This window comes from Sphingomonas mangrovi (assembly GCF_047975845.1).
In the GTDB taxonomy this organism is placed as follows: domain Bacteria; phylum Pseudomonadota; class Alphaproteobacteria; order Sphingomonadales; family Sphingomonadaceae; genus Sphingomonas.
Map to the genome: position 1 here is coordinate 1 of NZ_JBIUCZ010000014.1, position 55,229 is coordinate 55,229.

General features: G+C 70.4%; 53 protein-coding genes (1 of these 53 running past the window's edge). 25 read left to right on the plus strand and 28 right to left on the minus strand.

What is annotated here, in order from left to right:
• Positions 1–255: 255 nt before the first annotated feature.
• Positions 256–933 carry a YiaD family glycine zipper/OmpA-like lipoprotein gene (locus ACBY01_RS08730; protein WP_416460491.1) on the minus strand — a complete coding sequence of 226 codons (678 nt, stop codon included), beginning with the start codon at positions 931–933 and terminating at the stop codon, positions 256–258.
• Positions 934–1,099: 166 nt separating this feature from the next.
• On the opposite strand from ACBY01_RS08730, the gene ACBY01_RS08735 reads away from it, so the two are divergent.
• Complete coding sequence (locus tag ACBY01_RS08735; protein WP_416460419.1) at positions 1,100–2,407, plus strand: hemolysin family protein; 1,308 nt, start codon at positions 1,100–1,102, stop codon at positions 2,405–2,407.
• A 21-nt stretch (positions 2,408–2,428) separates the two neighbouring features.
• Here the strand turns inward: ACBY01_RS08735 and ACBY01_RS08740 are convergent, their stop codons facing one another.
• Entirely contained in the window at positions 2,429–3,124 is a 696-nt protein-coding gene (locus ACBY01_RS08740; protein ID WP_416460420.1) for a hypothetical protein, read from the minus strand.
• A 172-nt stretch (positions 3,125–3,296) separates the two neighbouring features.
• The gene (gene purD, locus ACBY01_RS08745) at positions 3,297–4,559 is read right to left on the minus strand and encodes a phosphoribosylamine--glycine ligase (protein WP_416460421.1); all 1,263 of its coding nucleotides are present in this window, start codon (positions 4,557–4,559) and stop codon (positions 3,297–3,299) included.
• Between purD and xseA the strand changes: the two genes are divergently transcribed.
• From xseA to mtnP, 6 genes are all read left to right on the plus strand, one after another.
• Positions 4,558–5,937 carry an exodeoxyribonuclease VII large subunit gene (gene xseA / locus ACBY01_RS08750; protein WP_416460422.1) on the plus strand — a complete coding sequence of 460 codons (1,380 nt, stop codon included), beginning with the start codon at positions 4,558–4,560 and terminating at the stop codon, positions 5,935–5,937. The genes purD and xseA overlap by 2 nt on opposite strands.
• 19 nt (positions 5,938–5,956) lie before the next feature.
• Positions 5,957–6,157 (plus strand): DUF2093 domain-containing protein, encoded by a 201-nt coding sequence (locus tag ACBY01_RS08755; RefSeq protein WP_416460423.1) that lies wholly within the window; start codon positions 5,957–5,959, stop codon positions 6,155–6,157.
• Entirely contained in the window at positions 6,154–7,062 is a 909-nt protein-coding gene (locus ACBY01_RS08760; RefSeq protein ID WP_416460424.1) for a M23 family metallopeptidase, read from the plus strand. Before ACBY01_RS08755 ends, ACBY01_RS08760 begins: the two co-directional genes overlap by 4 nt.
• A 56-nt stretch (positions 7,063–7,118) precedes the next feature.
• The gene (locus ACBY01_RS08765; RefSeq protein ID WP_416460425.1) at positions 7,119–7,652 is read left to right on the plus strand and encodes a superoxide dismutase family protein; all 534 of its coding nucleotides are present in this window, start codon (positions 7,119–7,121) and stop codon (positions 7,650–7,652) included.
• 100 nt (positions 7,653–7,752) lie between these two features.
• On the plus strand, positions 7,753–9,630 hold the full coding sequence (locus ACBY01_RS08770) for a CocE/NonD family hydrolase (RefSeq protein ID WP_416460426.1): 1,878 nt from the start codon (positions 7,753–7,755) through the stop codon (positions 9,628–9,630).
• Complete coding sequence (gene mtnP, locus ACBY01_RS08775) at positions 9,627–10,490, plus strand: S-methyl-5'-thioadenosine phosphorylase (RefSeq protein WP_416460427.1); 864 nt, start codon at positions 9,627–9,629, stop codon at positions 10,488–10,490. Before ACBY01_RS08770 ends, mtnP begins: the two co-directional genes overlap by 4 nt.
• Before the next feature lie 133 nt (positions 10,491–10,623).
• Here the strand turns inward: mtnP and ACBY01_RS08780 are convergent, their stop codons facing one another.
• Together ACBY01_RS08780 and acnA are read right to left on the minus strand one after the other, a co-directional pair.
• Positions 10,624–11,229, minus strand: a complete 606-nt coding sequence (locus tag ACBY01_RS08780) for a GNAT family N-acetyltransferase (protein WP_416460428.1) — start codon at positions 11,227–11,229, stop codon at positions 10,624–10,626.
• A 497-nt stretch (positions 11,230–11,726) separates the two neighbouring features.
• Positions 11,727–14,399, minus strand: coding sequence for an aconitate hydratase AcnA (gene acnA, locus ACBY01_RS08785; protein WP_416460429.1), 2,673 nt, complete (start codon positions 14,397–14,399; stop codon positions 11,727–11,729).
• 232 nt (positions 14,400–14,631) lie between these two features.
• On the opposite strand from acnA, the gene ACBY01_RS08790 reads away from it, so the two are divergent.
• From ACBY01_RS08790 to ACBY01_RS08800, 3 genes are all read left to right on the plus strand, one after another.
• Positions 14,632–15,411 carry a histidine phosphatase family protein gene (locus ACBY01_RS08790; RefSeq protein ID WP_416460430.1) on the plus strand — a complete coding sequence of 260 codons (780 nt, stop codon included), beginning with the start codon at positions 14,632–14,634 and terminating at the stop codon, positions 15,409–15,411.
• Positions 15,408–16,304, plus strand: a complete 897-nt coding sequence (locus ACBY01_RS08795) for an NAD(P)H-hydrate dehydratase (protein WP_416460431.1) — start codon at positions 15,408–15,410, stop codon at positions 16,302–16,304. Before ACBY01_RS08790 ends, ACBY01_RS08795 begins: the two co-directional genes overlap by 4 nt.
• Positions 16,305–16,381: 77 nt before the next feature.
• The gene (locus tag ACBY01_RS08800; RefSeq protein ID WP_416460432.1) at positions 16,382–17,401 is read left to right on the plus strand and encodes a glycosyltransferase family 2 protein; all 1,020 of its coding nucleotides are present in this window, start codon (positions 16,382–16,384) and stop codon (positions 17,399–17,401) included.
• A 12-nt stretch (positions 17,402–17,413) separates the two neighbouring features.
• Here ACBY01_RS08800 and ACBY01_RS08805 read toward each other — a convergent pair whose 3' ends face one another.
• Together ACBY01_RS08805 and ACBY01_RS08810 are read right to left on the minus strand one after the other, a co-directional pair.
• A complete protein-coding gene (locus tag ACBY01_RS08805) occupies positions 17,414–18,145 on the minus strand; it encodes a class I SAM-dependent methyltransferase (RefSeq protein ID WP_416460433.1) in 732 nt (243 codons plus the stop codon).
• Between the two features lies 1 nt (position 18,146).
• Positions 18,147–18,542 (minus strand): GtrA family protein, encoded by a 396-nt coding sequence (locus tag ACBY01_RS08810; protein WP_416460492.1) that lies wholly within the window; start codon positions 18,540–18,542, stop codon positions 18,147–18,149.
• Between the two features lie 119 nt (positions 18,543–18,661).
• Here ACBY01_RS08810 and ACBY01_RS08815 point away from each other — a divergent pair, with 119 nt between their 5' ends.
• Positions 18,662–20,467: an AcrB/AcrD/AcrF family protein gene (locus ACBY01_RS08815; protein WP_416460434.1), complete on the plus strand. Its 1,806-nt coding sequence runs from the start codon at positions 18,662–18,664 to the stop codon at positions 20,465–20,467.
• A 76-nt stretch (positions 20,468–20,543) separates the two neighbouring features.
• On the opposite strand, the gene ACBY01_RS08820 is transcribed toward ACBY01_RS08815, so the two are convergent.
• Positions 20,544–20,927, minus strand: coding sequence for an acyl-CoA thioesterase (locus ACBY01_RS08820; protein ID WP_416460435.1), 384 nt, complete (start codon positions 20,925–20,927; stop codon positions 20,544–20,546).
• Positions 20,928–20,958: 31 nt separating this feature from the next.
• Positions 20,959–23,070, minus strand: coding sequence for a RelA/SpoT family protein (locus tag ACBY01_RS08825; protein WP_416460436.1), 2,112 nt, complete (start codon positions 23,068–23,070; stop codon positions 20,959–20,961).
• A gap of 166 nt (positions 23,071–23,236) precedes the next feature.
• On the opposite strand from ACBY01_RS08825, the gene ACBY01_RS08830 reads away from it, so the two are divergent.
• Positions 23,237–24,016, plus strand: coding sequence for a MipA/OmpV family protein (locus tag ACBY01_RS08830; protein ID WP_416460437.1), 780 nt, complete (start codon positions 23,237–23,239; stop codon positions 24,014–24,016).
• 37 nt (positions 24,017–24,053) lie between these two features.
• Here the strand turns inward: ACBY01_RS08830 and ACBY01_RS08835 are convergent, their stop codons facing one another.
• Positions 24,054–25,259, minus strand: coding sequence for an LL-diaminopimelate aminotransferase (locus ACBY01_RS08835; RefSeq protein ID WP_416460438.1), 1,206 nt, complete (start codon positions 25,257–25,259; stop codon positions 24,054–24,056).
• A 164-nt stretch (positions 25,260–25,423) separates the two neighbouring features.
• On the opposite strand from ACBY01_RS08835, the gene ACBY01_RS08840 reads away from it, so the two are divergent.
• The 4 genes from ACBY01_RS08840 to murA all read left to right on the plus strand — a co-directional run bounded on the left by ACBY01_RS08840 (position 25,424) and on the right by murA (position 30,070).
• Positions 25,424–27,193, plus strand: a complete 1,770-nt coding sequence (locus ACBY01_RS08840; protein WP_416460439.1) for a PHA/PHB synthase family protein — start codon at positions 25,424–25,426, stop codon at positions 27,191–27,193.
• A gap of 212 nt (positions 27,194–27,405) precedes the next feature.
• Entirely contained in the window at positions 27,406–28,077 is a 672-nt protein-coding gene (locus ACBY01_RS08845) for a phasin family protein (protein ID WP_416460440.1), read from the plus strand.
• Positions 28,078–28,264: 187 nt separating this feature from the next.
• Complete coding sequence (gene clpS / locus ACBY01_RS08850) at positions 28,265–28,624, plus strand: ATP-dependent Clp protease adapter ClpS (protein WP_416460493.1); 360 nt, start codon at positions 28,265–28,267, stop codon at positions 28,622–28,624.
• 162 nt (positions 28,625–28,786) lie between these two features.
• Positions 28,787–30,070 carry a UDP-N-acetylglucosamine 1-carboxyvinyltransferase gene (gene murA, locus ACBY01_RS08855; RefSeq protein WP_416460441.1) on the plus strand — a complete coding sequence of 428 codons (1,284 nt, stop codon included), beginning with the start codon at positions 28,787–28,789 and terminating at the stop codon, positions 30,068–30,070.
• A gap of 145 nt (positions 30,071–30,215) precedes the next feature.
• Here murA and ACBY01_RS08860 read toward each other — a convergent pair whose 3' ends face one another.
• From ACBY01_RS08860 to ACBY01_RS08875, 4 genes are all read right to left on the minus strand, one after another.
• Complete coding sequence (locus ACBY01_RS08860; protein ID WP_416460442.1) at positions 30,216–31,136, minus strand: cation diffusion facilitator family transporter; 921 nt, start codon at positions 31,134–31,136, stop codon at positions 30,216–30,218.
• Positions 31,137–31,370: 234 nt separating this feature from the next.
• Complete coding sequence (gene coaD, locus ACBY01_RS08865; RefSeq protein ID WP_487247711.1) at positions 31,371–31,874, minus strand: pantetheine-phosphate adenylyltransferase; 504 nt, start codon at positions 31,872–31,874, stop codon at positions 31,371–31,373.
• A 2-nt stretch (positions 31,875–31,876) separates the two neighbouring features.
• Entirely contained in the window at positions 31,877–32,782 is a 906-nt protein-coding gene (locus ACBY01_RS08870) for a polyprenyl synthetase family protein (protein WP_416460444.1), read from the minus strand.
• A gap of 1 nt (position 32,783) precedes the next feature.
• Positions 32,784–33,029, minus strand: a complete 246-nt coding sequence (locus ACBY01_RS08875) for an exodeoxyribonuclease VII small subunit (protein WP_416460445.1) — start codon at positions 33,027–33,029, stop codon at positions 32,784–32,786.
• Between the two features lie 99 nt (positions 33,030–33,128).
• On the opposite strand from ACBY01_RS08875, the gene ACBY01_RS08880 reads away from it, so the two are divergent.
• The gene (locus tag ACBY01_RS08880) at positions 33,129–34,532 is read left to right on the plus strand and encodes an NAD-dependent succinate-semialdehyde dehydrogenase (RefSeq protein WP_416460446.1); all 1,404 of its coding nucleotides are present in this window, start codon (positions 33,129–33,131) and stop codon (positions 34,530–34,532) included.
• A 96-nt stretch (positions 34,533–34,628) separates the two neighbouring features.
• On the opposite strand, the gene ACBY01_RS08885 is transcribed toward ACBY01_RS08880, so the two are convergent.
• From ACBY01_RS08885 to ACBY01_RS08895, 3 genes are read right to left on the minus strand one after another with little or no spacing between them, the layout of a single operon-like run.
• The gene (locus tag ACBY01_RS08885) at positions 34,629–36,005 is read right to left on the minus strand and encodes an efflux transporter outer membrane subunit (RefSeq protein WP_416460447.1); all 1,377 of its coding nucleotides are present in this window, start codon (positions 36,003–36,005) and stop codon (positions 34,629–34,631) included.
• Entirely contained in the window at positions 36,002–37,177 is a 1,176-nt protein-coding gene (locus tag ACBY01_RS08890; protein WP_416460448.1) for an HlyD family secretion protein, read from the minus strand. Before ACBY01_RS08890 ends, ACBY01_RS08885 begins: the two co-directional genes overlap by 4 nt.
• Positions 37,174–38,856, minus strand: coding sequence for an MFS transporter (locus tag ACBY01_RS08895; protein ID WP_416460449.1), 1,683 nt, complete (start codon positions 38,854–38,856; stop codon positions 37,174–37,176). The genes ACBY01_RS08890 and ACBY01_RS08895 overlap by 4 nt, the downstream gene beginning before the upstream one ends.
• 157 nt (positions 38,857–39,013) lie before the next feature.
• On the opposite strand from ACBY01_RS08895, the gene ACBY01_RS08900 reads away from it, so the two are divergent.
• From ACBY01_RS08900 to ACBY01_RS08915, 4 genes are all read left to right on the plus strand, one after another.
• The gene (locus tag ACBY01_RS08900; RefSeq protein WP_416460450.1) at positions 39,014–39,466 is read left to right on the plus strand and encodes a phasin family protein; all 453 of its coding nucleotides are present in this window, start codon (positions 39,014–39,016) and stop codon (positions 39,464–39,466) included.
• 126 nt (positions 39,467–39,592) lie between these two features.
• Positions 39,593–40,372: a molybdate ABC transporter substrate-binding protein gene (modA, locus tag ACBY01_RS08905; protein WP_416460451.1), complete on the plus strand. Its 780-nt coding sequence runs from the start codon at positions 39,593–39,595 to the stop codon at positions 40,370–40,372.
• A gap of 2 nt (positions 40,373–40,374) precedes the next feature.
• On the plus strand, positions 40,375–41,067 hold the full coding sequence (modB, locus tag ACBY01_RS08910; RefSeq protein ID WP_416460452.1) for a molybdate ABC transporter permease subunit: 693 nt from the start codon (positions 40,375–40,377) through the stop codon (positions 41,065–41,067).
• Positions 41,057–41,677, plus strand: coding sequence for an ATP-binding cassette domain-containing protein (locus ACBY01_RS08915; protein WP_416460453.1), 621 nt, complete (start codon positions 41,057–41,059; stop codon positions 41,675–41,677). The genes modB and ACBY01_RS08915 overlap by 11 nt, the downstream gene beginning before the upstream one ends.
• Before the next feature lie 135 nt (positions 41,678–41,812).
• On the opposite strand, the gene ACBY01_RS08920 is transcribed toward ACBY01_RS08915, so the two are convergent.
• The 9 genes from ACBY01_RS08920 to ACBY01_RS08960 all read right to left on the minus strand — a co-directional run bounded on the left by ACBY01_RS08920 (position 41,813) and on the right by ACBY01_RS08960 (position 51,651).
• Complete coding sequence (locus ACBY01_RS08920) at positions 41,813–43,876, minus strand: TonB-dependent receptor (RefSeq protein WP_416460454.1); 2,064 nt, start codon at positions 43,874–43,876, stop codon at positions 41,813–41,815.
• A 172-nt stretch (positions 43,877–44,048) separates the two neighbouring features.
• Entirely contained in the window at positions 44,049–44,408 is a 360-nt protein-coding gene (locus ACBY01_RS08925; protein ID WP_416460455.1) for a hypothetical protein, read from the minus strand.
• Between the two features lie 72 nt (positions 44,409–44,480).
• Entirely contained in the window at positions 44,481–45,173 is a 693-nt protein-coding gene (gene phoB, locus ACBY01_RS08930) for a phosphate regulon transcriptional regulator PhoB (protein ID WP_416460456.1), read from the minus strand.
• A gap of 7 nt (positions 45,174–45,180) precedes the next feature.
• Positions 45,181–45,879: a phosphate signaling complex protein PhoU gene (phoU, locus tag ACBY01_RS08935; protein ID WP_416460457.1), complete on the minus strand. Its 699-nt coding sequence runs from the start codon at positions 45,877–45,879 to the stop codon at positions 45,181–45,183.
• A gap of 10 nt (positions 45,880–45,889) precedes the next feature.
• Positions 45,890–46,636, minus strand: a complete 747-nt coding sequence (gene pstB, locus ACBY01_RS08940) for a phosphate ABC transporter ATP-binding protein PstB (RefSeq protein ID WP_416460494.1) — start codon at positions 46,634–46,636, stop codon at positions 45,890–45,892.
• A 29-nt stretch (positions 46,637–46,665) separates the two neighbouring features.
• Positions 46,666–47,961, minus strand: a complete 1,296-nt coding sequence (gene pstA, locus ACBY01_RS08945) for a phosphate ABC transporter permease PstA (protein WP_416460458.1) — start codon at positions 47,959–47,961, stop codon at positions 46,666–46,668.
• Complete coding sequence (pstC, locus tag ACBY01_RS08950) at positions 47,954–49,330, minus strand: phosphate ABC transporter permease subunit PstC (RefSeq protein ID WP_416460459.1); 1,377 nt, start codon at positions 49,328–49,330, stop codon at positions 47,954–47,956. Before pstC ends, pstA begins: the two co-directional genes overlap by 8 nt.
• A gap of 7 nt (positions 49,331–49,337) precedes the next feature.
• The gene (locus ACBY01_RS08955) at positions 49,338–50,369 is read right to left on the minus strand and encodes a substrate-binding domain-containing protein (RefSeq protein ID WP_416460460.1); all 1,032 of its coding nucleotides are present in this window, start codon (positions 50,367–50,369) and stop codon (positions 49,338–49,340) included.
• A 73-nt stretch (positions 50,370–50,442) separates the two neighbouring features.
• On the minus strand, positions 50,443–51,651 hold the full coding sequence (locus ACBY01_RS08960; protein ID WP_416460461.1) for an ATP-binding protein: 1,209 nt from the start codon (positions 51,649–51,651) through the stop codon (positions 50,443–50,445).
• Positions 51,652–51,770: 119 nt separating this feature from the next.
• Between ACBY01_RS08960 and ACBY01_RS08965 the strand changes: the two genes are divergently transcribed.
• The 4 genes from ACBY01_RS08965 to ACBY01_RS08980 are packed head-to-tail and all read left to right on the plus strand — an operon-like array spanning position 51,771 to position 54,373.
• Positions 51,771–52,205: a hypothetical protein gene (locus ACBY01_RS08965; RefSeq protein ID WP_416460462.1), complete on the plus strand. Its 435-nt coding sequence runs from the start codon at positions 51,771–51,773 to the stop codon at positions 52,203–52,205.
• Between the two features lie 13 nt (positions 52,206–52,218).
• Positions 52,219–52,512 (plus strand): HPr-rel-A system PqqD family peptide chaperone, encoded by a 294-nt coding sequence (locus ACBY01_RS08970; RefSeq protein ID WP_416460463.1) that lies wholly within the window; start codon positions 52,219–52,221, stop codon positions 52,510–52,512.
• Positions 52,509–53,372 (plus strand): HprK-related kinase A, encoded by an 864-nt coding sequence (locus ACBY01_RS08975; protein WP_416460464.1) that lies wholly within the window; start codon positions 52,509–52,511, stop codon positions 53,370–53,372. The genes ACBY01_RS08970 and ACBY01_RS08975 overlap by 4 nt, the downstream gene beginning before the upstream one ends.
• A complete protein-coding gene (locus ACBY01_RS08980; protein ID WP_416460465.1) occupies positions 53,369–54,373 on the plus strand; it encodes a nucleotidyltransferase domain-containing protein in 1,005 nt (334 codons plus the stop codon). Before ACBY01_RS08975 ends, ACBY01_RS08980 begins: the two co-directional genes overlap by 4 nt.
• On the opposite strand, the gene ACBY01_RS08985 is transcribed toward ACBY01_RS08980, so the two are convergent.
• The gene (locus ACBY01_RS08985) at positions 54,363–54,836 is read right to left on the minus strand and encodes an OsmC family protein (protein ID WP_416460466.1); all 474 of its coding nucleotides are present in this window, start codon (positions 54,834–54,836) and stop codon (positions 54,363–54,365) included. The genes ACBY01_RS08980 and ACBY01_RS08985 overlap by 11 nt on opposite strands.
• A 10-nt stretch (positions 54,837–54,846) precedes the next feature.
• Positions 54,847–55,229 carry the final stretch of an SDR family NAD(P)-dependent oxidoreductase gene (locus ACBY01_RS08990; protein ID WP_416460467.1) on the minus strand. The gene runs 409 nt beyond the window's last position, so 383 of the gene's 792 nt are visible here — the last part of the coding sequence; the start codon falls outside the window, past its right edge — the gene reads right to left on this strand; its stop codon occupies positions 54,847–54,849.

A 55,229-nucleotide genomic window follows, 5' to 3' on the forward strand; every position in this document is an offset into this window, starting at 1 on the left:
GCAATCGCACACCGTTCCGCATACGAGAGCTGTCGGTACCTGGTTCCCATCGCAACACCTCAACCTGGTGTTGCACTTCGTTTGTGAACTCGGGGCATCCATTGCCGCTACGGCAGGAAGCGCGAGCGCTGCGCGTCTGGATGCTGACCTCCGTCAGCATGACGGGACGGGGGAAGTGGCGGTCCCGCATCCCGCCCACAGCAAAGCGCCCGCCGGAGGACCGGCGGGCGCTGCTTCCGTCGGATGGAACTGCGCTTAGCGCACTTCCTCCTGGTTGATGGGGACGATCTTGATCTCGACGCGGCGGTTGGCGGCGCGGCCGGCATCCGTCTCGTTGCTGGCGATCGGCTGGGTCTCGCCGAAGCCGCGGGTGCCGATTCGGGCGCTCTGCACGCCGTGGCTGGAAAGGTAGCCGGCGACCGCCGAGGCACGGCGCTCAGACAGCGCCTGGTTGTAGCTGTCCGACCCGGTCGAATCGGTGTGGCCGTACACGTCGATGTAGGTCTGGTTGTACTGCGACAGCACGTCGGCGACCTGGTCCAGCGTCGGCTGGAACTGCGGCTGCACGTTCGAGCTGTCGTAGGCGAAGGTGATGCCCGACGGCATGTTGAGCAGCAGGTCGTCGCCCTGGCGGACCACTTCGACGTCGGTGCCGGCGGTGCGCTGGCGCAACTCGCGCTCCTGGCGGTCCATGTAGTTGCCGATCGCCGCGCCCGCGAGGCCGCCGAGGCCGGCGCCGACGATCTTCTCGGTACGGTCGCTGCGGCCGCCGACCAGGTCGCCCAGCAGATAGCCGCCGAGCACGCCGCCGATGCCGCCGAGTGCCGTCTTCGAAATCGTGCGCTGGCCGGTTTCCGGGTTGGTCACGCACGCGCTGGTCAGCGTCATCGCGCCCAGCGCCCCGGTCAGCATCAGCTTCGACACACTCCGCATCATCGTCCTCCGTGGGGAAGTTTTCGTTGTTTCTACAAGCCGGTGAACACCGGCGCGCGCGACATTGTTCCGCCAGCGATTTGAACCGGCGATGACCGAACGACGCGGGTCGCGTCGTGGCGGTTGTGGCGGCCGCGGCATTGCGGCTAAGCAGGGTCGCAGAACAATGACCCAGTTCACCCCTTTTCCGTGGATCGACGTCGCGATCATTTTCGCGCTGGTCCTTCTCAACGGCGTCTTCGCCATGTCCGAACTCGCGATCGTGTCCGCACGACCCGCACGGCTGGAGGCGCTGTCCCGCGGTGGCGGGCGCGGCGCCGCCACCGCGATGCGGCTGGCGAGCGATCCCGGCAAGTTCCTGTCCACCGTGCAGATCGGCATCACCCTGATCGGCATCGTCGCGGGTGCCTATTCGGGCGCGAGCCTGGGCGGACCGGTCGGTGAGCGGCTGGCGGCATGGCTCGGCCTCTCGATGGAGACGGCGCAGACCGTCGGCTTCGCGATCGTCATCGGGCTCACCACCTATGCCTCGCTGGTGATCGGCGAGCTGGTGCCGAAGCAGTTCGCGCTGCGCTCGCCCGAGCCGATCGCCGCCATCGTCGCGCTGCCGATGCTGTGGCTGTCGAAGGTCACCGCGCCGCTGGTGTGGCTGCTCGACACGACCTCGGGGCTGGTGTTCAAGCTGCTGCGCCTGGACCGCGAGACGGAGACCCGCGTCACTGCCGAGGAACTCCAGCTGCTGGTGGCGGAGGCGACCAAATCGGGCGTGATCGAGGAGCACGAACGCTCGATCATCTCCGGCGTGGTGCGGCTCGCCGACCGGCCGGTGCGCGAGATCATGACGCCGCGCACCGACGTCGATTGGCTCGACCTCGACCTGGATGAGGACAAGCTGCGCGCCGCGCTTGCGGAAACGCCCCACACCCGGCTGCCGGTCGCCGAAGGCTCGATCGACCGGGTGGTGGGCGTGGTGCAGGCGCGCGACATCGTCGCGGCGGCGATGCGCGGCGAGCCGCTCGATCTGCGCCGGCTGATGCACGTGGCGCCTGTGCTGCCCGATCAGGTCGACGCGATGGACGCGCTCACCGCACTACGCGCTGCCGAGGTGCCGATGGGGCTGGTCCACGACGAGTACGGCCATTTCGAGGGGCTGGTGACGCCGGCCGACCTGCTGAAGGCCATCGCCGGCGAATTCGCCTCCGATGCCGATCCGGGCGACACGCCCAACGTGATCGCGCGCGAGGACGGGACGCTGCTCGTCTCCGGCCAGCTTTCAGCCGATTCGCTGGCCGAGCGGCTCGGCATCGAGCTGCCGGAGGATCGCGATTATGCGACCGTCGCCGGGCTCGCGCTGGCGGTGCTCAAGCACCTGCCGGAGGAAGGCGAGCACTTCACCGAGCAGGGCTGGCGCTTCGAGATCGTCGACATGGACGGTCGCAAGATCGACAAGCTGCTGGTGGCCGCCGCGGTCTGAACCGCGGCGGCGGGCCGCTCGTCAGCCGAGTTTGCCGAACGTCGCCTCGTAGCCGGCACGATCGCCTGCGGCGAGCAGCTGCGCCTGTTCGATCCAGCGGTCGCGCCCCATCCGGCCCTGGAAGGTGCCGAGCGCGGCGTCGATCCGGTCCGCCTCCGCCGGGGAGAGCGCGGCCATGTCGGCGATGCTGGTGACCCCGAGTTCGGCAAGCTGCGACGCCGCCTTCGGGCCGAGTCCCTTGAGCGTGGTGAGATCGTTCGCGGCTGGTGCCGCTTTTGGTGTGGGGGCAGGCGTCGCAGCCGGCTGCGCCGGAGCTTCCACCGGAGCCGGCGGGGCGGCGGGCGTCGGCGGGGTGGCGGGCGTCGGCTCGGCCGGTGCGCTCGGCACCGCTGCCGCGCGGGGCTCCTGCACCGGCGGCGGCGCGGGGGCGGGGATATCGGTCGGCTCGACCGGCGCGCGGCGCTCGATCGCGACCGCTTCGCCGGGGGCATCGGGATCGGCCACCGCCGTGTGCGTCGGTTCGGGCCGGGCGGCGTTGCTCTCCGCCAGCACGCGGTCGGCCGCACGACGCTTGGCGCGCAGCCGCATTCCCCAGACGATCGCCACGATCACGACGACCGCGAACAGCGCGATGACTGCGAAATGGGTGACCGTCACCGGCACCATCTGGTCGACCGCGCCAGCGACGGTTTGCTGGGATTGCTGGGTATCTTGCATGGAAACGCCTCCGGCCGGCCGAACCGTGGCCGGGGCGCAAGCATAGCGGCGCGGGCGCCACGCTCAAGGCGAAGGGCCTTGGAAACGCGCGGAAACCTCGCGCCGGGCCGTCCTCCTCCGTCGCACCGACGCCAGCCAGGACTCGTTGGCGCTCCGGCGCGGGGGCTATTCGCTACTTCTCCTCGCGTGCGACTTCGCGCCAGCCGATGTCGCGGCGGCAGAAGCCGTCGGCGAAGGCGATGCGGTCCACCGCGCGATACGCGGCCGCCTGCGCCTCGCGCACGCTCGCGCCGCTCGCGGTGACCGCCAGCACGCGGCCGCCCGCGGCGACCAGCGCCTCGTCGTCGCGGCGGGTGCCCGCCTGGAACACGCGCGCGCCGTGCGCTTCGGCAGTGTCGATGCCGGCGATCGCGCCACCCGCCGCCGGCGTGCCCGGATAGCCGCGGGCGGCGAGCACCACGGTGAGCGCGGGATCGTCGGAGAAGCGCGCCTTGTGGCCGGCGAGCTGCCCCTGCGCGGTCGCGAGCATCAGCTCGAGCAAGTCGCTCTCCAGGCGCATCATCAGCACCTGACATTCGGGATCGCCGAACCGCGCGTTGTACTCGATCAGCTTGGGGCCGGTCGGGGTCAGCATCAGCCCGGCGTAGAGCACGCCGCTATACGGCATGCCTTCCTCGGCCAGCTTCTCGATGGTGGGGCGGACGATGGCGTCGATCGCCTGCCGCTCCAGCTCGGGCGTCAGCACGCGGGCGGGGCTGTAGGCGCCCATGCCGCCGGTGTTCGGCCCGACGTCGCCGTCGCCGACGCGCTTGTGGTCCTGCGCCGATCCGAACGGCAGGTAGCTGCTGCCGTCGGTCAGCACGAACAGGCTGGCTTCCTCGCCGGTCAGAAACTCCTCGATCACCACCTCGGCACCCGGCTGATCGAACAGCGCGGCGAGAGTGGCCTCGGCCTCCTCGGGCGAGCCGGCGATGGTCACGCCCTTGCCGGCGGCGAGGCCATCGGCCTTGAGGACCACCGGCAGCCCAAAGTCTACGAGCGCCGATCGCGCCGTCTCCAGCGATGCCGCGCGGACATAGCCCGCGGTCGGGATGTCGGCCCGTTGGCAGAGATCCTTGGTGAAGCCCTTCGAGCCTTCCAGCTGCGCGGCGGCAGCGGACGGCCCGAACACGGCGATGCCGGCGTCGCGCAGGCGATCGGCAAGCCCCTCGACCAGCGGCTGCTCGGGCCCGACCACCACGAAGCGCACGTCGTGCTCGCGGCAGAAGGCGAGCAGCGCCGCCTGGTCGGTCGCGGCGATCGCGACGCATTCGGCATGTTCGGCGATGCCGGGGTTGCCTGGCGCGGCATAGAGCCTATCGAGGAGCGGAGATTGTGCGAGCCGCCACGCGAGCGCGTGTTCGCGCCCCCCCGAGCCCACCAGCAGGACGTTCATGCCCGATCCTTTTTCCGGCTTTTCATCGGGGCGGCTCGTAGCCGAGCCCATCCCCGGCGACAACGCCGCACCCGTCAGCGTCAGCGAACTCGCCGGCCGGCTGAAGCGCGTGGTCGAGGGCGAGTTCGGCCATGTCCGCCTGCGCGGCGAGATTTCGGGGTACAAGCGCGCCGCCTCCGGCCACGTCTATCTGTGCCTGAAGGACGAGAGCGCGGTGATCGACGGGGTGATCTGGCGCGGTGCCGCGTCCGCGCTACCGTTCCAGCCGCAGGACGGCGTCGAGGTGGTCGCGACCGGCAAGCTCACCACCTATCCCGGCCGCTCCAAATACCAGGTCGTGATCGAGCGGATGGAGCTGGCGGGCGAGGGCGCGCTGATGGCGCTGCTCGAAAAACTGAAGGCGCAGCTCGGCGCCGAGGGGCTGTTCGATGCCGACCGCAAGCAGCCGCTGCCGTTCCTGCCGCGCGTGATCGGCGTCGTGACGTCGCCGACGGGCGCGGTGATTCGCGACATCCTTCACCGGCTGGAGGACCGCTGCCCCAGCCACGTCATCGTCTGGCCGGTGCAGGTGCAGGGCGAGGGCGCGGCGCAGCAGGTCGCCAATGCGGTGCGCGGCTTCGACGCGCTGGAGCCCGGCGGGCCGGTGCCGCGTCCCGACCTGCTGATCGTCGCGCGCGGCGGCGGCTCGATCGAGGATCTGTGGGCGTTCAACGAGGAAGCGGTGGTGCGCGCCGTCGCCGACTGCTCGATCCCGGTGATCTCGGCCGTGGGACACGAGACCGACACGACGCTGTGCGACCATGCTGCAGACCTGCGCGCGCCGACCCCCACCGCGGCGGCCGAGCTGGCGGTGCCGGTGCTCGCCGACCTGCGCCACACTGTCCAGAGCCACGCGATGCGCACCGAGCGCTGCGCGCGTCGCTATCACGGGCGCGGGGCCGAGCGGCTGGCGGCGCTGGTGCGGGTGCTGCCGCGGCGCGACGCACTGCTCGGGCCGCAGCGCCAGCGGGTCGACGATCTCGGCCAGCGGCTGGGGCTGGGGCTGGAGCGGCGGCTGGGGCAGGCGCGGCGGACGCTCGACCGCCAGTCGGCGGTGCTGCGCCCGGCGATGCTGGCGCAGCGGCTCGACCGCGGGCGGCAGCGGCTGGAGGCGGCCGGGCGGCTGCTGGAGAGCGTCAATCCCGACAACCTCCTCAAGCGCGGTTACGTCCGCGTCGAGGCGCGCGGGACGGGCAAGACGATCGATTCGGCTGCGGCCGCGCGGGCGGCGGGGGGCCTGAAGCTCCACTTCCGCGACGGCGTGGTGGACGCGCGGGTTGAGCGCGCCGGGGGCAAACCCTATCCTGGCGACGCACCCGAGCAGCCGAGCCTGCTCTGAACGTCTTTTGGAAGATCGCATGCTGATGTCGAACACCTCGCGCCTGGCGCGCCTCCATTATCTGTCGGGCGGGTTCCGCGTCCTGTCGCCGGGCGACCATGTGCTGTGCGCGGGCACCGGCGAGACGATCCCGCTCGACGAGCTCCGCTACTGGAGCGCGGAGCGGCAGGAAGCCTATGCGACCGCCCAGGCCGCCACCGCGGCGATGCGCCCGGCGTGAGGCTGGACGCGGCGCTCGGCGCGGGGCTGCTCGCGCTGACGGGATGTACGGTGGTGCCGGCCGGTGCGGTAGGCCCCGCGCCGGTCCAGACGGCGCCCGCGCCGGCGGCACCCGCCGCGGCGGCACCGGTGCGGCCGGCAGCGCCGGAGGCGTTCCGCTACGAAGGGCAGCGTATCCAGGGCGGGATGCTGGTCGGCACCGCGCCCGCGGGCGTCACCGCGCTGACCTTCGAGAGTGAGGCCGTCGCGCTTTCGCCCGATCGCCGCTTCCTGATCGCGTTCGATCGCGATGCCGGGCCCAGCGCGCGGCTGGTCGCGCGCTTCGCCGACGGGCACGAGCAGGTCGAGACGTTCGCCGTCGCGCCCCGCGCCTGGCAGATCGAGCGGCTGCCGACGCTCCCCAAGGTCAGCCAGCCGAGCGCCGAGTTCCAGCGCCGCCGCCCGCCCGAACTCGCGCAGATCGTCGCCGCGCGCAAGCTCGACACCGGCGCGCAAGGCTGGTCGCAGCGCTTCCAGTGGCCGGCGACCGGGCGCATCTCGGGCCGGTTCGGATCGCAGCGCATCTATGCCGGCGAGCCCGGCAGCTATCATTCGGGCGTCGACGTGGCGAAGCCGACCGGGGCGCCGGTGAAGGCGCCGGCCGACGGCGTCGTGATCCTGGCGGCCGCTTCGCCCTTCACGCTGGAGGGCAATCTGCTGATGCTCGACCACGGCATGGGGCTGAACAGCGCGTTCCTCCACCTGTCGCGGATCGACGTGAAGCCGGGCGAGCATGTCCGCCAGGGGCAGGTGATCGGCGCGGTCGGAAGCACCGGGCGCGCGACCGGGCCGCACCTCCACTGGGGCATGATGTGGAAGGGGCGGCGGCTCGATCCGCTGCTCATCACCGGGCCGATGCCCGACTGAGCGGAACCCTCGCGCAGGTCGGCCATTCACCCGGGTATCAACATGGGGAGACGACGATGAAGACGCACCTGGCCCTGCTCGCCGCGACCGGTTTGATGGCCGCCTGCACGCAGACCGCACCCGCCGACATGGCCGGCACCTCGCAGAGCGATCGTGTCGCCACCGCCAACCTGCGCACCGCGACCAACGCCTCGGTCGGCACCGCGACCGCGACCGAGGTGCCCGGCGGCGTCCGCATCGCGCTGACCGTCAACGGCGTTCCCCAGGGGCCGCACGGCGTCCACGTCCACACCACCGGCCGCTGCGACGCGCCCGACTTCACCACCGCGGGCGGCCACTGGAACCCGACCAGCATGCAGCACGGCAGCAAGAACCCGGCCGGGCCGCATGCCGGCGACATGCCCAACCTGCTGGTCGGCACCGACGGCACCGGATCGATCGAGTTCACCCTGCCGAGCGGAACCTTCGAAGGGCTGCTCGATGCCGATGGATCGGCGTTCGTGGTCCATGCCGGCGCCGACGACCTGATGACCGATCCGTCGGGCAACAGCGGCGGCCGCTTCGCCTGCGGCGTGTTCAACGCCGCCTGACGCCTTGGGCCGGGCGCCGGCGACGGCGTCCGGCCGCCGGCTCGCGATTGACTTGCCCCCTCCTGCGCCCGACACGTCGGTCGGGACGACAGGAGGGCGTATGCGATTGATTTCCTTTACCGCGGCGGTGGCGCTGCTCGCCACGCCGCTCTCGGCGCAGGACTATAGCCGCTACAGCGAAGCCGGGCTGAAGGCCGAGCTCGCCGAGACCGGCGTGTCGGAGACGGCGGTGCTGGTGCCGATGCGCGACGGCGTCGGTCTGTCGACCAACATCTACCGCCCGCGCGATGCCAAGGGGCCGCTCCCCACCATCCTGTGGAAGACGCCGTACAACGAGCATAACCTGCGCGGCTCGACGCTGCGCTATGCCGTCGAGGCGGTGAAGCGCGGCTATGCGTTCCTCGTCCAGAACGAGCGCGGCCGCTATTTCTCCGAAGGCACCTACGAGATCCTGGGGAAGCCGCAGACCGACGGCTATGACGCGCTTAGCTGGATCGCCAAACAGCCCTGGTCCAACGGCAAGGTCGGCACGCTCGGCTGCTCCTCCTCGGCCGAATGGCAGCTCGCATTGGCCGCGCAGAACCATCCGGCGCATGCGGCGATGGTGCCGATGGCGTCCGGCGCCGGCATCGGCAAGGTCGGCCGCTTCCAGGAACAGGGCAACTGGTACACCGGCGGCGTGCCGCGCAACCTGTTCTTCGTGTGGCTCTACGGCGTCGACAACCCGCTGCGCGCGCAGCTGCCCGCCAACCTCGACCCCAAGGTACGCGCGCGCATCGCGGGCTACAACGATCTCGACGCGACCAAGCCCAAGGTCGATTGGGTCCAGCAGATTCAGCACCTGCCGGTCGACGAGATGCTGTCCGATCTGGGCGAACCGCCGGCGACGTTCGAGAAGCTCATCCACCGCACGCCGGCCGACCCGGCATGGCGCGAGGGAGGGCTGTACCACGACGATATGGGCTGGGGCGTGCCCGCTTTGTGGTTCGACAGCTGGTACGACGTGTCGATCGGGCCGAACCTGGAGCTGTTCAACCACGCCCGCCAGACCAAGGGCGATCCGGAAGCGGCGGCGAACCAATATGTCGTCGTCGGCCCCAACCCGCACTGCCAGTTCGCCAAGCTCGGCCCGGACATGGTGGTCGGCGAGCGGCAGATGGGCGACACCAGCTTCGATGTCGACGGCACGATCTTCGGGTGGTTCGACCGCTGGCTGAAGGGCGACCGCAGCGGCTTCCCGGCCTCCACCCCGCACGTCCAATATTACACGATGGGCGCCAACAAGTGGCAGAAGGGCGCGCAGTGGCCGCCGCGCGAGGCGCAGCCGGTACGCATGTACCTCACCAGCAACGGCCATGCGAACAGCCTTTACGGCGACGGCAAGCTGTCGCTGACTGCGCCGGCGGCCGGAACGCCGGCGGACGGCTATCGCTACGACCCGATGAACCCGGTGCAGACGATCGGCGGGGGCGACTGCTGCAACGGCGGGCTGGTGCAGCCCGGCGCCTATGATCAGCGCGAGATCGAGGCCCGCGCGGACGTGCTGGTCTACACCAGCGACGTGCTCACCGAGCCGATGGAGGTGACCGGCTTCGTCGACGCGGTGCTCAAGGTCTCGTCCTCCGCCAAGGACACCGACTTTGCGGTCAAGCTGGTCGACGTGGCGCCGGACGGCACCGCCTACATCCTGGGCGATACCATCCTGCGCGCGCGCTATCGCGACGGCTACGACAATCCGGTGATGATGGCGCCGGGGCAGGTCTACACGATCAAGCCGACGCCGATGACGACCAGCAACACCTTCCTGCCCGGCCATCGCATCCGGGTGGAGGTGACCTCGTCCAACTTCCCCAAGTTCGTCCGCAACCTCAACACCGGTGGGCCGAACGAGAGCGAGAAGGTGGGTGTCGTCGCCGACAATCGCATCCATCACGATGCGGCGGCACTCTCCTACATCGAGCTGCCGGTGGTGAAGTGAGCGGCTGGACGCTGGGGATCATCGGCGGCTCCGGACTGTACGGGGTCGCCGGGGTGGAGGACGGGCGGTGGGAGACGGTGGAGACGCCGTGGGGCCCACCGTCCGACGCCTGCTACGTCGAGCGGATGGGGCATGTGCGGGTCGTGTTCCTGCCCCGCCACGGCCGCGGGCACCGCATCCCGCCGTCCGACCTCAACGCGCGCGCGAACATCGACGCGCTCAAGCGGCTGGGCGTCACCGACGTACTGGCGATCTCGTCGGTCGGATCGCTGATCGAGGATCGGCCGCCGGGCAGCTTCACCGTGGTCGACCAGTTCATCGACCGCACGCGTGGGCGGCCGTCGAGCTTCTTCGGGCCGGGGCTGGTGGCGCATGTGTCGATGGCCGACCCGGTGTGTCCGCGGCTGTCGGCGCTTGCCGTGGACGCCGCGCGTGCGGCGGGGGCCGACGTGTCGCCGACCGGCACCTATTTGGCGATGGAGGGGCCGCAGTTCTCGACCCGTGCGGAGAGCCGGCTCTACCGCAGTTGGGGCTGCGACGTCATCGGCATGACGGCGATGCCGGAAGCCAAGCTCGCGCGCGAGGCGGAGCTTCCCTACGCGCTGGTCGGCATGGTCACCGACTATGACTGCTGGCGCGAAGGGGAGGCGGTGGACACGGCGGAGATCGTCGCGCAGCTCGGCGCCAACGCGGAAAAGGCGCGGGCGCTGGTGCAGCATCTGGTGGCGGCGCTGCCGGAGGCGCGGCCGGCGTCGCCGATCGACACCTGCCTCGACACCGCGCTGCTGACGGCGCCCGGCACGCGCGATCCGGCGCTGCTCGCGCGGCTGGATGCGGTGGCGGGGCGGGTGCTGGGGTAGCGGCGTTTCCTCCCGAGCAACCGTCATGCCAGCGCAGGCTGGCATCTCGTGCCGCAGGGGCGCCCTACGCGGCCCGAGACCCCAGCCTTCGCTGGGGTGACGGAGGAACTGGCGGGCGACGGACCGCAGCGCCTTAAAAGCGCTTGCTCAAGAAGAACCGCCGGCTGCCGCGGGGGTGGTCCTCCAGCGTGCCGAAGACGGTGAAGCCCAGCTTTTCGTAGAAGCCGCGCGCCTGAAAGGCGAAGGTGTCCAGCCAGATCCCGCAGCAGCCGCGCGCCTGCGCGACGCGCTCCGCCTCCGCCATCAGGGCCGCGCCGAAACCGTGGCCGCGTAGCGAATCGGGTATCGCGAGATATTCGACAAACAGCCAGTCGTAGCCGCTGCGTCCCCACAACCCGCCGACCGGTTGCCCGTTCGAGTCGCGCAGCAGGATCGCGAGCGGCTGCGTGTGGGCGGGGCCGGCCATGCGCTCGTTATAGTCCCGCAGCGGGGCGATCACGGCTTCGCGATCTTCGGGGGTGGGGGCGTCGACGGTGTCGAGACGGATGGTCATGCGGCGCTTGTAGTGGCGCGCACCGGCGGCTGGAAGCGGGGCCGGGCGGGCTGCGCCAACGAGAAGAATGGCACAGCCAGCGCGTGTCAGCTCGCGGAACAGCTTCTGCCCACTCGATGCCCTCTTTTCGTCATGCCAGCGCAGGCTGACATCTCGTGCGGCAGGCACGGCACAGGCGTCGCGCATGCGGCCCGAGACCCCAGCTTGCGCTGGGGTGACGGCTGGCGACTAGGGGCAGCTCGCAGATCCTCAGGGCCGAAGGGCTCCGGTGGGGGAGAGCGCCCTGCAGCGCTCGATCCCCCACACTGCAGTTCCGCCGTTGCCGGTCCTACCGGCTGGCTCCGCTCCCACGAATTATGTTCTCGCGACGGCCTGCAGCGACGCCGCGCATATCAGAACGCCGGACAAAAAAAAGGGCCGACCCGAAGGTCGGCCTTGGAAGGTTTAGGAGAGGATGCCTGAAAGGCACGAGCTTTGTGCGCCGCAGCACGGCTTTACGCAATTGCGAAGTTCACCGTACACAGATGCAGTTTTTGCAACGGTGGCGTGCGTGTAATTTCCGCAGGGTTGCCGGGGGATTAGGCATGCTGCCGCTATCTCGCGAAAAACATGCCTGAAAAACAGGCAAAAAGAAGGGGCGCGGGAAGCTGCTTCCCACGCCCCTCCTGAACCCTGCCCTACGATCAGGCGGCGAGCTTGCGCAGCACGTAGTGGAGGATGCCGCCGTTGAGGAAATATTCCAGCTCGTTGACGGTATCGATCCGGCAGCGGGTCTGGAACGTCTCGGTGGTGCCGTCGGCGCGGACCATCTTCACCTCGACGTCCTGACGGGGACGCATCCCGGCGACGTTCTGGACGGTGAAGGTCTCGTCGCCCTTCAGTTCGAGCGACTGGCGGGTGACGCCCTCGGCGAACTGCAGCGGCAGCACGCCCATGCCGACCAGGTTCGAACGGTGGATCCGCTCGAAGCTCTCGGCGATCACCGCGCGGACGCCGAGCAGGTTGGTCCCCTTGGCCGCCCAGTCGCGCGACGATCCGGTGCCGTATTCCTTGCCTGCGACGACCACCAGCGGGGTGCCGTCCGCCTTGTGACGCATCGCTGCGTCGTAGATCGGCATCACCTCGCCCTCATACTGGGTCATGCCGCCTTCGACGCCCGGCACCATCTCGTTCTTGATGCGGATGTTGGCGAAGGTGCCGCGAACCATGACTTCGTCGTTGCCGCGGCGCGCGCCGTAGCTGTTGAAGTCCTTGCGCGCGACCTGGTGCTCCTGGAGGAACGTGCCCGCCGGGCTGTCCGCCTTGATCGAGCCGGCCGGCGAGATGTGGTCGGTGGTGATCGAGTCGCCCAGCACCGCCAGCGGCTTCGCCTCGATGATGTCGGCGACGGGTGCCGGCGTCATCGTCATGCCCTGGAAGTAGGGCGGGTTGTGGATGTAGGTCGAGCTGGCCGGCCAGCTGTAGGTGTCCGACCCCTCGACAGAGATCGCGCTCCAATGCTCGTCGCCGGCATAGACGTTGCCGTAGCGCGCACGGAACATCTCGTCGTCGATGTTGGCGGCCATCAGGTCGGCGACTTCCTGGTTGGTCGGCCAGATGTCCTTGAGGAACACGTCCTGTCCGTCGGAGCCCTGGCCGATCGGGGTCTCCATCAGATCCTCGGTGACGGTGCCCTTGAGCGCATAGGCGACCACCAGCGGCGGCGAGGCGAGGAAGTTTGCGCGTACGTCGGCCGACACGCGGCCTTCGAAGTTGCGGTTGCCCGACAGGACCGAGGCGGCGACGATGTCGTTGCCGTTGATCGCCTGGCTGATCGGCGCCGCGAGCGGACCCGAGTTGCCGATGCAGGTGGTGCAGCCATAGCCGACGAGGTTGAAGCCGATGGCGTCGAGGTCCTCGGTCAGGCCGGCCTTGTTGAGATAGTCGGTGACCACTTGGCTACCCGGCGCCAGCGAGGTCTTGACCCACGGCTTGGGCTTCAGGCCCTTGGCGCGCGCCTTGCGGGCGACGAGGCCGGCGGCGACCAGCACCGACGGGTTGGAGGTGTTGGTGCAGCTGGTGATCGCCGCGATCACCACGTCGCCGTCGCCGATGTCATGGCCGCGCTCCTCGACCGCGACGCGCTCGGGCGCTTCCTTCTTGTAGAGCTTGACGAGGTCGCCGTTGAACACCTCGTCCACCTTGGTCAGGCTGACGCGGTCCTGCGGGCGCTTCGGGCCGGCGAGGCTCGGCACGACGGTGCCCATGTCGAGCTCCAGCGTGTCGGTGAAGATCGGGTCGGCGGCGTCATCCTCGCGCCAGAAGCCGTTGGCCTTGGCATAGGCCTCGACCAGCTGGATCGTCTCTTCCGGACGCGCGGTGAGGCGCATGTAGTCGATCGTCTTGCCGTCGATCGGAAAGAAGCCGCAGGTCGCGCCATATTCCGGCGCCATGTTGGCGATGGTCGCGCGGTCGGCGAGCGTCATCGTCGACAGGCCCGGGCCGTAGAACTCGACGAAGCGGCCGACGACGCCCTTGGCGCGGAGCATCTGGGTGACGGTGAGCACCAGGTCGGTGGCGGTGATGCCTTCCTTGAGCTTGCCGATCAGCTTGAAGCCGACGACTTCCGGGATCAGCATCGACACCGGCTGGCCGAGCATCGCGGCTTCCGCCTCGATGCCGCCGACGCCCCAGCCCAGCACGCCCAGGCCATTGACCATCGTCGTGTGGCTGTCGGTGCCGACCAGCGTGTCCGGATAGGCGATCGTCGCGCCGTCGGTCGCTTCCGACGACCACACCGCCTGGGCGACATATTCCAGGTTCACCTGATGGCAAATGCCGGTGCCCGGCGGCACCACCTGGAAGTTGTCGAGCGCCTTGGAACCCCACTTGAGGAACTCGTAGCGCTCCATGTTGCGCTGGTACTCGAGCTCAACGTTCTGCTCGAACGCCTTGGGCGTGCCGAACTCGTCGACCATCACCGAGTGGTCGATGACGAGGTGGACGGGGACCTGCGGGTTGATCTTGGCCGCGTCGCCGCCGAGCTTGGTGATCGCGTCGCGCATCGCGGCGAGGTCGACCACGCAGGGCACGCCGGTGAAGTCCTGCATCAGCACGCGCGCCGGGCGGTACTGGATCTCGCGGTCGGAGCGCGCGTCCTTCTGCCAGTCGACGATCGCCTGCGCATCGGCCTGGGTGACGGTGGTACCGTCCTCGAAGCGCAGCATGTTCTCCAGCAGCACCTTCATCGAGAAGGGCAGGCGGCTGACGTCGCCGAGCTTCGCCGCAGCCTTGGCGAGGCTGTAGTAGCTGTAGGTCTTGCTGCCGACCGTGAGCGTGTCACGGGTGCCGAGCGTGTCCTGGCCGATGGCGGTCATGTGGAGCCTTGTCCTTCCCAATCTGCGCGGCGCGGACGGGGAGGCGGGAAAGGTCCCGCTCGGGCGCGCCGCCGTCGAAGCAAATGCGAGTTTCGCGCGGGCTTTAGCAAGGGGGTGCGGCCGGGGAAAGGGTGGCTTCGCACCTGCGAAAGGATCGCAAAAAGACGCGCTTCGGAACCCTGGGGCCGGTTCGCCGCTTGAGAGGCAACCTATGTTCAGGAGCGCCTTGCCCATGCCGACCGCGTCCTCCCTCGTCTGGCCCGAACGGCTGTGGATCGTCCGGCACGGCGAAAGCGCGGGCAACGTCGCGCGCGACGCCGCGCACGCCGCCGGCGCGGCGCGAATCGCGCTGGACGCGCGCGACATAGACGTGCCGCTGTCGGACCGAGGCGAAGAGCAGGCACGCGCGCTCGGCCGCTGGTTCGCCCGAGGTGAGGCACACGGCCGTCCCGAGGTGATGCTCGCCTCGCCCTACGTCCGTGCGATGACCACCGCGCAGCTGTTCCGCGACTCGGGCGGCACCGCCGACCCGGACGAGCCGATCTGCCCCGACGAGCGGCTGCGCGAGAAGGAGTTCGGCATCCTCGACGGCCTGACCACCAGCGGGATCGTCACGCTCCAGCCCGACCAGGCCGAGTTTCGCCGGCTACTCGGCAAATTCTATCACCGGCCACCCGGCGGGGAGAGCTGGTGCGACGTGATCTTCCGCCTGCGCTCGCTGCTCGACACGGTCGGGCTGCACTATGGCGGCCGGCGGGTGATGATCGTCGCCCACCAGGTGGTGGTGCTGTGCCTGCGCTACGTGATCGAGCGGATGAGCGAGGCCGAGATCCTGGAGATCGACCGTCAGGGCGACGTCGCCAACTGCTCGGTCACCGAATATCGTTTCGATCCGTCGCGCGGTCGCGACGGGGGGCTGGCGCTAGTCCGCTACAACGAGACCGCTCCGGTCGAGGACAGCGCGGTCGCGGTGACCGCCGAGCCCGACCGGAGCACGGGCGTCCGCGGATGAGCGCGGCCGCGCCGGAGCCGACGCCGATCGACAGCGCCTGGCTGGCGGCGAACCCGCTGCCGGTCCACGGCGACGGCACCACCAAGAACAGCCGCGGGCGGGTGCTCGCGGTCGGCGGCTCGCGGCGGGTGCCGGGCGGGCTGCTGCTCACCGGCGAGGCGGCGCTGCGCGTCGGCGCGGGCAAGCTGATGCTCGCGACGATTGCCTCGGCTGCACCGCTGCTCGGCATCGCCATGCCCGAGGCGGGGGTGACCGCGCTCGCCGAGGACGAGGCCGGCGAACTGGCGGACGAGGCCGGGCCGCTGCTCGACGCGACGCGCAGCTGCGACACGATGGTGGTCGGCCCGGCGATGGTGTCGCCCGAGGGCGCGGTCCGACTGGTCGAGCGGCTCCTCGCCGATCCGCCGACGGACGCCGCGCTGGTGCTCGACGCCGCCGCCGTCGCCTGCGCCGGGCCCCTGTGCGAGCGGCTGCGCGCGACTTTCGGGGGCCGGCTGATCCTGACGCCGCATCTCGGCGAGATGGCGGCGCTGTGCGGCTGCGACGAGGACGCGATCGAAGCGGACCCCGCCGGGACCGCGCGTCGCACCGCGCAACGGTTCGGGGCGGTGCTGGTGCTCAAGCGTACCGAAACGCTGATCGCCGCGCCCGATGGCAGGACGCTGCTGCGCTATCCGGGCGGGGGCGTCGGCATGGCGACCGGCGGCTCGGGCGACGTGCTGGCCGGCGCGATCGCCGGACTGGTGTCGCGCGGCACCGATCCGCTGCGGGCGGCCGGCTGGGGCGTGTGGCTGCACGGTGAGGCGGGGCGGGCGCTCGCGACCTGCGTCGGGCCGATCGGCTTCCTGGGCCGCGAACTCCTGCCGCAACTTCCGCGGCTGCTGCCCCGCTAGGTCTCGCGAAGGCGACCCGCACGCTTTGTCGCGCGGGCAATTCCGTTCGGCGCGGAGTTGGGCTATCGCGCGGCCCCATGAACCGCCCCGCGCTCTCGATCGTGATCCCCTGCTACAACGAAGAGGCGTGCCTGGAGGCACTCCATGCGCGCGTCTCGGCCGCGGCGCATTCGGCGGTAGGGCCGGACCACGAGATCGTGTTGGTCAACGACGGCTCGCGCGACGGGAGCTGGCCCGAGATGCAGCGCATCGCCGCCGCCGATCCGCGCGTCGTGGCGATCAACCTGTCGCGCAACCACGGCCACCAGCTCGCGCTGACCGCCGGGCTCGACCTGTGCGCGGGCGCGCAGATCCTGATCCTCGACGCCGACCTGCAGGACCCGCCCGAACTGCTGACCGAGATGCGCGCGACGATGGTGCGCGAGGGCGCCGACGTCGTCTACGCCGTGCGGCGCAAGCGAGAGGGCGAGTCGGTGTTCAAGAAGATCACCGCCGCGATCTTCTACCGCGTGCTCGACCGGGTGACCGACACGCCGATCCCGCTCGACACCGGCGACTTCCGGCTGATGAGCCGGCGGGCGCTCGACGCCTTCCTGTCGCTGCCCGAACAGGCGCGCTTCATCCGCGGCATGGTCGCCTGGATCGGCTTCCGCCAGGTGCCGTTCCTCTACGACCGCGCCGAGCGGCACGCCGGCGAGAGCAAATACCCGCTCGCCAAGATGATCCGCTTCGCGCTCGACGCAATGACCGGATTTTCTACCGCGCCGCTGCGGCTCGCCAGCCACATGGGACTGGTGCTGACCGGCGCCTCGGTGCTGCTGATGGCCTATATCGCGATCGGCTGGGCGATGGGGACTGCGGTGCAGGGCTGGACCTCCACCATGCTGGTGGTGGTGTTCCTGGGCGCGGTGCAGATGTTCGTGCTCGGCATGATCGGCGAGTATCTCGGCCGGCTTTACGTCGAGTCGAAGCGTCGGCCGCTTTATCTGGTCGCGGACGTCGCGGGACCGGTGCAGGGCCGTGCCGCACTCGGCTATCGCGCCGAGGAGCCGGGCGAGGTCGCCTATGCTCCGCGGGTAAGCGACCCGGCGGCGTGACCCGCCGGCCGGTCAGTCCGGCCGCGACACCAGGGTGATCAGCGACAGCCCCGGCGGCAGCGGCATGCGGCCGACCAGATGGCGCTCGAGCGCGAAGATCTTTTCGAAGGCGAGGTTGAGCGGCTTGGCCGGCGGCGAATCGTCGCTGTCGTCTTTGCCGGTCAGCTTGCCGGCCACCCGCGCGGCGAGCGCGGCGGGGAACAGCAGCGAATTGAAGTAGCGCAGGCCGTTATGGGTGAGCCCGGCGTCCGAGATTGCTTTCGCCAGCGTCGCCTTGGAATAGCGGCGGTGGTGGTGGTTGACGACGTCGTGCGCGCTCCACATCCACTGGTGCGCAGGCACCGTCACCAGGATCTTGCCGCCGGGCTTCAGCCGCCGCGCCATGCCGGCGAGCGCGCCTACGTCGTCGGCGATATGCTCCACCACGTCGAGCACCGCGATCAGATCGTAGCTGGCGTCGGGGACGCCTGGCAGATCGGGAAGCGGCGCGTCGCCGACCGGCTTGCCCAGCCGGTCGCTGGCGATCCCGCGCGCGGCCTCGTCGATCTCGATCGCGTCGACCTGTCCGAAGGCGGCGAGCATCGGCAGGTTGTGGCCGGTGCCGCAGCCGATCTCCAGGATGCGCGCGTCCTTCGGCAGCCCGGCATAGCGGCCGATATAGTCGGCGAGGATGTCGCGGCGGGCGCGGTACCACCAGTGGGTGGAGTCGTGCGCGGCCATGCGGTCGTAGATGATGCGATCCATGTCAGCCGAAGACCCATTGGCGGTTGAGGGCGAAGGTAGCGATCGGCGTCACCACGACGACCGGAATCAGCGGCAGCCAGTTCGGTCCGCCGAGCAGGCCGGTGATCGCCCAGGTGAACGCCGCGTTGAGCAGCAGTCCGAACCCCTGGACCACCAGAAATTTGAGGTGCTGGCGCCCGCTTGCGTCGCGGGTGCCGTGGCCGCGGAAGCTCCAGCCGCTGTGCAGGAAGAAGCCGCAGATCACGGCCACCAGAAACGCCGGGGGCACCGCCGCCACCGCCCAGCCGTCGGGCAAAACGTAAGCGAGCGGCAGATAGATCGCCGAGTAGACGACCGTCGAGATTCCGCCGGCGATGCCGAAGCGGATCAGCTGGCCGAGCAGGCCGCTCGTCCGCATCGTCTCGACTCGCCTGAGGATGATGTCCACGCCCTTCTCGCCCTTGCCCTTTGTGCGGTCGTCAGTAGAGCCGACGCAGAGCGCGCGGTATCGTGCCTGCCGGGGTGAGGGAAGCGGTTTTGAAGTACGGAGCGATCCTCCTCGGCCTCGCGAAGAGGCTCGACCGGCATTGGCTGCAGTGCACGCTGCTGGTCTGGGCGGCGATCCTCGGCTTCTACCTGTGGCAGCGTTCGGCCCAGATCCACTGGCTGGTGCTCAACGACACCGACGACAACATGCGGCTGATGCAGGTGCGCGGGCTGCTCGCCGGGCAGGGCTGGTACGACCTGCGCCAGTACCGGCTCAACCCGCCCGGGGGGCTCGACATCCACTGGTCGCGGCTGGTCGATCTGCCGATCGCCGCGCTGATCCTGATCCTCAAGCCGTTCACCGGCACGCCGCTCGCCGAGCGGCTGGCGTGCGGCATCGCGCCGCTGCTGCCGCTTGGGGTGGCGCTGGTGGCCCTCGCGGCGACGGTGCGGCGGCTGGTCGCGCCGATGGCCTGGCCGCTCGCGATCCTGTTCCTGTTCGGCTGCTCGGCGACGCTGCCGATGTTCATGCCGATGCGCATCGACCATCACGGCTGGCAGCTCGCCTGCCTGAGCCTCACGGTTGCCGGCCTGGCCGATCCGCGCAAGGGCCGCGGCGGCGCGCTCGTCGGGCTTTCGAGCGCGGTGTCGCTGACGATCGGGCTCGAACTGCTGCCCTATTGCGCGATGGCGGGCGGGCTCGTCGCACTCCGCTGGGTGTGGGACCGGGCGGAGGCGCGACGGCTCGCGCTCTATGGCGCCACGCTCGCCGGCGGCAGCGGGTTGGGCTTCGTGGTCTTCGCCTCGGACGCCAACTACGCGATGCGTTGCGACGCGCTGACGCCGGTCTGGCTGACGGTGACTGTCGCGGGCGGCGCGGCGCTGTTCGCGCTATCGCGGCTGCGGCTGGAGAGCCGGGTGGCGCGGCTCGCCGCCGGCGCGGCGGTCGGCGCCGCGATCGCCGGCGGCTTCGCGCTGCGCTTTCCGCAGTGCCTCTCGCGGCCGGAAGGCGTGTCGCAGGAGCTTGCCGACCTGTGGCTCAACAACGTCCGCGAGGCCAAGCCGATCTACAAGCATCCGCTGCGGCTGGCGGTGCCGATCGCGATCGTGCCGGTGCTCGGGCTGATCGGCGCGGGCATCGCCTGCTGGCGGGCGCGGCGCGATGCCGAACGGTTCGCCGGCTGGCTGCCGATCGCGTTGTTCACCGCCTTCGCCGGCGCGATGCTGCTGTGGCAGGTACGCGCGGGACCGGCCGCGCAGATGCTGGGGATCGTGGGAGAGGTCGCGCTCGCGTGGCTGATCCTGTCCTGGTTCGTCGCGCAGCGCTCCACGGCGATCCGGGTTGCGGGTGCGACGCTGGTGGTCGTGCTGGTGCTTTGCGGATTGTTCGCGACCACGCTGATCCAGTACTTCCGCTTCGATCCGCCCAACGCCCGGGTGCTTGCGGTCAACCGGGCGACGGCGCGCTGCATGAGCGTGTCGGCATTGGCGCAGCTCGACCGGTTTCCGGCGGCGACGATGTTCACCCACGTCGACCTGGGGCCGCGGCTGATCGTCGCGACCCATCACGATGGCATCACCGGTCCCTATCATCGCAACGAGCGGCCGATCCTGGACGTGCATCACGCCTTCCAAGGCAGCGCCGCGGCGTTCCGCCCGATCGCCGCGCGCTACGGCGCTACCTACCTGCTGACCTGCCCGAACGTGGCCGAGACGACGCTCTACCGCTCGCGGGCGCCCGGCGGCTTCTACTCGCAGCTCGCCAAGGGCAGGGTGCCGGCATGGCTGGAGCCGGTGGCGCTGCCTAAGGGCTCGCCGTTCCGGCTGTGGCGGATCCGCTACGCGGCGGGGAAGTAGCGCCGCTGCGCTTGCGGCGGGCAGTATTCGGGACCCTGGGCTCCCGCCTGCGCCGGAGCACGAAGAGGGCGGGGCCTCAGTCCGGAAGGAAGCGGCGCACCACGTCGCGCGCCAGCCGCGCGGGGCGGCGCGTGTCGGAATCGAGCGAGCACCAGGTGCTCTGCACCTCGACGAGCACTTCCTCGCCGCGCTTGATCAGCGTCGAGAAGAACGCACGCGCGCCCTCGACCCGCTCGGCGACGACCGTCGCGATGATCGGATCGTCCAGGAAGGCGGGGCGGCGGTAGGTGATCTCGTGCTTGAGCGCGACCCACAGGTGCCGCGCGACCGCTTCGGCCGGCGCGACCTTCTCCCAATAGGCGACCACCGCTTCCTGCACCCACGACAGGTACACCGCGTTGTTCACATGGCCCATGTGGTCGATGTCGGCGGGTGCCACGGCGAGCGGGTGCTGGTGCATGGGGCGTGCGTGCGCCCTGCTGACAGGCGTGTCAATTGCTTTGGGTGTATGCGTCCACGCGCTCCGCCGCATTTACCACGTCCGCCGCACGCAAGGCGGCGAGCAGCCGCATCAGATGCGCGGCGTCGCGCACCTCCAGGTCGATGGTGTTGGTGTGGAAGGTGGTGTCGCGGTTGTCGAGCCGCAGCCCGAGGATGTTGGCCTTGTGCGTGCCGATGATGCTCGCGATCGCGCCGAGCGCGCCGGGCTCGTTCTTGAGCGTGACGGCGATGCGGGCGGTGCCCGCCTCGGCGCCGTCGCCCCAGGCCACGTCGATCCAGTCGGCATCGTCCTGATCGGCGAGCGCGGGGCAGCTGATCGCATGCACCTCGATGCCGCCGGCGGGCGTGCGCAGCCCGACGATGCGGTCGCCCGGCACCGGGCGGCAGTCGTCGGCCAGGTCGAAGGCGACGCCCGGCGTCAGCCCGTCGATCACGATCGGCGCGCGCTGGCCGAGCAGCTGCTTGGCGCGGGCGCCCGCCGCGGTGCCGGGCATCAGCGCTTCGATCACCGCCTCGTCGTCGAGCTTGCCCTTGGCGATCGCATCGCGCAGCGCGTTCTCGTCGGACAGGCCGAGCCGCTTGAGGGCGTCGTCGATCGCGTCCTCGCTCAGCGCCACCGGCAGCCGGGCGACGATGTCGTCGTAAAGCTTGGCGCCCAGCGCCAGCGTCTCCTCGCGCTCCTTGTGGCGAAGGTGACGGCGGATCGCGGCCTGTGCCTTGCCGGTGGCGGCGAAGTTGAGCCAGTTCGGCTGCGGCGCCTGCGCCTTCGAACGGAGGATCTGGACCTGGTCGCCATTGCGCAGCGACGTGCGCAGCGGCACCACCCGCCCGTTCACCTTGGCACCTACCGCCTGGTCGCCCAGATCGGTATGCACGGCATAGGCGAAGTCGATCGGCGTTGCGCCCTTGGGAAGCTGGTACAGCTCGCCCTTGGGGGTGAAGGCGAAGATGCGATCCTGGTACATCGCCATCCGCGTATGCTCGAGCAGCTCCTCGGGGCTCTCGGCATTGTCCAGGATCTCGACCAAGTCGCGGATCCAGGTGACCTGGGTGTCGGGCCGCACCGCATTCTGCTTGTAGGCCCAGTGCGCCGCCAGGCCGAACTCGGCCTGGGCGTGCATCTCTCGGGTGCGGATCTGGATCTCGATGCGCATGTTCTCGGCGTGGATCACGCTGGTGTGCAGCGATCGATAGCCGTTGCGCTTGGGGGTCGAGATATAGTCCTTGAACCGCCCCGGCACCATCGGCCAGCGGCGGTGGAGAACGCCGAGCGCGCGGTAGCATTCCTCCTCGGTCTCCACGATCGCGCGGAACGCCATGATGTCGGTCAGCTGCTCCATGCTGACGTGGCGCTCCGACATCTTGCGCCAGATCGAATAGGGGTGCTTCTCGCGGCCCGAGACCTCCGCCTCGATGCCGCTGCGCTCCAGCAGCTGCTTGAGCCCGGTGGCGATGCTCTCGATTCGCTCGCTGCCGCCGGTTTGAAGCTGTTCCAGCCGCAGCATGATCGACTCGTAGGCTTCCGGCTCGATCTGCTGGAAGGCGAGCGTCTGCATCTCGTTCATGAATTCGTACATGCCGATCCGCTCGGCGAGCGGGGCATAGATATCCATCGTCTCGCGCGCGATCCGCCGCCGCTTGTCCGGCTTGGCGATGTGGTGCAGCGTGCGCATGTTGTGCAGCCGGTCGGCGAGCTTGACCAGCAGGACGCGGATGTCGTCGGACATCGCCAGCAGGAACTTGCGCAGGTTCTCCGCGGCGCGCTGGTTCTCGGTCTGCGCCTCGATCTTCGACAGCTTGGTGACGCCGTCGACCATGCGCGCCACCGAGGTGCCGAACTTGGCCTCGATCTCCTCCGGGGTGGCGACGGTGTCTTCGATCGTGTCGTGGAGGATCGCGGTGGCGATCGTCTCGTCGTCGAGGTGGAGGTCGGTGAGGATGCCGGCCACCTCGATCGGGTGGCTGAAATAGGGATCGCCCGACGCCCGCTTCTGGCTGCCGTGGGCATGCATCGAAAAGACATAGGCGCGGTTCAGCAACGCCTCGTCGGCCTCCGGGTCGTAGCCTTTGACCCGCTCCACCAGTTCATATTGTCGCAGCACGTCGGGTATTTGGGGCGGCGAGCCGCTGCTTTGCAACGAAATTCTCCTGCGCGGCATAGGGATATGGTCACGGAGAAGGAGGGTGATGCGGCGCAGCATCACCGGTGTCGGCGGCGGCTTGCCGAAAGCATGCGCGGGTTGCCCGTCCGCATGCTATGCCGGCCGCATGATCGCACGCGGCCTGCTGCTCGCCACCGCCGTCACGGCGGCGCTCCCCGCCTTCGCGCAGGAGGGCGACGATACGCGGCGATGGCGGATCGGACTGGGGCCGCAGCTGGTGCCGAGCTACCCGGGCGCGGACCGGACGAGCGTTCGGCCGCTGATCGACATCGATCGGGTGCGCGGCGATGCGCCGTTCGCGTTCGAGGCACCCGACGAGAGCGCGGGCTTTCCGCTGCTGCGGGACGATCGCTTCTCGTTCGGCCCCGCGGTCGGCTTCGAAGGGCGGCGTCGAAGCCGGGACGCCGGCGGTGTGGGACGGGTCGGGCGCACCGTCGAGCTGGGCGGCTTCGTCCAGGTGCAGCCGATCGAGCCGCTGCGGCTGCGCGCCGAGCTTCGCCAGGGAATCGGCGGGCACGAGGGCCTCGTTGCCAACCTGGGTGCCGACTATCTGCTGCGCGATGCCGATCGCTGGCTGTTCTCGGCCGGCCCGCGGGTGACGCTGGCCAACCGCCGCTATCATCGCGCCTATTTCGGGGTGACGCCCGACGGCGCGGCGCGATCGGGGCTGCCGGTGTACGATGTCGACGGCGGCGTGCAGGCGGTGGGCGGCACCGTCGGCCTCCTGCGCCAGTTCTCCCCGCGCTGGGGCATGTTCGGCTATGCCAAGTACGATCGGCTGACCGGCGACGCCGCGCGGTCGCCGATCGTGCGCAGCTTCGGCGACCGCAATCAGCTCTCGGCCGGCATCGCGTTGACCTACAGTTTCACGACCGGGCGGCGCTGACCGGCGCGGTACCCGCGCGCGGCCAGCGCCGCCCGCTTCAGGCGACCCGGCCGGGGGTGTTGACGCCCATCGACTGGAGATAGCGCTTCACGTTGCGCGCCGCCTGGCGCAGCCGCTGCTCGTTCTCCACCATCGCGATGCGAACATAGCCTTCGCCGTTCTCGCCGTAGCCGACGCCCGGTGCCACCGCGACCTTGGCGTGGGTGAGCAACTGCTTGGAGAACTCCAGGCTGCCGAGATGCGCCAGCGCCGGCGGCAGCGGCGCCCAGGCGAACATTGACGCAGGCGGGGAGGGGATGTCCCAGCCGGCACGCGCGAAGCTCTCCACCATCACGTCGCGACGCTTGTGATACAGCTGGCGGTTGGTCTCGACGATGTCCTGCGGCCCGTTGAGTGCCGCACAGGCCGCCGCCTGGATCGGGGTGAACGCTCCATAATCGAGGTAGGACTTCACCCGCGTCATCGCCGCGATCAGCTGCTTGTTGCCGACCGCGAAGCCGATCCGCCAGCCCGCCATCGAATAGGTCTTCGACAGCGAGGTGAACTCGATCGCGACATCCTTGGCGCCCTTCACCTGCAGGATCGAGGGCGTCGGCTTGCCGTCGAAATAGAGCTCCGAATAGGCGAGGTCGGAGAGGATCCAGACCTGGTTCTCCTTCGCCCAGGCGACCAGCCGCTCGTAGAAGGCGAGGTCGACCGCCTCCGCCGTCGGGTTGGACGGATAGTTGACCACCAGGATGCTCGGGCGCGGAACGGTGAAGTTCATCGCCCGCTCGAGGCTCTCGAAATAGGCCTCGTCCGGCGTGGTCGGCACCGCGCGGATCGTCGCGCCGGCGATGATGAAGCCGAAGGTGTGGATCGGATAGCTGGGGTTGGGGGCGAGCACCACGTCGCCCGGCGCGGTGATCGCGGTGGCGAGGCTGGCGAGCCCCTCCTTCGACCCCATCGTCACCACGACTTCGGTGTCGGGGTCGATGTCGACGCCGAAGCGGCGGCCGTAGTAATTCGCCTGCGCGCGGCGCAGCCCGGGAATGCCCTTGGACGCCGAATAGCCGTGGGCGTCGGGCTTGCGCGCGACTTCGCACAGCTTGTCGATGACGTGCGGCGGCGGCGGCAGGTCGGGGTTGCCCATGCCCAGGTCGATGATGTCCTCACCGCCCGCGCGCGCCGCCGCTCGCATCGCGTTCACTTCGGCGATGACATAGGGCGGCAGGCGCTTGATGCGGTAGAATTCCTCGGACATCGGTCCCTCGTTGCTGGATGGAGCGTTCTTCTACGCGATTTCGCAGGCACACGGGAAACAAAGTTCGCGCCCAGGCGGCATCCGTCGCAAGAAAATCATCGCGACCGCGAACTGACGGCGGCGGCGGATCGCGCTATAGCCGGGGACCAACCGGAGAAAGAGCCATGGCCGACGACGCCGCCCCCAAGCCCCCGGAAACGCCGGCGATCCCCTCGCTGGCCGATCTCCAGCACTGGACCGCGGTGTTCGGCCGCGCGCAGCAGATGCTGATGGAGCACGGCTTCGCGATGCCCGCCACCCCGGCGGCCACGGACACGCCGGCCGCGCCGCTGCCCGGCTGGGCCGACCCGGTCGCGATCGCCCAGGCCGGCACCGAGTTCTGGAGCGACACGCTCAAGCTTTGGCAGCGCTTCCTAGATCCCGCGCACGCCGAACCCTATGTCGAGCCCGAGGCGCAGGCGCGCGACCGCCGGTTCAAGGCGCCGCAGTGGCACGAACAGCCGCTGTTCGACTTCATCCGCCAAAGCTACTTCCTTGCCGCCGACCATCTGATGAAGGGCGTCGAGACGATTGAGGGGGTGGACGAGCGCCAGAAGGAACGGCTGCGCTTCCTGGCGCGCGGCTTCGTCGATGCGATGAGCCCGACCAACTTCCCCGTCACGAACCCGCTGGTGATCGAGCGCATCGTCGAAACCCGCGGCGAGAACCTGCTGAAGGGTATGCAGAACCTGCTCGCCGACCTGTCGCGCGGGCAGATGACGCACAGCGACACCAGCGCGTTCGAGATCGGGCGCAACATCGCCACCACCCCCGGCAAGGTCATCAAGCGCACCGAACTCTACGAACTGATCCACTACGAACCGACGACGGAGAAGCTGCTCGCCACGCCGCTGCTGATCTTTCCGCCGTGGATCAACCGCTTCTACATCCTCGATCTGACCGCGGAGAAAAGCCTGATTCGCTGGGCCGTGGAGCAGGGGCTGTCGGTGTTCGTCGTCTCGTGGCGCTCGGCCGACGCGAGCATGAAGGACGTGCGCTGGGACGATTACGTTCTGCGCGGGCAGATCGATGCGATCGACACCGTGCGTGCCCTGCTCGACGTGCCGGCGGTGCACGCGGTCGGCTATTGCGTGGCGGGCACCACGCTCGCGGCGACGCTGGCGCTGCTCGCCGCGCGGGGCGAGGCGGAGAAGGTGGCGAGCGCGACCTTCTTCACCGCGCAGGTCGACTTCTCGCAGGCGGGCGAGCTGTCGCTGTTCGTCGACGACGACCAGCTGGAGCTGATCCGCTCGGTATCGGCCGAGGGGTTCCTCGACGGGCGGTTCATGGCTGCGACGTTCAACCTGCTGCGCGGGCGCGAACTGATCTGGAACTACGTCACCGCCAACTATCTGCTGGGCGAGGACGCGCCGCCGTTCGACCTGCTGCACTGGAATGCCGACGTCACCAACCTGCCGGCGGCATGGCACCTGAGCTACCTGACCGACCTCTACCGCGACAACCGGCTGGTCCAGCCCGGATCGATCACCATCGACGACACGCCGCTCGACCTGTCGGTGGTGAAGACCCCCGCCTATATCCAGGCGGGGCGCGAGGATCATATCGCGCCGGCCGAGAGCGTGTGGCGGATCACCCATCATTTCGCCGGCCCGCTGCGCTTCGTGCTGGCGGGCTCCGGCCACATCGCCGGGGTGGTGAACCCGCCTTCGGCGGGCAAATACCAATATTGGCTCAACGAAGCGCCGGGCGTGGCGACGCTCGCCGACTTCGTGGCGGGCGCGCGCGAAGTGAAGGGCAGCTGGTGGCCGGACTGGGTCGAATGGCTGCGCAGCATAGACGGCCGCGAGGTGGCAGCGGCCGGCGCGTGGGTTCCCGGCGAGGGCGATCTGCCGGCGCTGGGCGCGGCACCCGGCGAATATGTCCTGAAACGATGAAGGCTTAGGGCTAACCAACACCTATGCTGCACCGCACAATTACATTTGCGTTGCGGATCGAAGTCGCGTATTTGTTGCGCCGCAGCAGCATCCCGTAGGAGGCCGTTCACATGGCAGGCAAGGAACCCAAAGCACCGGCTGCGAAGCCCAGCGCTCGCAAGGCTCCGGTCCGTCGTACGAAGCCGGTCGTGTCCCCGCCGTCTGTTGCCGCCGTGGCCGAAAAGAAGCCCGTCCAGGTTCCCTTCGCGGCGCCCGCCGCGGAGCCTGTCGAACGGCTCGTGGCGCCGGTGGAAGCGCAGTTGGAAACCGTCGTCGACCAGACAGCCGACACCGCGGAGGCGATCGTAGAGACCGCCCGCGCGACCGTCGGGGAAACCAGCGGGGCCGCCGCACCGGCCGCTCCCGCGCCAGAGGAACCCACCATGATCCACACCAACGATGCCACCGCAACCGTCTCCAACGATGCCGCGGCGACCGCGCAGAACCTGTTCGGCGACATGAACGCCCGCACCAAGGCTGCCGTCGAGAAGAGCAGCAAGACGGTCGAGGAACTGACCGACCTCGCCAAGGGGAACGTCGAGGCGCTGGTCGAGGCCGGCCGCATCGCCGCCAAGGGCTTCGAGTCGATGGGCCAGGACGCCGCCGACTTCGGCCGCCGCAACTTCGAGAACGCCACCGCGACGATGAAGACGCTCGCCGCGGTGAAGTCGCCGACCGAGTTCTTCAAGCTGCAGTCGGACTTCTTCCGCAACTCGTTCGATTCGCTGGTCGCCGAGACCTCGAAGAACACCGAGGCGTTCCTCAAGCTGGCGAACGACGCCGCGCAGCCGCTGTCGAACCGCGTCGCGATCGCGACCGACAAGCTGAAGGCCGTCGCCGCCTGAACCGGGCACGCCACCCGCTCGCCGGAGCGGGAAGGGTAGAAGAAGGGCGTCCGCGGGTGCGGGCGCCCTTTCTCGTTTCGGACGCCTCCGGCTGCGTCGAACGACAGGCGGCGAGGGCGGGAAAAGCGTCGCAACGCCGTCCCCGGCCTTGCCCTCGCACCCGGCGATGCCATATTTGGCATTCGTGATGATCGATGCTTTCCCCCTCCGTCCCCGCCTCGCAGAGGGCGGCGAGCACGACGACGATTCCGGCTCACAGTCGGGCGTCGCCACCCGGACCCGCACGCGCACCAAGAAGCCGACGCCCTATCGCGTGCTGATGCTCAACGACGACTACACTCCGATGGAGTTCGTCGTGCTGGTGCTTCAGCGCTTCTTCCGCATGAACATGGAGGAGGCGACGCGGGTCATGCTCCATGTCCACCAGAAGGGCGTCGGGGTGTGCGGCACGTTCAGCTACGAAGTCGCCGAGACGAAGGTCGGGCAGGTGATGGACTTCGCCCGCCAGAACCAGCACCCGCTGCAGTGCACGCTCGAAAAGGCGTGATCGCGCGCTGACCTCTCTTGCTCCTGCTCAGGCAGGAGCCCAGGGTCCCGAGCACCGCGCCCGGTTGTTCTGCTTGGCCCTGGGTTCCCGCTTCCGCGGGAACACGGGTGGAGCCACAATCGGCCCGCTTGCGCAGGCGCTGCAACTAGCTAAAGCCGCGGCATGGACCGTATCCTCATCCGCGGCGGCAATCGCCTCAAGGGCCGCATCGCCATCTCGGGCGCGAAGAACGCCGCGCTGACCCTGCTCCCTTGCGCGCTGCTGACCGAGGAGCCGCTGACGCTGCGCAACCTGCCGCGGCTCGCCGACGTTGACAGCTTCGGTCACCTGCTGAACCAGTTCGGCGTCTCGACCACCATCGAAGGCGCGCATCCCAGCGACTTCGGCCGGGTGATGACGATGCGCGGCCAGCGGCTGACCTCGACCGTCGCGCCCTATGACATCGTCCGCAAGATGCGCGCGTCGATCCTCGTACTCGGCCCGCTGGTCGCCCGCGCGGGCGAGGCGACGGTGTCGCTGCCGGGCGGCTGCGCGATCGGCAATCGCCCGATCGACCTGCACTTGAAGGCGCTCGAGGCGCTGGGTGCGGAGATCGAACTGGCGGCGGGCTATGTGAAGGCGAGCGCGCCCAACGGGCGCCTGGCCGGCGGCCGCGTGACCTTCCCGATCGTGTCGGTCGGCGCGACCGAGAACGCGCTGATGGCGGCGGTGCTCGCCTCCGGCCCGTCGGTGATCGAGAATGCCGCGCGCGAGCCCGAGATCGTCGACCTGTGCCGCTGCCTGGTGGCGATGGGCGCGCACATCGACGGCATCGGCACCGAGCGACTGGAGATCGAAGGCGTCGATCGCCTGCACGGCGCCACCTATTCGGTAATGCCCGACCGCATCGAGGCAGGAAGCTATGCCTGCGCCGCGGCGATCACCGGTGGCGCGGTCGAGCTGGCGGGGATCGCCGCCGACGACATGCGCGCGACGATCGACGCGCTGGTCGAGGCGGGGGTGACCGTCGAGGAGCGCCGCAACGCGCTGTTCGTTGAGGCAACCGGGCCGATCGGCCCGCTGACGCTCTCGACCGCGCCCTTCCCGGGCTTCGCAACCGACATGCAGGCGCAGTTCATGGCGATGCTGACGAAGGCGGACGGTGCCAGCGTGCTGACTGAGACGATCTTCGAGAACCGCTACATGCACGTGCCCGAGCTGGCGCGGATGGGCGCCGACATCCAGGTGCGCGGCCGCGTCGCGGTGGTGCGCGGCGTCGACAAGCTGGTGGGCGCGCCGGTGATGGCGACCGACCTGCGCGCGTCGATGAGCCTGATCATCGCCGGCCTCGCCGCCGAGGGCGAGACCTCGGTCAGCCGCATCTATCACCTCGATCGCGGCTACGAGCGGCTGGAAGAGAAGCTTCAGGCGGTCGGCGCCGACATCGAGCGCGTCGGCGGGGAGTAGGGCGAGGGGGTGTTCCCCTTCGCACCGTCATCCTGACGGAAGTCAGGGTCCATTGCCCTACCGGCAGGGAGCGCAAGCGGAGCGTGTCTGGATGCTGACTTCCGTCAGCATGACGAGCAAGGGGGGGGGCGGCGTTACGTCCCCCTTACACCGTCCGCTCGCCCATGCCGCAGTCGGCGGCTCCGGACAGCTCGATCTGCAGCGTGGCGTGGCCGATGCCGAAGTCGTGGGTCAGCCGCTGCTGGGCGTTCGCCAGGAAAGCGTCGCCCGGATGGCCGTCCGGCATCACCAGATGCGCGGTGAGCGCGGTCTCGGTGGTGCTCATCGGCCAGATGTGGAGGTCGTGCAGTCGCGCGACGCCGGGCAGATCCTCCAGCATTGCCGCGACCTTGTCCGGATCGATCCCCGGCGGCACCGCCTGGAGCGCCAGCACCGTCGATTCGCGCAGCAATCCCCAGGTGCTCCACAGGATCACCGCCACCACCAGCAGGCTGACGGCCGGGTCGATCCACGGCGCGCCGCTCCACAGATAGAGCGCGCCGGCGATCACCACGCCGGCCGAAACCGCGGCGTCGGCGGCCATGTGGAGGAAGGCGCCGCGCACGTTGACGTCGCCCTTGCGCCCGCGGGCGAACAGCAGCGCGGTTCCCAGATTGACGACGATGCCGATGCCGGCGACCAGCATCACCGGCCCGCCCGCGATCGGCTGCGGATCGGACAGGCGGCGGAACGCCTCCAGCGCGATCGCGCCGACCGCCACCAGCAGCACCAGCGCGTTGAACAGCGCCGCGAGGATCGACGAGCCGCGCAGGCCATAGGTGAAGCGCTTCGAGGTCGGCCGCTTGGCCAGTTCCGCGCCGCCCCAGGCGATCAGCAGCCCCAGCACGTCGGAGAGATTGTGTCCCGCATCGGCGAGCAGCGCGACCGAGTTGGTCAGCAGCCCGGCGCCGCCTTCGATGCCCACGAACAGCAGATTCGCCGCCGTGCCGATCGCAAAGGCGCGGCCGAAGTCGGCCGGCGCGTGGCTGTGGCCGGCGTGGCCGTGGTGCGCGTGATCATGTGCCATCCGTGCCTGCGTAGCGGGCCCGGGGGAGGTGATGCTAGCACCTATGCATATCCCGCCACCCGTTCGTGCCGAGTAGAGGCCGAGCAGCGCCGGAGGCGTGGGTCGAGGGCTCGTATCGAGGTACGGTTTCGCGCGCCAACCCTCCCTCGATACGCCGTCTCGATACGCGCCTTACGGTGCTACTCGACGGCTACTCGGGATGAACGGGGGAGTGGCGGGGTCGCAAACGTCGGCTCAGGCGCTGCCCTTGCGACCGATGCGCTCCACGCGGGCGACGACATCGTTGCGCACCGCGGGGCTGACGAATTTGGCGATGTCGCCGCCGTAGAGCGCGATTTCCTTGACCAGCCGGCTGGCGATCGGCTGGAGCGAGACGTCGGCCATCAGGAACACCGTCTCGACCCGCGGATTGATCTGCTGGTTCATGCCGGCCATCTGATATTCGTATTCGAAGTCCGCGACGGCGCGCAGGCCGCGGACGATCACGCTGGCGCGCTCGCGCTCGGCGAAGTCCATCAGCAGCGAATCGAAGCTCACCACCGCGATGTCGCCGCCGATCTCGGCGACCTCGCGCTCGACCATCGCCAGGCGCTCGGGAAGCGAGAACATCGGCGACTTGGACGGATTGGTGGTGACGCCGATCACCAGCCGGTCGACCAGCTTGGCGCCGCGGCGGATGATGTCCATGTGCCCGCGCGTGACGGGATCGAAGGTGCCGGGATAGACGCCGATACGCATGCTCACCGGTCGCGCTCCAGCACGTAGCGGGCGATATCGCGCAGCAGGTCGGCCTCTGGCCCGAAGCCGTGGAGATGCGCCACCGCCTGGTCGATCAGCATCCGCGCCTGTTCGCGCGCGCGCTCCTGGCCGAGCAGCGAGACGAAGGTCTCCTTGCCGGCGTCGCCGTCCTTGCGCAGCGCCTTGCCGACCGCCGCTTCGTCGCCCTCAACGTCGAGCAGATCGTCGGCGATCTGGAAGGCGAGGCCCAGGTCGTGGGCGTAGCCGCGCAAGCCGGTGCGGCCCTCCACCGGCAGCCGCCCGAGGATCGCGCCGGCTTCCACCGCGCAGGCGATCAGCGCGCCGGTCTTGAGCGCCTGGAGCCGGGTGACGGTGGCGAGATCGAAGCGGGTGCCCTCCGCCTCCAGGTCCATCGCCTGGCCGCCCGCCATGCCAGCCGGGCCGGCGGCGCGGGCGAGGTCCGCGATCAGCTCGACGCGGACGTGCGGATCGGGGTGGGTGTCGGGATCGGCGAGCAGTTCGAACGCGAGCGCGTGGAGCGAATCGCCCGCCAGGATCGCGGTCGCCTCGTCGAACGCCTTGTGCACCGTCGGCTTGCCGCGACGCAGGTCGTCGTCGTCCATCGCCGGCAGGTCGTCGTGGATCAGGCTGTAGACGTGGATGCATTCGAGCGCGGTGGCGACGCGTGCCGCGGCGCTGCGGTCGACCGCGAACAGCTGTGCGGTGGCGAACACCAGCAGCGGCCGCAGCCGCTTGCCGCCGCCGATCGCGGCATGGCGCATCGCCTGATAGAGCGGCGCACGCGCGTCGTCGGGGACGGGCAGCAGCCAGTCGAACTGGCGGTCGATCTCCTCGCCCACCTCGCGCAGGGCGGCGTGGAGCGGCAGCGACGTTTCCACGCGCGTCACGTCAGCCTGCGGCAAAGTTCGTGGTGCCGGTCGGGCGGCCGTCGGCGCCGAGGCGGATCGCCTCGATCCGCTCCTGCGCCGCGTCGAGCCGGGCGGCGCAATGCTGACGCAGCTTGTCGCCCCGCTCGTAAAGCTGGATCGCCTTGTCGAGCTCCTCGTCGCCCGTCTCCAGGCGACCGACGATCTGCTCCAGCTCCTTGAGCGCCTGCTCGAAGCTGAGCGCGGCGACATCCTGTTCTTCTGCCATGCGCGAGCTATGCGGCAGGTGCGGCTGGCGCGCAACCGCCGGACCGATCGCGCGCCTCCCGCGTTGGACCGGCAAAGCGAAACCTCTGGGAAGTCCCGCATGTTCACCAGCATCAACCCCGCGACCGGCGAGACCGTCGCCACCTATCCCGAGCTGACCGACGCCGAGGTGGAGAAGAAGGTCGCCGCCGCCCACGCCGCTTTCCGGCAATGGCGCACGACCGACCTGGCGACGCGCACCGCGCTGCTCTCCGCCATCGCCGACCGGTTCGAGGCCGACAAGCAGCGGCTCGCCGAGATCGCGACCCGCGAGATGGGCAAGACGCTCAAGTCCGCGGTGGCCGAGGTCGAGAAATGCGTCGCGGGCTTCCGCTACTATGCCGAGCATGGCGCGAAGTTCCTCGATCCGGTCGAGGTGCCGATGGCGAAGGGCTCGGGCACCGCGCGCTGGCTGCCGACCGGCGTCGTGCTGGCGATCATGCCGTGGAACTTCCCCTATTGGCAGGTGGTCCGCTTCCTCGCGCCGTGCATCCTGGCGGGCAACGTCGGGCTCCTCAAGCACGCCTCGCTCACCCAGGGCTGCGCGCAGGCGATCGAGGAGATGGTGACGGCGGCGGGCGCGCCCGAGGGGGTATTCGCCAACCTCGCGATCCCATCGAGCCGGGTCGCGCCGCTGATCGACGACGCGCGCATCGTCGCCGTGACGCTGACCGGCAGCGAGGGTGCCGGGATCAAGGTCGCCGAGGCGGCGGGGCGCGCGCTCAAGAAGGTCGTGCTCGAACTCGGCGGGTCGGACCCGTTCATCGTCATGCCGTCGGCCGACCTGGACGCGGCGGCCAAGGCGGCGGTGACCGCGCGCATCCAGAACGCCGGCCAGTCGTGCATCTGCGGCAAGCGGATGATCGTCCACACCGACGTGTATGACGCGTTCCTCGACAAGTTCGTCGCGGGGATGAAGGCAGCCAAGGTCGCCGATCCGATGGCGGACGACACGGTGATGGGGCCGCTCTCCAGCGAGGACCAGCGCGACACCGTGCTCGATCAGGTCGCGACCGCGCAGGAGAAGGGCGCACGGCTGCTGTTCGGTGCGGAGAAGATCGATCGGCCGGGCGCCTGGATGACTCCGGGCGTGCTGGTCGACGTGCCGCTCGACGATCCGGTGGCGCAGGAGGAGCTGTTCGGCCCGGTGGCGATGGTGTTCCGCGCCGACGACCTCGACACGGCGATCCGCATCGCCAACGACGTGCCGTTCGGGCTCGGCTCCAGCGTCTGGACGACCGATCCGGCCGAGCGCGAACGCTTCGCGCGCGACATCGAGGCGGGGATGACCGCCGTCAACCAGATGCTCGCATCGGTGCCGGAGGCGCCGTTCGGCGGCGTCAAGCGCTCCGGCCACGGCCGCGAGCTCGGCCCCTGGGGACTGCACGAGTTCATGAACCTGAAGGCGGTGCTCGACGCGCCGGACGCGACGGCGAAGGACGCCGGCAGCGCCGCGGGCGATTGACTGGGTGCCGTGCCCCTGCGCAGGCAGGGGCCCAGAGCCAAGCAGCGTGGCGCTTGCGACCCTGGGCTCCTGCCTGCGCAGGAGCACGGGGAGCGGCTAGCGCGTCGGCGCACTCGTCCAGCCGCCGCCCATCGCCTGGTACACCGCGACCAGCGCGGTCAGCTGGTCGGTGCGCGCCTGGGCGAGCGTCAGCTGGGCGTTGAACAGGCTGCGCTGGGCGTCGAGCTGTTCGAGATAGGGGCTGTAGCCGGCGCGGTAGCGGTTGGTGGCGTGGCGCAGCGTCTCGGCCAGCGCGACGCGCTGCGCCTCCAGCCGGCGCTGCTGTTCGCCGAGCCGGTCCACTGCGGCGAGGGCATCCTCCACCTCGCGGAAGGCGACGAGGACGGTGCGCTGATAGGCGAAGGCCGCCTGGTCGCGCCGCGCCGCCGACGCCTCGACCCCGCCGCGCAGCCGCCCGCCCTGGAAGATCGGCGCGAGCACGCTGGCGCCGACCGACCAGATGCCGATCGGATTGGCGAGCGCGCTCGACAGTACCTCGCCGGTCGACGCGGCGAGGTTGAGCGAGGGCAGGAACGCGGCACGCGAGGCGGCGAGCGTCGCGTCGGAGGCGGCGAGCGTCCGCTCCGCCTGGGCGATGTCGGGACGGCGGCGCAGCAGCTCCGACGGCAGCGTCGCGGGGATCGCCGGCGCCTGCAGCTGCGCCAACGTCGCGCCGCGCTCGATCGCGCGCGGCGGCTCGCCGATCAGCACCGCCAGCGCGTCCTCCTGGCGCCTTGCAGCGAGTTCCAGCGCAGGCAGCGTCTGCGCCACGCCTTGATACTCCGCCTCGGCCTGGCGCAATTCGAGCTGGGAGGTGTAGCCCACCTCGGCACGGTCGCGGGCGATGCGCAGCGCCTCGCCGCGCGACGCGATCGTGTCGCGGACGATGGCGATGCGCGCGTCGAGCCCGCGCAGCGTGAGATAGCCCGAGGCGGTGGCGGCGGCGACGCTGAGGCGCGCGGCATCGGCAGCGGCGGCGCTCGCCTCCGCCGACAGCCGCGCCGCCGCGATCTGATCGGCGAGGCGGCCGAACAGGTCCACCTCGTAGGACGCCTGGAACACCGGTTGCGCCGAGGTGCCCTCCGCTGCCTGGCCGAAGGCGTTGACGCTGCGCGATTCGGTGACGCCGCCGCCGGCGCTGAGCGTGGGGAAGCGGACGGCGCGGGCGATCGTCTCCTGCGCGCGCGCCTCGCGCACTCGGGCTGCGGCGATCGCGACGTCGCTGTTGTGCGCCAGCGCCGCCTCGACCAGCCGGGTGAGCGCCGGATCGCCGAACCGTTCCCACCAGCGCGCGTCGAGCGTCGCGTCGGCCAGTAGCTGCGTCCGCCATGCCGCCGGCGGCGTGACCGCGGCGCCGGCGGGGGGCGGGGTGTCGGGGGCGGTACAGCCGGCGGCGAGTGCGAGCGCCGCCAGCGCGACCGGTGCGCGCGTCATCGGCCGGCCGCGGGGGCGGGGCCGCCGCGGGTGTCGACGCGTGCCTCGACCGACATGCCGGGCCGCAGCCGTGCGAACAGCGGGTCGTTGCGGTCGATCGCGATCCGCACCGGGATGCGCTGGGCGACCTTGACGAAGTTGCCGGTGGCGTTGTCCGACCGGATGACGGCGAACTCGTTGGCGGCGGCCGGCGCGATCCGCTCGACCCGGCCGCGCAGCTCGGCGCGATCGAGCGCGTCGACGCGGATTGTTGCGGGCTGGCCGGGTGCCATGCGGGCGGTCTGCGCTTCCTTGAAGTTGGCGGTGACCCACACGGTCGGCGGCACCAGGAACACCAGCTGGGTGCCGGCGGTGACGTACTGGCCCAGCCGCACGCCGACCTCGCCCAGCCGTCCGTCCTGCGGCGCGAGAATGACGGTGTTGGCGAGGTCGATTTCGGCCAGCTTGAGCGCGGCGCGCGCGCCTTCGACGCTGGCCTCCAATCCGCCGCGGCCGACGCCGACCGAGCGCAGCTGTTCCTGTGCGACGCTGCGCTGCGCCTCCGCTTGGTGCACCGCCGCCTCGGCCTGCCGCAGCGTCGCGAGCGTCTGGTCGCGCTCGCGCAACGACACCGATCCTTCGGCGACCAGCTCGGCGACGCGGCGCATGTCGGCCTGGGCGCGGGCGAGCTGGGCACGGGCGCTCTCTACCGCCGCCGCCTGGCCGCCGAGCGAGGCTTCGCTCGACCGCCGGCTCTGCGTCGCATTGGCGAGCGTCGCTTGCTGCGCGGCAAGCTGCGCGCGGGCCTGCTCGACCCGCTGGCGATAGATGCGGTCGTCGATCCGCGCGAGCACCTGGCCCTTCTTCACCACCTCGAAATCGCGGACCGCCACCTCGGTGACATAGCCGTTGACCTGCGGCGCGATGACCGTGGTCTGGCCGCGGACATTGGCGTTGTCGGTCTCCTGAATAGCGCTGGTGAAGGGCGGCAGCCCCCAGGCGTAGAGCGCGAGCAGCACCCCCGCGCCCAGCATCGCGACGAAGGCGATCGTCGCACGCAGGCTGCCGCGGGGCGGCGCCCAGCCGCGGGAAGGGGGAGTTGCGGGGTCGGCGGCGGCGGCGGTCGGCTCGGAAGCGACCTCGATCGGGTCCTGGAGGCGTTCGCGGGGGTCGGGGGATCGGGGGTCGGTCATGTCGCCTGTCGCATGCGTTGCACTGCTGCCATGTCCTCGGCAAGCGGGTTGATGCCGCGCGCCTTGAGGTAGAGCCAGCGGCTGCCCAGCCAGACGGTGAGCACCGCCGACAGGACCGCCACCAGCAGGAACACGTCGTTGTAGGCGAGGATGTTCGCCTCCCGCGTGACCTGCTGCGCGAGGAGGCCGGCGCCCTGCGCCTGCTGCCGCACCGGATCGCCGATCGCCTGTGCATAGGCGCCGCCGAGCTGACGGATGCGCGCCGCCACCTGCGGATCGGCGAGCGTCAGGCTTTGCATCAGCTGGGAGGCGTGGAACTTCTCGCGCACGATCTGGAAGCTGCCCAGGAATGCCGATCCGACCAGCCCGCCCATCGTCTGCGAGATGCCGAACACCGCCGAGAAGCTGATGATGTGGCTGGGGCCGCGGGCGAGCGCGCGGAACACGCCGATCATGATCATCGGTCCCAGGAAGAACAGTGCGGCGAAGGCGATCAGCGCCTGGCTGAGGTAGAGGTTGGCGGGGCGGGTGAGGTTGTCGGCGTGCGAATCCATCCACGCGCCGAGGCCGATCAGCGCGACCGAGATCACCACCGGCAGGATCAGCTCCTTCGGGTTCAGCGTCGCCAGACTCACACAGATGCCGGCGATCGAGGCGAGCACCACGACTAGGTTGAGCGTCACCAGCTGGTCGTTGCCCATTCCCACCACGCTCAGCAGTCCGACCGAGCCGAAGCTCTGCTCGGACAGCAGGATGCGCAGCGACGCGGCGACGATCGCGAAGCGGACGATGTTGCGGTTGCGCATCCAGCGGGTGTTGAGCAGCGGATTGGCGCGATGGTGCTCGATGAGGAGGGCGATGCCGATCAGAGGGATCGCGGCGGCGACGGCATAGCCCAGCCAGTGGGTCGACCACCATTGAATGCGCCCCTGCACCAGCACCGCGCACAGCAGCGCCATGCCCGGCGCGAACAGCCCGAAGGTGAGGAAGTCGATCCGCTCGAACGCCTGGATGCGCTCGCTGGGCGGCAGCCGCAGCAGCCCGACGCTGGCGAGCGCTGCGAGCGTCAGCCCCAACTCGAAGAAGAACAGGTTCTGGATGTGCCCGTCGGCGAGCAGCAGCGGCGAGATCACGCGGGCGAGCGGCAGCGCCACGCTCGACGATCCGAAGCCGATGATCATCCCCGACAGCCGCATCGACGCCGGCAGCGACTGCATGATGTACATGAAGGACAGGGTGGTGAGCGCGCTTCCGACCAGCCCGGCCGCGCCGCGCACGGCCAGCTGGGTGGCGAAGTCGTGGACGAACAGCTGGAAGAGGTTGAGGCACAGGAACGCGCTCAGGAACACGCGAGTGAAGCGCTGCAACCCGAACTGCTGGCGGAACTTGATCAGCAGCATGCCCATGCAGACGCTGGTCATCGCGTTGATCGCGGTCAGCCAGCCGCCCTCCACGGGCGTCAGCCCCAGCGAGCCCTGAATCTGCGGCAGGTTGGCGATCAGCAGCCCGTTGTTGAGCCCGCCGGTCAGCCCCAGCAGCGTGCCGACCGCGAAATAGCCGATGCGGCGCCCGAGCGGGTGCTCGGGCGTTGCAGGCGAGCCCGGCAGCAGCGGCCGCTCGTGCGGCTTGAATTCATATGCGGTGGAGACGGTGCGACTCCGGTGGGGAAAAGCTGGCAAGTTCAACTGTCTGCTCGCCTAGCCCTTTCCCACCGGAGAGGAAACCGGCGGTGCGCGATCCCGGGTGCGGGAACCTTGCGGTCGTTTACGCGTCGCAAGGTTAGCGCGGCAGATACCATCGATCGGGATGGACACCGCTATTTCGCAGGAGAGTGATATGGCCGAACAGACCCAGGAAAACGCACCCCGCGACCCCTCGACCAAGGCAGGCGCTTCGACTGGCGGCGACGGCCAGTCCGCCGCAGGCCCGTCCGGCGCAGGCCAGTCCGATACAGGCATGTTCGGCGCCGGCACGGCCGGCGCGACCGCCGGGATGACCGATGGAATGCGCGCCGCGACCGAGCGCATGCGCGCCGCCGGCGGGCAGATGGCCGATCAGGGCGGCGAGCTCGGTCTCAAGATGCTTGATCAGGCGGAGGCGAACACCCGCGAGGCGTTCCGGGTGATGCGCGAGGCCGCCAAGGCCAAGGACGTGAGCGAAGTGATGCGACTGCAGAGCGACTATCTGCGCGAGCAGGGCAACCGCTCGATGGCGCAGGCACGCGAGATCGGCGAGTTGATCGCCAGCTTCGGCCGCTCGACCATCGGCCAGATGACCGGACGGTCGTAACCGACCCGGCCAGAAGAGTGCGGGCGCCGCGGGGATGCTGACCCTGCGGCGCCCGTCCGCTCGCCCGCGGTGCGTGCAACCGTCTCCGTCTGCGGCTAGGAACCGGTGCGAACGACGGAGACCGCAATGTTGAGACGAAGCTTGTTGGCCGCGCTGGCGCTGGTGGGCCTCGCCGGGGTGACCGGCGCCGTGCCGGCCGCAGCGGAAGGCCGGCCGCCGCTGGTGCTCGCCGCCGCGAGCTTGCAGGAATCGATGAACGCCGCCGCCGATGCCTGGGCGAAGCACGGCCACCCGCGGCCGGTGCTGTCGTTCGCCGCCAGCTCGGCGCTCGCGCGTCAGGCCGCTTCGGGTGCGCCGGCGGACCTGTTCGTCTCGGCCGACCTCGACTGGATGGACGACGTGCAGCGGCGCGGGCTGGTGGTGCCGGGGACGCGCACCGAGCTGCTCGGCAACCGGCTGGTGCTGATCGCCCCCGCCGGCAGCAAGACCCGTGTGGCGGTGCGCCCCGGCGTCGACCTGCGGCGTGCGCTTGGGCCGAACGGCCGACTGGCGATGGCCAACCCCGATGCGGTGCCCGCGGGCAAATATGGCAAGGCCGCGCTCGAGAAGCTCGGCGGCTGGACGACGGTCGCGCCGCTGGTGGTGCGCGGCGAGAGCGTGCGTGCGGCGCTCGCGCTGGTCGAACGCGGCGCGGCGCCGCTCGGCATCGTCTACGCGACCGACGCGCGTGCCTCGGCCAAGGTGCGGATCGCCGGCGTCTTCCCGGCGGGCAGCCATCCCTCGATCGTCTATCCCGCGGCGCGACTGAAGAACGGCACCAGCACCGACGCCGAGCCGTTCCGCCGCTTCCTCAACAGCCGAGAGGGCAAGGCGATTTTCGCGCGCTTCGGCTTCACGACCCGCTGACGGTGCAGCTCTCGCCCGAGGAATGGACGGTCGTCTGGCTGTCGCTGCGCGTCGGCGGCGTCGCGGTGGCGGGAGCGCTGCCGGTCGCCTTCGCGCTCGCCTGGCTGCTCGCGCGCGGGCGGTTTCCGGGGCGCGTGCTGCTCGACGGGCTGGTCCATCTGCCGCTGGTGCTGCCGCCGGTGGTGACCGGCTGGCTGCTGCTGCTCGCCTTCGCGCCCGCGGGGCCGGTCGGCGAATGGATCGAGCGCTGGACCGGTTCCACCGTGCTGTTTCGCTGGACCGGTGCCGCGATCGCCGCCGGGGTGATGGCGCTGCCGCTGATGGTGCGCGCGATGCGGCTGTCGATCGAGGCGGTCGACCGCCGGCTGGAGTCCGCAGCGCGAACGCTGGGGGCAGGGCGCGCGCGGGTGTTCGCGACGATCACGCTGCCGCTGAGCCTGCCCGGCATCCTCGCCGGGGCGGTGCTGGGCTTCGCGCGGGCGCTGGGCGAGTTCGGCGCGACGATCACCTTCGTCTCCAACGTGCCCGGCGAGACGCAGACGCTGCCGCTGGCGATCTACGACGCGCTGCAGGTGCCGGGTCGCGAGGCGGCGGTGGTGCGGCTGGCGCTGGTTTCGGTCGCGCTGGCCCTGGGGGCGCTGGTGGTGTCGGAAGTGCTGACCCGGCGCTCGGGCCGGAGGCTGCATGTCCTTTGACGTCGACGTCGCGCTGCGTCGCGGCGAGCGCAGCTTTGCCTGCCGGATCGCGCCTGCGGCGGGGCTCACGGTGCTGTTCGGCCCCTCGGGCGCGGGCAAGACGACGGTGCTCAACATGGTCGCCGGGCTGGTGCGGCCGGACCGCGGGCATGTCCGTGTGCGCGACCGCACGCTGTTCGACGCCGCCGCCGGGGTCGATGTGGCGGTGGCGCGGCGCCAGGCCGGCTATGTCTTCCAGGGGCCGCGGCTGTTCCCGCACCTGCGCGTCGCCACCAACCTGCGTTATGGCGCGCGCCGTGCCGCGCGGGAAGGCGCGCTGATTGGCTACGACGAGGCGGTGGCGCTGCTCGAACTCGCGCCGCTGCTCAATCGCTGGCCACGCACGCTGTCGGGCGGCGAGGCGCGGCGCGTGGCGATCGGCCGGGCGCTGCTGTCGGGTGCGCGCTTCCTGCTGCTCGACGAGCCGATGTCGTCGCTCGACCGCGACCGGCGGGAAGAAGTGATGCGCACGATCGAGCGGCTGCGCGACGAACTCGGCCTGCCGATGCTGATGGTGACCCACGACCCCGCCGAGGTCGAGCGCCTCGCCGCCACGGTCGTCGCGATGTAAATTGATTGAGCGGTAGTTCCCCGGCGCAGGCCGGGGCCCAGGTGGGAAGGCCGCCGTGGTTACCCCATCTGGCATCACCGCAACTGGGCCCCGGCCTCCGCCGGGGCACGGCCGGTGTTTTGCTCACTCCCTAGACTAGCCGCGGTAGCGCAGTCCGACCCACAGCGTGCGGGGCGAGGCCCGCTCGACCACGTCGGCGCCGCTGATCCCGGTTTCGACCCGCTCGTCGAACAGGTTCTCGCCGCGAAGCTCGACCGAGAAGCCCGCCGTCACCGGCGCGGCGAAGAAGGCGTCGACCGTCGTCGCGGGCGCCAGCGCCTCGTCGTTGGCGTCGTCCTCGAACTGGCGCGCGGCGTGGCGCAGCGTCAGCCCTGCGCCCCAATCGCCGCGGCGCCAGTCGACCGTCGCCGACACCAGGTCGCGCGGTGTCTGCGCCGGCCGCAGCCCGTCGAGTGCCGCCGCGCTGCCCGACGCCTCGACGCGCGGGTCGGTGTGCGACCAGGACACGCGCGCACCGATCGGCCCCGGGCGGTAGGATGCATCGAGTTCGAACCCCTTGGACTCGATCGCGTCGAGGTTGCGGCGGACGCGATAGACGCCGGCCGCCGACACGAAGCCGACACCGGGAAAGGTGCCGGGGCCGCGCCCTTCGGTGACGTTGGCGATCGCGTCCTCCAGCCGGTTCCAGAAGACGGTGCCCGAGATCTCCATCCCCGGCAGCGGCGTGAGGCTGAACCCACCCTCCGCGCCGGTCAGCCGCTCCGGCGAAAGCTCCGGGTTGGCGGCGGTCGCATCGGGGCCGACGCGATAAGGGCGGTAGAGCTCGTTGAGCGTCGGCAGGCGCCAGCCGCGGTAGGCGGCGGCGCGCAGCGCCAGCGCGTGGTTCGCCTGCCAGGCGATGCCCGCGCGGCCGGTCGCTTCCGACCCGTCGCGATCGGCGAAGCGGGTGTCGGTAAGCGCCGCGCCGCCGGCGAGCGGGCGCTCCTCCAGTTGCCCATCTTCGATCCGCCACCAGTCGATGCGGCCGCCGAGCGAGAGGGTGATCGCGCTCAAGGCGGCGGAGCCGTCCGCGAACAGGCCGGTCGTCTGGGTGCGTCCGCCGGTCTCACGCCGGCGCGTGGGGCTGCCGGCGACGAAGGTGTAGCGCTCCTGCGTGCGTCCTTCGAGCGCGCGGACGTCGCCACCCAGACGCAGCGACAGCCCGGTGCCGAGCGGCGGGGCCACTTCGAACCGGGCGCCGACACCGGTGGCGGGCACGTTGTACTGGTCGAGCGACTGGTTGGCGGTGCTGCGGGTGGCGTCGACGCTGGCGAAGCTGCTCGCGAACGCGCGCGTCTGGACATAGCCGAGCGCCGACCAGCCCCAGCGGCCGCGCCCGACCAGCCGGACGCTCGCGTCGGCGCCCTCGCTGCGGTTGTCGGTGAAGGCGGTCCCGCGCTGGCGCCGGTCGGTGAAGGCGCTGACGTTGACCTGCGCCTCGGTCTGCGGGGCGATGGCGATGCCCGCGCGGATCGCGCCAGACGCCTGCTCGTAGGGAGCCGCACGATCGGCGGCGCCGCGATCTTCCGCCACGACGGGCACGAAGCCGTCGCCGCGGGCATAGGCGCCCGAAACGGTCGCGAAGCCGCTGCCGCGGACCAGCGCCGCCGATCCGCTCGCCTCCAGGGAGTCGCGGCTGCCATAGGCAAGCGCGGCGGTGAGCGGCGAGAGCTGGTCGGGGGTGGCGCTGTCGATCTCGACCGTGCCGGCGAGCGCGCCCGGCCCCCAGAAGCCGCTGCCGCCGCCGCGGGTCACGCGGATGCGACCGAGCCGGTCAGTGGCATAGGCGGGGAAGGCGACCCAGCCGCCGAACGGATCGGACTGCGGCACGCCGTCGAGGATGAGCAATGCGCGGCTCGACGCGTTGCCGCCGATGCCCCGCAGCGAAAGCCCCTGCGCGGTCGGATGGGCGGAGCGGGAGTCGGCGCGGCGGAACTGCTGCAGCCCCGCGGCATCGGCGAGCAGCGTCTCCAGGCGATGGCTCGCTTCGGTGAGGATACGCGCCCGGTCGATCTCGACCACCGCTACGGTCGCTTCGGCGGGCGTCTCCAGCCCGCGTCCGGTGACGACGATCTCGGCGGGGGCGGGAGCCTCCTGTGCAGCGGCGGTGGCGGCGGGCAGCGACGCGACCAGCGCAGCGACGGCAGGCGACAGCTTCATCACGGGATCCTCGGCAGGGGCGGGTGGGTGCCCTACGCGCTAAACGCCGTAACGCGAACGGAAATCTCGCGCTTCCGCTGCGAAGCCGACCGTCGCCCGGTGCCCGGACAGCCAAACGCGCGCCCTCCACTGGGGAGGACGCGCGTCGCTGGCGCTTGGGACGCTTAGGGGCTTACTTGCCGCCGGGGTTACGGCAGCCGTCCTTCACGGTCTTCGAGCAGACCGGGTAGTTGTCCTGTGCGGCCGGCGGCGGGTTGGTCGCCGGCGGGGCGAAGGTGACCGGGCCGGTCGTGTTCGGGCTCATCGTCGACGAAGGCGGCGCCGTGGTCGTGGTATCCGGCGTCATCGTCGTGTCGGGCGCCATCGTGTCCGGCGCGGTCGAGTCCGGCGTCATCGGCATGGTCGAATCGGTGGTGGGCGGCGCCGTCTGGTCCATCGGCGTCGACTGCATCGGGTCGCCCGGCGGCGGGGTGACCTGGGCGACGGCGGCGCTGCTGAGCGTCAGGGCGGCGGCAAGGGCAAGGAGCTTCATTCGATCTTCTCCTGGAATTGGTTTCAGCCGCCGTTCAACGCGCCATTTTGCGATTCTTTCCGTTGGTTCCGCTCAGTTCCCCGCATCCAAGGCATAGCCTGCCGAACGGACGGTGCGGATGATGTCGGGCATGCCGTCGCCGTTGATCGCCTTGCGCAGCCGGCGGATGTGGACGTCGACGGTGCGCGTCTCGATTTCCGTGTCGCGTCCCCACACGGCGTCGAGCAGCCGCTCGCGTGAGAAGACCCAGCCGGGATGCTGGAGGAAGTGCTTCAGCAGCCGGAATTCGGTGGGGCCGAGCGGCACGATCTCGCCCGCGCGGCGGACCTTGTGGCCGACGGTGTCCATCTCGATGTCGGCGTAGCTCAGCGTCTCCCCGGCGAGCGCCGGGCGGACGCGGCGGAGCACCGCGTTGACGCGCGCGACCAGCTCGCGCGGGGAGAAGGGCTTGGTGACGTAATCGTCCGCGCCGGTTTCCAGCCCGCGCACCCGGTCCTCCTCCTCGCCACGTGCGGTGAGCATGATGATGGGCACGTTCGCGGTCTCGGGCGCGCGGCGCAGGCGGCGGCACACCTCGATGCCCGACAGCCCCTCGACCATCCAGTCGAGCAGCACGAGATCGGGCGTGGCTTCCCGCGCGAGGAGCAGCGCCTCCTCGCCATCGGGGGTGTGGCGGACGTCGAAGTCCTCGCGTCGGAAATGGTAGGCCAGCAGCTCGGCGAGCGCGGCATCGTCCTCCACCAGCAGCATGCTTGCCTTGGTCATGATCCCCTCAGTCGTCGGAGGGGGCGGCCGGCTCGCGGTCGCCCAGGTAGCGGCCGGTCGCCGCGAAATAGACCATCTCGGCCACGTTGGTGGCGTGGTCGCCGATCCGCTCGAGGTTCTTGGCGACGAACAGCAGATGCGCGACCTGGCCGATCGTGCGCGGGTTCTCCACCATGAAGGTCACGAGCGTGCGGAAGATGCTGTCGTAGAAGTCGTCGAGCGCGCGGTCGCGCTCGCACACCGCCACCGCCGCCTCGGCGTTGCGCGCCGAAAAGGCGTCGAGCACGTCGTGGACCATGTCGCTCGCCATCTGCGCCATCGCCGGCAGCAGCGACACCGCCTCGATCCGGTCCTCGCCCTGGTGGATCATCGGCACGCGCTTGGCGATGCCCTTGGCATAGTCGCCGATGCGCTCGACCACCGCGGCGATCTTGAGCGCGGCGACCACCTCGCGCAGGTCGTCCGCCATCGGCGCGCGCAGCGCGATCACGCGCACCACCAGCCGCTCGACCTCGCCCTGCAGCGCGTCGATCTTCTCGTCGGCCGAGCGCACTTCCCTGGCGAGCGTCGGGTCGTTGCGCTGGAGCGCGAGCATCGCATCGGAGATGCCCTGTTCGGCCAGCCCGCCCATCTGCGAAATCAGCGCACGCAGATGGCCGATCTCCTCGTCGAACGCCTTGACCGTATGTTCGTGGCCTGCTGGCATGCTCGTCTCCTCAGCCGTAGCGGCCGGTGATGTAATCCTTGGTCCGCTCCTGGCGGGGATTGGTGAAGATCTCGGACGTGACGCCATATTCCACCAGGGTGCCCAGGTGGAAAAAGGCGGTGCGCTGCGACACGCGGGCCGCCTGCTGCATGTTGTGGGTGACGATCACGATCGCGTAGCGGCCGCGCAGCGCGTGGATCAGCTCCTCGATCTTGGCAGTGGCGATCGGGTCGAGCGCCGAGCACGGCTCGTCCATCAGGATCACTTCGGGGTCGACCGCGATCGCGCGGGCGATGCACAGCCGCTGCTGCTGGCCGCCCGACAGCGCGGTGCCGCTGTCGGAGAGGCGGTCCTTGACCTCGTCCCACAGGCCGGCGCGATGCAGCGAGCGTTCGACGATCCCCTCCAGGTCGGCGCGGCTGGAGGCCAGCCCGTGGATGCGCGCGCCGTAGGCGACGTTCTCGAAGATCGACTTGGGGAAGGGGTTCGGCTTCTGGAACACCATGCCGACGCGGGCGCGCAGCTGCACCACGTCCATCGACTTGTCGTAGATGTCCTCGCCGTCGAGGCGGATCTCGCCCGTCACCCGTGCGCTGGCGACCGTGTCGTTCATGCGGTTGAGCGTGCGCAGGAAGGTCGACTTGCCGCAGCCCGACGGGCCGATGAACGCGGTCACCCGGTCCATGTCGACGTCGATCGCCACGTCCTTGATGGCCTGCTTGTCGCCGTAGAAGACGTTGACGCCGCGCGCCGACATCTTCGGGGCGGTGGTCGTGGGGCTATGGTTCACCAGCGGGTCTCGAAACGGTTGCGGAGGTAGATGGCGAAGGCGTTCATCGCGAGCAGGAACGCCAGCAGCACCAGGATCGCGGCCGACGTCTTCTCGACGAAGCCGCGGCTGACCTGGTCGGACCAGAGGAAGATCTGCACCGGCAGCACCGTCGCCGGATCGCTCAGGCCCTCGGGCGACTGGACGATGAAGGCGCGCATGCCGATCATCAGCAGCGGCGCGGTCTCGCCCAGCGCGCGGGCCATGCCGATGATGGTGCCGGTGAGGATGCCGGGCAGCGCCAGCGGCAGGACGTGGTGGAACACCACCTGCACCGGGCTCGCGCCCACGCCCAGCGCCGCGTCGCGGATCGACGGCGGCACCGCCTTGATCGCGTTGCGTCCGGCGATCACGATCACCGGCATGATCATCAGCGCGAGCGTGAGGCCGCCGACGATCGGCGCCGAGCGCGGCAGATTGAACGTGCCGAGGAACAGCGCGAGGCCGAGCAGCCCGAAGATGATCGACGGCACCGCCGCCAGATTGTTGATCGACACCTCGATCAGGTCGGTCCAGCGGTTCTTGGGCGCATATTCCTCGAGATAGAGCGCGGAGAGCACGCCGACCGGGAAGGCGATCAGCAGCGTCACCGCCATCGTCAGCAGCGATCCCTTGAGCGCGCCCCAGATGCCGACCGCGGTCGGGTCGGTCGAATCGGCGCCGGTCAGGAAGCCCCAGTTGAAGCCGCTGCGGATCGCGCCGCTCGCCTTCAGCCGCGCGACCATCTGTTCGGCGGCAGGTTCGCCGGCTCCCTTATAGGCTTCCTCGATGCCGGGGGCGGCGGGCACCCACAGCGTCGTGCGGCGGCCGAGCAGCGTCGGGTCGCCCTTGATCGCGTCGCGCACCGTCAGCCAGGCGCTGTCGGCGACGACCGGCTGCGCCTCGCCGAACGCCTTGGCGGCAGCGGTGCCGGTGGTACCTTCCAGCCCGGCGCCGGACAGCGCCAGGTCGGCACCCGCGCTGGTCAGCTGCTGCGGCGTCACTTCCAGCCGCGCGGCGGCGAGGTCGATCGGCAGCGCCACCTGGGTGCGCTGGAACCCGCCGATGCCGGCGCCCAGCATCGACACCAGCAGGAAGGCGAGGAAGCCCGCCGACATCAGCACCGCCGCCATGCCCATCAGCCGGAAGCGGCGTTCGGCGGCGTAGCGGCGGCGGATGCGCCGCTGCATCGCACCGGTCTTCCAGTCGGTGGGACGGCGCTCGGCCGGCTCGTGGCCTTCGGCGGGGACGCCCGCGACGAGGGGGCTATTCATAGGCTTCCCGATACCGCTTCACGACGCGCAGTGCGACGATGTTGAGGAGCAGGGTGACGACGAACAGCGTCAGTCCCAGCGCGAAGGCGGCGAGCGTCTTGGGGCTGTCGAACTCGGCCTCGCCGGTCAGCAGGTCGACGATCTGCTTGGTAACGGTTGTGGCGCTTTCGAAGGGGTTGAGCGTGATGGTGGCGGCGCCGGAGGCGGCCATCACTACGATCATGGTCTCGCCGATCGCGCGGCTGACTGCGAGCAGCACGCCCGCGACCACGCCGGGAAGGGCGGCAGGCAGCAGCACGCGGCGGATCGTCTCGGAGGTGGTGGCGCCCATCGCCAGGCTGCCGTCGCGCATCGAGCGGGGCACCGCCGCGATCGAATCGTCGGCCATCGAGGAGACGAACGGGATGATCATCACCCCCATCACCAGCCCCGCGGCGAGCGCGCTTTCCGAGCTGGCGTAGGGCATGCCGAGCAGCACCGCGAGGTCACGGATAGCCGGGCCCACCGTCAGCGCGGCGAAATAGCCGTAGACCACGGTCGGGATGCCGGCGAGGATCTCCAGGATCGGCTTCATCCAGCGGCGCGTGGTCGGCCGGGCGTACTGGGTGAGATAGATCGCGCTCATCAACCCGAACGGGATCGCCACCAGCATCGCGATCACCGCGCCGATGAAGAAGGTGCCCCAGAACAGCGGCACCGCCCCCAGCGTCTCGCCCGGATCGCTCGCGCGGATCACCTGCGGGCTCCAGCGCGTGCCGAACAGGAAGTCGGTGATCGGCACGATCGAGAAGAAGCGGCCGCTTTCGAACAGCAGCGACAGGAAGATGCCGAGCGTGGTGAGGATCGCGATCAGCGACGCGCCGAGCAGCAGCAGCATCACCGCGCGCTCGACGCGGGTGCGGGCGCGGAACTCGGGTCGGATGCGGGTGAAGGCGAAGGCGGCACCGGCGAAGGCGAGCAGCAGCGCAACCGCAGTGCCGATCCAGCGATAGCGCGCCTGGGCGGTCGCATAGACCGGCGCCAGTGGCTCGGACAGCGGGTTGAACGCGCCGAACGCCGTGCCGTCGGCGAGGGCACGCGCCTCGGACAGCACGGCGGCGCGCTCGAAGCCGTCGCTCGGCAGCGTCGCGGCGGCGGGGCTGGCGAGTACCGCCTCCTGCGCCAGCTGCGGGGCGATCGCCGACCAGGCGGCGAGGAACAGCAGCGCCGGGATCGCGACCCACATCGCCATGTACCAGCCGTGCTGGCTGGGCAGCGAATGGACGCGTCCGGCACCCAGCCGCACGAAGCTGCCGGCGCGGGCGCGGGCGACGATCCAGCCGATCAGCGCGAGGCCGATCAGCAGGAAGAAGAGGGCGAAGCTGCTCATGGTCGGATCAATGCAGGGTTGCGGGGTCGAGCGGGGTACCCCCGGCGAGGATCGCGCGCGCGGCGGTGCGGATCGCGTCGGGCGCGGCGATCATCCCGCGGCGGGTGAGGGGGCCGTCGGGGCCCCAGGAGTCGGCGTAGCGGGTGAGGAAGTCGGTCATCCCCGGCACCGCGCGCAGATGCGCCTTCTTCACATAGATGTAGAGCGGCCGTGCGCCGGGATAGCGGCCGGTCGAGATCGTCTCGTAGCTCGGCGCGACGCCGTCGAGCGGCACGCCGTGCAGCCGGCTGCGGTTCTCCTCCAGATAGCTGAAGCCGAACACGCCGATCGCGTTGGGGTTGGTCGAAAGGTTCTGGACGATCAGATTGTCGTTCTCACCCTTGTCGACATAGGCGGCGTCGTCGCGGATGCGCGTGCAGACGTCCTCGTAGCGCTCCTTGTCGCGTTCCTTCAGCGCCTTGGCGTCGGGGATCGCCGCTTCGCAGGCGGGGACCATCACCAGCTCGATCAGCGCGTCGCGCGTGCCGCTGGTCGAGGGCGGGCCGAACACCTGGATCGGCAGGTGCGGCAGCGCCGGATTGACGTCGCTCCAGAAGCGGGCGGTGTTCGGCTTCCCCAGCGGATTGGCCGAGAGCGCGAGATAGACGTCGCGGTCGTTCAGCTGCAGCTTGGGGCCGTTGTTCGATTCGGCCAGCACCACGCCGTCGACGCCGACCTGGACCTCCAGCACCTCCTTGACGCCGTTGGCGATGCAACCCTGCATTTCCGTCTTCTTGATCCTGCGCGAGGCGTTGAGGATGTCGGGATGCTGCGGGCCGACGCCGCCGCAGAACAGCTTCACGCCCGCACCGGTGCCGGTCGATTCGATCACCGGCGCACGCAGCGCGGGATTGGCGTTGATCATCGCCTCCGCGACCGCGGTCGTGAAGGGGAAGACAGTCGAGGAGCCGACCACCCGGATCTGGTCCCGCGAGACGTTGCGGTCGCACGCCGCCAGCGCGAGCAGCGCGGCGGTGGCAATCGCGATGCGGCGGATCATCCTATTCTCCCCCGGGCGAGCGCGGGACGCGCCGTTGCCGTCTTCGCCGCCCTTCCGCACGATGGTTGCGCTTTTATGACAGTGGCTCGTCGCGGGACACCGGCAGCAGCACCGTGACCGTGGTTCCCACCCCGACGGTGCTCGCGATTTCGAGCCGCCCACGATGGCGCTCGACGATATGGCGAACGATCGACAGGCCGAGGCCGGTACCGCCGACCGAGCGGCTGCGGCCGGCGTCGACGCGGTAGAATCGCTCGGTGAGGCGGGGCAGGTGATTGGCCGGGATACCCTCGCCCTGATCGGTGACGCGCAGCCGGACCATGTCGCCGGCGGGTTCGAGCTCCACCAGCACCGGCGTCCCCGGCCTGCCATAGGCCATCGCGTTGCCGACGATGTTATGGAGCAGCTGCGACAGCTGGGTGCGATCCCCCTTGATCGGCGGCACCTCGGCGAGTTCGAGGTTCAGGTCGCGGCCGCGACCGCCGTGGAGGTCGGCGACGGCGCCGCGTACCTCGCGCACCAGCGTGTCGAGCGCGACCACCGCGTCCGGCGCCTGGAACTTGCCCGCCTCGATACGCGACAGCGAAATCAACTCGTCGATCAGCCGCTGCATCCGGCGCGTCTCGTCGAGCATGATGCCCAGGAAGCGATCGCGCAGCTGCGGATCCTCGCCGGCTTCCTCGCGCAGCGTCTCGGCGAAGCCGCGCAGCGACGCGAGCGGGGTGCGCAGTTCGTGGCTGGCGTTGGCGACGAAGTCGACGCGCATCCGCTCGGCGGCGTGCAACTGGGTCTGGTCGACCAGCTGGACAAGGCGGCGCTCGCCGTCGAGCGGGCGCACCCGCATGTCCCAGCGCTGCTCGCGGCTTCCGATGCCCACGAGATGCGTGGTGCTTCCCGCCTCGTCGATCGTCCCGATCAGCGGCTCGGCGGCGGCAGGGTGGCGGATGGCGATGCGGACGTCCTGGTCGACGATATGCGCGCCGAGCAGCGCGCGCGCTGCCTGGTTGGCGCAGGCGACGCGGGTGCCGGCGGTGACGAGCACCGGGCCGGCGAGCGCATCGATCAGCGCCTGCACCCCCAGCGGTTCGGGCGCGGTCCGCGCTTCCGGGCGCGACAGACCTTCGGCCGATTCGCCCGCCGCGGCGATGAGGACGGCGGCGAGGCCGGCGACGGCGGCGACCACCACCGCATTGATGTCGGCGCCGAGCAGGAATCCCGCGATCGCCCCTGCAATCGCCACGCCGGCTGCGACGAGCGTGCGAATCCCCGAACCGGTTCCCATGATCGGCGCTATAGTCGAGCGGCGACGCGGCGGGAACGTCCCGCCGCGATACGGAACGCATCGCCGCCTGCCGCGCTTTGGGATTGCGCGAGCATGCGGCTTCCAACACACAGGGTTACGTGAGCGACGATCAGACTCCCCCCGGCACCGACGCCGGACAGGCCCCCGAGCGGGACGACGCCCGATCCACTTTGGGTCGGCGGACGCTGCTGCTCGGCGCGGCGGGCGCGTCGGCCGTGGTGTCGATCCGCCCGGCGCTGGCGCACACCGCCGCGTCGGTGTCGAACTGCGAGATTCCGGTGCCCGATCCCGGCCGCGCCGGCAGCTACGTCGCCGCCAACGGCGACCTGGTGCCCGCCGGCACGCGCGGCGCCTTTCCGGGCGCGCGCAAGCCGTTTCGCGCGGCCGACGTCAAGCGGGCGGTCAACAGCGGCATGAACCTGCCCGGCACCTCGCGCGACCAGTCGCGGGCCTACACCAACTACATCCGCCGGCTGCAGTCCGGGACCAGCGGGTTCACCTGCTTCGCCTCGCTGCAGATGCCGCGCGGCTGATCCGCGCCTCCGGATGGCGGCCGCCGCGGGTGCCGACGACCCACGCTACCATGCGCCGCCGGCGGGGGCGCTGCGGATGGTGCCGCTGGACGAGCTGACCGCGCTCTATCACCGCGCCTCGGGCCAGACGCATCTGGTCGCGGCGCCCGTGCCGGAAATCCTCGCGCTGCTCGGCGAAACCCCGGCGAGCCTCGGCGGACTGCTCGACCGGCTGGCGGTGCGCTACGACCTCGCGGATCCCGACGCGGCTGTGCTTGCGGCGCGGCTCGCCGAGCTCGAAGCGCTCGGGCTGGTGACGCGCGGGTGAGGCACGTCCATGCGCTGCGGATCGGCCCGGCGGGGTTTCGCGTCGGCTCCGACTGGCGGGGACCGGTCGCGGAACTGGCGGCGCTCTACGACGACTATCCCGCGCCGGTCGACGGCATCCCGGACTTCACCGTCCGGTTGTTCGCGGCGCGACCGTGGCGGCGGGTGCTGCGGCCGTCGGTGACGATCGGCGGCGACTATGTGCTGCCCGACGCCTTGCCGCTGCCGCTGCGTCTGGGGCTGCTCGCCGCGGAAATGGGCATGAACCTGCAGATGGCGCTGGGCCAGCGCCGCTACCTGCTGCTCCACGCCGCGACGGTGGAGCGCGACGGCCGCGCGCTGCTGATGACCGGCGTGTCGGGATCGGGCAAGTCGACGCTGGCGGCGCTGCTGATGGCGCGCGGCTGGCGGCTGATGGGCGACGAGTTCGCGCTGATCGACCCCGCCAGCGGGATGGTGCACGGCTTCCCGCGGCTGGTGAGCCTGAAGAACCAGGCGATCGGGGTAGTGGAGCGCGCGCTTCCCGCCGGGCGCTTCGGCCCGCTTCAGCCGGATACGCCGAAGGGAACGATCCGCCACCTGAAGCCCGATCCCGGCTCGGTCGCGGCGATGGACGTGCCGGCGATGCCGGTCGCGATCCTCTTTCCCAGCTTCGGCCACGCGGCGGAGGTGCGCGCGGTGCCGCCGACCGAAACCTTCGTGCGGCTCACCCAGGCGTCTACCAACTATGTCACGCTCGGCGAGCGCGGGTTCGACGCGCTCACGCGGCTGGTGACCGGCGTGCCCGCGCACGCGATCGACTATCCCGACACCGAGACCGCGATCGCGATGGCCGAGCAGCTGTGGGAAGCGGCGGGATGAGCGCTGCACTGCTGGTCCGCGCGCTGCGCGATCCCGCCTCCACCGCGACGCTCGACGCCGCGGGCTGGACCGCGCTGATCGCGGCGGCGCGTGCGGAGCAGACCGTCGGGACGCTCGCGCACCGGCTGCACGGTCTGCCAAAGCCGGCGGCGGCCGAGCGGATCCTCGCGGATGCACGAGCCTCGGCGGAACAGGGCCGGACGCAGGCGCTGTGGGAAGCGGAAATGGCGGCCCACGCCCTGCTGCCGCTCGGAGTGCCGGTCGTGCTGCTCAAGGGTACCGCCTATGTCGCAGCCGGACTCGCGGCGGGGCAGGGGCGCAGCATCGGCGACCTCGACATTCTGGTACCCCGCGAAGCGCTGGACGGGGTGGAGGCGGCACTGCTCGACGCCGGCTGGGAATGGGTGAAGCCCGATCCGTACGACGACGCCTATTACCGGCGGTGGATGCACGAGCTGCCGCCGCTGATCCATCGCGAGCGCGACCGGATGATCGACGTCCATCACACGATCCTGCCGCTGACCGCGAAGCCAACGCCCGACGCGGCGGCGTTGTTGGCCGACAGTGTGCCGCTCGCCAACGGGACGCGCGTGCTCTCGCCCGAGGACATGATCTGCCACGCCGTCGCGCATCTGTTCGCCGACGGCGACCTCTCGGGCGGCGTGCGCAACCTGTGGGACCTCCACTGCCTGCTCGACGGCTTCGACGCGCCCGAGGCGCTCGCCCGGCTGCGCAAGCGGGCGCGGCACCACCGGCTTGCGCCGCACTTGGAACGGGCGTTGCGGTTGCGCGGCTACCTTTACGGCGAGGGCGCGGGGCTGAGCGCGATGGATCGGCTCTACGTTCGGCGCCTGCTTGGACGCGACGACTGGGGCGTGGCGACGCGGCCGTGGACTCGGTTCGGCTTCTATCTGCGTTCGCACGGGCTGCGGATGCCGCCGGCGATGCTCGCGCGTCATCTCTGGACCAAATGGCGCAAGGGCCACCGCGTCAGCCGGTGACGAATACCGGCTCGTGGCGGACCGGGAAGCGGACCGAGCGGGCGATGAAGCACAGCCGTGCCGCCTCGCCGTGGAGGGCGCGAGCCCGGTCGACGTCGTCACCCGGCGCGAGCGTGACCTCCGGCCGCAGCGTGACGCTGGCGAACTCGCCCGAGCAGTCGCCGTTCTCGTGCATCACGCCGGTTGCCGCGTCTCGATACGCCAGCACGCGGATGCCCGCGCTCGCGCAGAGGTGGAGGTACCAGAGCTGGTGGCACGCGGCGAGCGCGCCGACCAGCAGTTCCTCGGGGTTCCAGCGGTCGGCGTCGCCGCGGAAATGCGGGTCGGAAGATCCCGGAATGGCGGGCTTATCGGCTGCGGTCAGCTGGTGGTCGCGGGAATAGCCGGCATAGCCTTGCGTGCCGGCACCGGTGTTGCCGGTCCATTCGATCGCGACCGCGTAGCGATGCGCCTTGCCCGCCATTACCGTCTCCTCAGTGGTAGCGCTCGGCCGGCCGGTCGCGCGAGGCGTTCGGCGCGATCCTCGCCTCGGCCGTGACCAGCGCGTCCCAGTCGCGGATGTCGGGAAGCGACGGGATGCAGACCGGCTCTTCCATCTCCAGCGCGCGCAGCGAGGCGACGACCAGATCGTCGGCCTGCATCACCCGCTCTGGCGGGAAGTTCTCGATCGCGTTGCCGGCGATGGCGTGGAAGTCGGTGGCGATGACGCCCGGGATCAGCAACTGCACGCGCACGCCGCTGTCGGCGAGGTCGAGCTGCATGGTGCGGGTGAAATAGGCGACGAACGCTTTGGTGGCGCCATAGCCGGCGTTTTCGGCGAACTGCATGAACAGCATCGCCGAGCCAACGTTGATGA

What these genes read in the sequence shown, in the direction of transcription:
- ACBY01_RS08730 (WP_416460491.1), bottom strand. Translation starts at nt 933, where the DNA reads ATGCGGAGTGTGTCGAAGCTGATGCTGACCGGGGCGCTGGGCGCGATG.
- ACBY01_RS08735 (WP_416460419.1), top strand. Translation starts at nt 1,100, where the DNA reads ATGACCCAGTTCACCCCTTTTCCGTGGATCGACGTCGCGATCATTTTC.
- ACBY01_RS08740 (WP_416460420.1), bottom strand. Translation starts at nt 3,124, where the DNA reads ATGCAAGATACCCAGCAATCCCAGCAAACCGTCGCTGGCGCGGTCGAC.
- xseA (WP_416460422.1), top strand. Translation starts at nt 4,558, where the DNA reads ATGCCCGATCCTTTTTCCGGCTTTTCATCGGGGCGGCTCGTAGCCGAG.
- purD (WP_416460421.1), bottom strand. Translation starts at nt 4,559, where the DNA reads ATGAACGTCCTGCTGGTGGGCTCGGGGGGGCGCGAACACGCGCTCGCG.
- ACBY01_RS08755 (WP_416460423.1), top strand. Translation starts at nt 5,957, where the DNA reads ATGCTGATGTCGAACACCTCGCGCCTGGCGCGCCTCCATTATCTGTCG.
- ACBY01_RS08765 (WP_416460425.1), top strand. Translation starts at nt 7,119, where the DNA reads ATGAAGACGCACCTGGCCCTGCTCGCCGCGACCGGTTTGATGGCCGCC.
- ACBY01_RS08770 (WP_416460426.1), top strand. Translation starts at nt 7,753, where the DNA reads ATGCGATTGATTTCCTTTACCGCGGCGGTGGCGCTGCTCGCCACGCCG.
- ACBY01_RS08780 (WP_416460428.1), bottom strand. Translation starts at nt 11,229, where the DNA reads ATGCGCGACGCCTGTGCCGTGCCTGCCGCACGAGATGTCAGCCTGCGC.
- acnA (WP_416460429.1), bottom strand. Translation starts at nt 14,399, where the DNA reads ATGACCGCCATCGGCCAGGACACGCTCGGCACCCGTGACACGCTCACG.
- ACBY01_RS08790 (WP_416460430.1), top strand. Translation starts at nt 14,632, where the DNA reads ATGCCGACCGCGTCCTCCCTCGTCTGGCCCGAACGGCTGTGGATCGTC.
- ACBY01_RS08795 (WP_416460431.1), top strand. Translation starts at nt 15,408, where the DNA reads ATGAGCGCGGCCGCGCCGGAGCCGACGCCGATCGACAGCGCCTGGCTG.
- ACBY01_RS08800 (WP_416460432.1), top strand. Translation starts at nt 16,382, where the DNA reads ATGAACCGCCCCGCGCTCTCGATCGTGATCCCCTGCTACAACGAAGAG.
- ACBY01_RS08805 (WP_416460433.1), bottom strand. Translation starts at nt 18,145, where the DNA reads ATGGATCGCATCATCTACGACCGCATGGCCGCGCACGACTCCACCCAC.
- ACBY01_RS08810 (WP_416460492.1), bottom strand. Translation starts at nt 18,542, where the DNA reads ATGCGGACGAGCGGCCTGCTCGGCCAGCTGATCCGCTTCGGCATCGCC.
- ACBY01_RS08820 (WP_416460435.1), bottom strand. Translation starts at nt 20,927, where the DNA reads ATGCACCAGCACCCGCTCGCCGTGGCACCCGCCGACATCGACCACATG.
- ACBY01_RS08830 (WP_416460437.1), top strand. Translation starts at nt 23,237, where the DNA reads ATGATCGCACGCGGCCTGCTGCTCGCCACCGCCGTCACGGCGGCGCTC.
- ACBY01_RS08835 (WP_416460438.1), bottom strand. Translation starts at nt 25,259, where the DNA reads ATGTCCGAGGAATTCTACCGCATCAAGCGCCTGCCGCCCTATGTCATC.
- ACBY01_RS08840 (WP_416460439.1), top strand. Translation starts at nt 25,424, where the DNA reads ATGGCCGACGACGCCGCCCCCAAGCCCCCGGAAACGCCGGCGATCCCC.
- clpS (WP_416460493.1), top strand. Translation starts at nt 28,265, where the DNA reads ATGATCGATGCTTTCCCCCTCCGTCCCCGCCTCGCAGAGGGCGGCGAG.
- murA (WP_416460441.1), top strand. Translation starts at nt 28,787, where the DNA reads ATGGACCGTATCCTCATCCGCGGCGGCAATCGCCTCAAGGGCCGCATC.
- ACBY01_RS08860 (WP_416460442.1), bottom strand. Translation starts at nt 31,136, where the DNA reads ATGGCACATGATCACGCGCACCACGGCCACGCCGGCCACAGCCACGCG.
- coaD (WP_487247711.1), bottom strand. Translation starts at nt 31,874, where the DNA reads ATGCGTATCGGCGTCTATCCCGGCACCTTCGATCCCGTCACGCGCGGG.
- ACBY01_RS08875 (WP_416460445.1), bottom strand. Translation starts at nt 33,029, where the DNA reads ATGGCAGAAGAACAGGATGTCGCCGCGCTCAGCTTCGAGCAGGCGCTC.
- ACBY01_RS08880 (WP_416460446.1), top strand. Translation starts at nt 33,129, where the DNA reads ATGTTCACCAGCATCAACCCCGCGACCGGCGAGACCGTCGCCACCTAT.
- ACBY01_RS08885 (WP_416460447.1), bottom strand. Translation starts at nt 36,005, where the DNA reads ATGACGCGCGCACCGGTCGCGCTGGCGGCGCTCGCACTCGCCGCCGGC.
- ACBY01_RS08890 (WP_416460448.1), bottom strand. Translation starts at nt 37,177, where the DNA reads ATGACCGACCCCCGATCCCCCGACCCCCGCGAACGCCTCCAGGACCCG.
- ACBY01_RS08900 (WP_416460450.1), top strand. Translation starts at nt 39,014, where the DNA reads ATGGCCGAACAGACCCAGGAAAACGCACCCCGCGACCCCTCGACCAAG.
- modA (WP_416460451.1), top strand. Translation starts at nt 39,593, where the DNA reads ATGTTGAGACGAAGCTTGTTGGCCGCGCTGGCGCTGGTGGGCCTCGCC.
- ACBY01_RS08915 (WP_416460453.1), top strand. Translation starts at nt 41,057, where the DNA reads ATGTCCTTTGACGTCGACGTCGCGCTGCGTCGCGGCGAGCGCAGCTTT.
- ACBY01_RS08920 (WP_416460454.1), bottom strand. Translation starts at nt 43,876, where the DNA reads ATGAAGCTGTCGCCTGCCGTCGCTGCGCTGGTCGCGTCGCTGCCCGCC.
- ACBY01_RS08925 (WP_416460455.1), bottom strand. Translation starts at nt 44,408, where the DNA reads ATGAAGCTCCTTGCCCTTGCCGCCGCCCTGACGCTCAGCAGCGCCGCC.
- phoB (WP_416460456.1), bottom strand. Translation starts at nt 45,173, where the DNA reads ATGACCAAGGCAAGCATGCTGCTGGTGGAGGACGATGCCGCGCTCGCC.
- phoU (WP_416460457.1), bottom strand. Translation starts at nt 45,879, where the DNA reads ATGCCAGCAGGCCACGAACATACGGTCAAGGCGTTCGACGAGGAGATC.
- pstB (WP_416460494.1), bottom strand. Translation starts at nt 46,636, where the DNA reads ATGTCGGCGCGCGGCGTCAACGTCTTCTACGGCGACAAGCAGGCCATC.
- pstA (WP_416460458.1), bottom strand. Translation starts at nt 47,961, where the DNA reads ATGAATAGCCCCCTCGTCGCGGGCGTCCCCGCCGAAGGCCACGAGCCG.
- pstC (WP_416460459.1), bottom strand. Translation starts at nt 49,330, where the DNA reads ATGAGCAGCTTCGCCCTCTTCTTCCTGCTGATCGGCCTCGCGCTGATC.
- ACBY01_RS08955 (WP_416460460.1), bottom strand. Translation starts at nt 50,369, where the DNA reads ATGATCCGCCGCATCGCGATTGCCACCGCCGCGCTGCTCGCGCTGGCG.
- ACBY01_RS08960 (WP_416460461.1), bottom strand. Translation starts at nt 51,651, where the DNA reads ATGGGAACCGGTTCGGGGATTCGCACGCTCGTCGCAGCCGGCGTGGCG.
- ACBY01_RS08970 (WP_416460463.1), top strand. Translation starts at nt 52,219, where the DNA reads ATGGCGGCCGCCGCGGGTGCCGACGACCCACGCTACCATGCGCCGCCG.
- ACBY01_RS08980 (WP_416460465.1), top strand. Translation starts at nt 53,369, where the DNA reads ATGAGCGCTGCACTGCTGGTCCGCGCGCTGCGCGATCCCGCCTCCACC.
- ACBY01_RS08985 (WP_416460466.1), bottom strand. Translation starts at nt 54,836, where the DNA reads ATGGCGGGCAAGGCGCATCGCTACGCGGTCGCGATCGAATGGACCGGC.